Source organism: Prosthecobacter sp. (assembly GCF_044378005.1).
GTDB lineage: Bacteria > Verrucomicrobiota > Verrucomicrobiia > Verrucomicrobiales > Verrucomicrobiaceae > Prosthecobacter.
On record NZ_JBILYB010000004.1, the window covers coordinates 1 to 57,671 of the forward strand.

Here is a 57,671-nt window from a genome sequence, read left to right on the forward strand (position 1 = left end):
CACCCAAGCCACCATGCCCTACGATCCCACCCTTCCACTGCCCAACTCGCCGCTCGAATCGCAGGTGATCCGCGATCAGTTCCAGGCGCTGTTTAATCTCATCAACAATATCGCCACCATCACCGCCGCGCAGGTGGACAGTGTGACGACGGTGAATCCCGGTGATCCCGCGAATGTGTCCGTCAGCGTGAGCGGCGGCACGCTGCACCTGAGCTTCAGCCTCCCGCGTGGGAATGACGGGGCACAAGGTGCCATGGGAAGCAATGGCAACGACGGTGCCCAAGGCCCCCAGGGACCGCCCTTTGCCAATGCCATCGTGGATGCGGTGAACACGCTGAATCCCGGTGAGCCTGCGACGGTGGGCGTGAACTTCGATGGCACGAACGTGCGCCTCACCTTCGGCATCCCGCGCGGCAGCGATGGGGCCACAGGCCCGGCGGGCCAGAACGGCGAAGTGACGCAGGTGGATCTGAACAACGCGCAGCTCAACACGCTGAGCCAGACGAGTAATATCGCGAACAGCGTGAGCACCCTGGACAACCCTTTCACCAATGACCCGCCCACGACGGCGGATATGGAGGTGATGCGGCAGGCCTACAATGATCTGGTGCTGGCCCTGCGGAGGTGATTGGAGATCAGGGGCTAAGCGCCACTCGACCGCCCATCATGGCCTCAATTACAGGATTAAAATGATTCACAGGATCAACAGGATTTTTCAGACCTGTTAATCCTGACAATCTTGTAAATCCTGTGGAGAGATCGTGGTGGCTGCTTTTCCTCTCGACTCGCCTGCCCTGTCGCTGCTTAACTCCGCGCCGATGTCCGCTGACGCGTTTGCCACTGAATCTGAGCTTGTCTCCGCCTCGAAACCCATTGCTGCGCTTCGGCAGGCTTTGAATGAGGTGCTGTTTGGGCAGAATGAACTCATCGATCTGACGCTGTGCGGAGTCATCGCACGCGGGCATGTGCTGCTGGAAGGTCTGCCTGGGTTGGGCAAGACGGAGCTGGTGAAGGGACTGGCGAAGGCGCTGAACCTCACGACGCGGCGGGTGCAGTTCACCCCGGATCTTTTGCCAGGTGACATCACCGGGAATCCCGTGCTGCAGGAGGTAGATGGGCGGCGCGAGTTCGTCTTCCAGCCGGGACCGATCTTTACGAATCTGCTGCTCGCGGATGAGATCAATCGCGCCTCGCCGAAGACGCAGTCGGCGCTGCTCGAAGCCATGCAGGAGCGTCGCGTGACCGTGCTCGGGCAGACGCACACGCTGCCTGATCCGTTCTTCGTGCTCGCCACGCAGAACCCCATCGAACTCGAAGGCACCTACCCGCTACCTGAGGCGCAGGTGGACCGCTTCCTCTTCAAATTGGAGGTGCTGCGCAACAGCGCGGAGACACTGGCGAAGATCGTCACGCATCGTGAACTCGGCGTGGAGCCGCAGGTGCCTGCGATCACGACGCGTGAGGAGTTTGCGCATATCCAGGCCGTGGCGCGGCGCGTGTACCTGCCGGAGATCGTCGCGGATTACATCGCCCGCATCGTCGATGCCACGCATCCGGGTCAGTCAAAGGCAGCCGAGGGTGTGCGCTTCGGTGCGAGTCCGCGTGCGGCACTGAGTCTTGCTTCGGCGGCGAAAGCGCGTGCGCTGATGCATGGCAGGCCGAATGCGAGCTTTGAAGATGTGCAGGCGCTGGCACTGCCGGTGCTGAATCATCGTGTGCTGCTGGACTACACCGCCCGCATGGACGGCCGCACGAGTGCCAGCGTGGTGCGTGCGATCCTCACCGAAGTGCCGGTGCAGAATCTGGTGACACCGAAGACTTTGAAGGAGGCGGCATGAATCGGGAGACTTTTCAAATCACGCTCCTGCTCTGCTTGCTAGCTTCATCAGCGCTGGCGCAGAAGACCATCACGAATGGCAATCTCACGAGCGATGGCGCACGCGCGCTGGAGATCCGCAGCGTGTTTGATCCGATGCCGCCTTCTGGTTACGCGCCGCTGCGCATCGTGGCGACGAACGGGACGGATGGCGACATGCGCTGGGATTTTTCCATGCTCTCGAAGACGCAGGAGTTTCGTCGGGAGAACGAGCATCGCAGTCGTCTCGCGCTCGCGGTGCCAGCTCACAACACGCAGTCGGTCACCTTCCTCGCGCCGCTCGCGGTGAATTATGGTGCCAGCAGCCGAGGCTACGGGAACAACAGTCATCAGCTTCATATCTCCGTCGATGTCCCGGGACTGAGCACGAAGTCTTTCCAAGACTACGCCAACCGAGCCGATGACTTCCCCGCCATCGCCATCAGCAAAGGGCTGGCGGATGCAAATCACTCGAAACTGAAGGACGAGATCGAAAGACGAACCAAATCTGGCTCAAGAGGAGGTGGCAGCAGCAATTTCTTCGGCAGTGCCTTTTCTCCTGCCGATCTACCGGAAGACTGGCGTGGCCTCAGCGGCTTTGATTTCCTCATGATCAGCAGCAGCGAATGGCAGTCGCTGAAGCCTGGGCAGCAGCTCGCGGTGATGCAGTGGGTGCGTTTATCTGGTGAACTCCACATCTACACCGCGGCCGGCATCACGCCCGCGGGACTCGGTTTGCCAGCGGGCTTCGAGTCGGATCAAAAGGAAGTCTCGCTCGGAGTGATCAAACTCATCCGATGGGTTGGAACGTCACTGGATGCAGGGGTCACCGTCGGCCGCTACTACGGCGTGAAGACACGCGAGCAGGACATCACCGGCAGCTACGCCGGAAAGACGACCGGCAGCGCTCCCGGCAACCCGATGTGGAGTCTGCTGAATGCCCTCGGTGAGCGCAACTTCGCCTCGTGGCAGGTCGTGGTGTTCCTCGTCGTCTTCGGCATTCTCGTCGGGCCTGTGAATCTCTTCGTGCTCGCGCCATCGGGGCGGCGGCATCGCTTGTTCATCACCACACCTCTGCTGTCCGTCGGCGCGAGTTTGCTCATGGTGGGCATCATTTTGACTCAAGACGGCACGGGCGGCATGGGCGCGCGATTCATCGCCATCGACCTCCAGCCGGAAGAAGCTGCGGCCTATGTCACGCAGGAGCAGGTGAGCCGCACCGGCGTGCTGCTCGGTGGTGGATTCGAGGTGAAGCAGCCCGCGCTCATCGAGCCACTCGCGCTGCCAGACACGCCCTGGGTGAAGCTGAAAAACAACAACAACTCCCAACCCGCGCAGCTCTCCCAGGAAGGCAGTGCGCGTGGCGGCAATTACTTCCAAAGCCGCGCCGAGCAGGGGCAAATCCTGCGCGCTGTGGTGTCCTCGCGTGCTCGATTGGAAATGAAAACGGGACTCGCTGCTGACGCTGCGCCCGAAGTCATCTCCGCGCTCGGGTTCAGCATCGATGACCTCTTTTATGTGAACGCCAACGGCGGTGTCTGGCGCGCGAAAGGTGCGCTCGCCACAGGCCAGCAGGTGAAGCTCACCAAGTCCGATAGCAGCACGCTCCGCAGTATTATCGAAGACCCGATCAAACTCTCCGGCGGTCACACGCGCAGCCGCTTGATGGGCCTGATCAACGGCACACCAGCCCGGAACACCTTCTTCGCCATCGCCAAAGCCGCGCCCGGCTTTGCCATCGACACACTGCCTTCCATCCGCTGGCAGCAGGATCGCGTGGTCGTGTTTGGTTCGCTTCTTCAGCCATAAGAAGATTGTTCGAAATGCTCATCGCTCACTCTCCCGCATCGAAGGCCTCCAAGCCCTCTGGTCCCTCTCCCCGCGATGGAATGTCATTCGCGGAGAAGGTGTGTTGCGGGGAGAGGCTAGGTGAGGGGAACTCACCGCCTCGCATCGGCACAAAGGTCAGCCCCTCACCCCAACCCTCTCCCCGGAACTCATTCTTGGGTGCATTCGATGTCCACTGCCGGGGAGAGGGGGCCAAGCCGCGCCTTCGTCCTTCTTTCGTCATTCGGAGTTAGTCATTCGTCATTACCCTTCCACCATGTCCTCACCCGCCGAACTCGATACTTCCCAGCCTGCCATCGTCGTGGAGGATCTGCGGCGCAGCTTTGGCGCGCTGAGAGCGGTGGATGGTGTCTCCTTCAGCATCAATCACGGCAGCGTCGTCGGCTTTGTCGGGGCGAATGGCGCGGGCAAAACGACGACGATGCGCATCCTCGCCACGCTCGATCATCCGAGCGGCGGCATCGCCAAGGTCGGCGGACACAATGTCGTGCATTATCCCGCGAAGGTGCGCCGTCTGCTCGGCTGGATGCCGGACAGCTTCGGCACTTACGAGCACATGACCGTGCTGGAGTACCTCGACTTCTACGCGCGAGCGCTTGGCTACAAAGGCGCGGAGCGGCTCCAGCGCATTCAGGAGGTGATGGACTTCACCGATCTCACACCGTTGGCGGATCGCCTGAGCAACAAGATGTCCAAAGGCCAGACGCAGCGACTCTGCCTGGGCCGCGCGCTGCTGCATGACCCGCAGATTTTGATCATGGACGAGCCTGCGGCAGGTCTCGACCCGAAGGCGCGCGTGGAGCTGAAGAGCCTCATCCGCATCCTCGCCGATGAGGGAAAAACCATCCTCATCAGCTCGCACATCCTCAGCGAACTCGGCGAGATGTGCGACACGCTGCTATTCATCGACAAAGGCCGCATCGTGCATCACGGCGATGCCGAGAGCATGACCCGCACGAGTGCCACGCCCGAGACGCTCGTGAACGTGCAGATCTCCGGTGAGCCCGCCAAACTCATAGAATGGGCACTCACCGCGCCACTCGTGAAGGTGGTGGATGAAACGAAACGCGGTGCCCGACTCCGCATCGAGTCCACAGACGAAGCCGTGCTCGCCGGCACGCTGAAGCGCATGATCATCGACGGCCTGCTCGTCACCGATTTCCACCGCGAAGAGCGCCGTCTCGAAGATGCCTTCATCGACATGCTCGGCCAGATTGACAAAGGCAGCTTCAAAGGCGAGACGGCGGGGAATGTCACGCCGCAAATACCCCCGCCGCTGCCTCCGCAGTAATCGGAGTGTCGCGGCAGCGTCCTGGAGTGCGGTGGCAGAACCCCAAAGGGGTGCCGACACCGCTTTCGACGGCACTGAGAGTTTACGAACGACGGGAGACACCGGAAAGCGGCGTCACAGCCGCCGCACTCCAAGACGCTGGCGCGCTCTCATGGCGCTCCTTTTGATCTCATGCCTCACCTTTGCTCAGGTGCCGGATCAATCGGTGCGTGAAGGCGCAGTCACCGTGCAGGTGCAGGGCGGCGAGCCAACCCAGTGGGAAACATTGCAGTCGATGCTGAAGGACCAGCTCACGCTCTCCGGCACGAGTGCTGTCACGGAGCCGCTGGCAGACGACCTGGCCTTCTTCACGCGGCAGCATTACATCCGCGAGGGTTGGCCGGAGGCGGAGGTGCGCTGGGAGATCAAGAGCAGCGTCATCGTGCTCACGGTGCAAAGCGGGCCGCAGACGCGAGTGGGCAGCGTGACTTGGAAAGGTGACACCGCGATCCTGCCGCAGGAAGAGATGCGGAAGTTCCTGCTGCGACCGAGCATCGAGAAAGACGGCGCGGACAAACAAAATCCCGTATGGGTCGGCGGTGATCTGAACACGGGTGCCGGACTGGTGCAGCGACGACTGCGTGCGGAGGGTTATTTGAATGCTGAGACGACGCTGCTGCCTGCTGCTGGCCTCGATCCCGAGGGGCGACGCGATCTGACGCTGGAGGTCAAAGCGGGGCCGCAGTTTGAGTTCGGGCAGGTGAGCTTCAGCGGCGCACCGCCGGAGTTGATGAAGCGCGCGCATGAGATCATCGCATCGGTGAATGGTGGACCTTTTAATGAAGCGCGCGTGCAGCAGATCGAGACACAGCTCACCAGCCTCGCGCATGAGGCAGGCTGGCTCGATGCGGAGACGACCTCGAAGTATGATCTCGGCACGAAGGGCGGTACGGTGGATGTGGATCTCGTTTTAAAACCCGGCGCGCGCTACCGCGTGGGGCAGGTGGTGCCGAATGCGGGCTTCAGCAAAGGCTCGCAGCGTGTGATCAAGGCTGGCTTTCGTGAGTTGGAGAATCACTACTACTCGGCGGACAATCTCGACCTCGTGTTCCGGCGTGCTTTGGACACGAGCATGTTTGCCCGGCTGGATGTGGACCCCGTGAAGGTGCCTGATGCCGAGCCGCTGCCGGTGAACATCAAACGTGGTGTCGATGAAGCGAACGCACCTGTCGCTGATCTGCACATCGCGGGTGAAGAGACGAAGCCGAAGACGCTCGGCTTTGAACTCGGCTTCGACACCTTCCTGGGACCGCAGTTTGGCGTGACGTGGAAGAACACCAATCTCTACGACACAGGCAACACGCTGGCGGCTGATCTGAGCTGGAGCACGGCGGGGCCGCTCGGCTCCGTGAGCATCAAAGATCCGGCTTTCATGAACTCCACCTACGCCGCCACGGCAAGGCTGGCGGTGGAGAGCTTCGATCTCTTCGAGTATGCGCGCTATGGCACGAGCCTGAATGTGGAACTCGCCCGCCGCGTGAGCCGCACCTTTAGTTATGGCCTCTTCGGCGGTCTCTCGATCAACACAGTCGATTCCACGGTGCTCACGGAAGAAGAACTCGGCCCGGACCTCTACACGCTGGCCTTCGTCGGCATGAACTTCATGCTCGATCATCGCGACAGCGCGGTGCTACCGAAGAAGGGATGGTTTCTCAATGCGCGCATCGAGACGACACTCGATGCCATGGGCTCCGGCGTGAGCTACCTGCGCACCGATCTGCGCGGCGCGTGGTATCAGCCGATCACGAAGAAGTTCCGCTTCGCCGCCGGTGCCGCTTTGCTGAATATCCAAGGCGCAGCCGCCGAGGACATCCCCATTGATTCACGTGTCTTCAATGGCGGCCCGAACAGCGTCCGTGCCTTCGCCGAGCGCGAACTCGGGCCACTCACGCAAGGCGGCACGCCGCTCGGTGGCACGTCGGCTTTGATCACGAGCGCTGAGTTCAGTTACGAAATCTACAACAACCTCGAGTTCGCCGTCTTCACCGACATCGGCAGCCTCGGTCGCGATAACAACAGCAGTCCTTTCAGCTACAGCGGCGACTTCCGCACCGCCGTCGGCGCTGGGTTGCGTTATCACCTGCCCTTTGGCCCGATTCGCATCGACTACGGGCACAACCTGTCGGCCAAAGAAGGCGAAGGCAGTGGAATGCTGCACATCACCGTGGGGTTTGCCTTTTAGCTCAAGATCATGCGCGTGGTTGCCTTCAGACTTGGTTTTCTGCTGCTGCTCATGACCTCTTTGGCTCGGGCGCATCCTTCCGACATCAGCTATCTGCGAGTGAAGCTGGAGCGGCAGCGGGTGGAGATGCGGTTCACCTTCAATCTGGTGATGCTGATTCGTTTCGTCGGCAGCATGGACGCGAATGGGGATCGGCAGATCGATAAGGCGGAACTGGATGCAGCGACGCCCAAGTTGCTGGCCTTTCTCGGGCAGAAGGTGCAGGTCGAGGTGAATGGGCAGAAGGCCTCGCTCGGCACAGCGAAGCCGCTGGAATGCGTGTGGCCGTCCGCCGATGGCGCGATGCGGGTGGCAGAGGCGGATTATCTGGTGCGGTATGTGGACATCACGTTCACGCAAGAGGTCTCGCCGGTGCTGGCGGATGTTTGGCTGGGGTTTGATCTTTGGGAGCAAACCGGTCCGTTGGGCACGATCGAGGCTACGTATGAACAGGACGAACTGCGCACTCAGGTACCTTTCAGTCTGAGCGAGCCGGACTACCTTTACGACACAGGCTACGCGGTGGAGTCGGTGTTTCAGGAGCCTGCGAAATCGCATGACTGGCGTCCGTGGGCGATGGGCACGTCGCTTTGCCTCGTCGCTTTGGGGGCTTGGTGGCGACTCATCAAATGCAAGTCACAGACATGAGCTACCACCTCGCCGGCTTCATCAATTCGGTCATCTTCCTGCTGACGTTGGGTGGATTGTGGGAGCAGTTGCGGGTCGTTTGGGATCGCAAACAGCAGGTGCTGGATGGGCGGCTTCAGGATGGAACGACGGCGGTGCTGTCTCTGAACCAGTTCGTCAGCAGCTATCTGGCTTTCTTTTCCTTCTTCCTCTACGGTGCCTGCCTGGAGCGGTTCAATCACTACCTCGTGTGGACGAGATTGGCGGCATCACTGCTCTCACTGGCCGTGCTTTGGGAGATCATGCGGGCCAGACGCGATCGACTTTCGACGATGAACTTTGCGCTTTGCACGGGCGTGTTTTTTGGGCTGCCGAGCCTGCTGATGATCAACGCTGAAGCTGTGGTGTGGTGTCGCAGTCTTTCACAGGCGCTGATCGTGGTGGCGACAGTCATTCTGGCGCAGGGCTACACGCACCAAATCCTGCTGATCCGACGTTCAGGGCGCACGGGCGCGGTGTCGATCCGCATGCATCAGTTCTTCCTGCTCAAAGACATCTCGACGGTCGTTTTTGCTGTGGCGATGGGACTTCGTACGGGCTGGCCGCTGCTACTGCTATCGACCGTCAGCGGCCTGACAAAGGTCGGAACTCTGTGGCATTTCCGCTGGGCCAGATTGAGCCCGATCGCGGAGCAAAGGCGGCGTTTAACCAATGAAATGCCGCCTGAAATCGTCGTCAGTTCTTAACGGCGATTTCAGGCTGAAAGCAGGGTCGATTATTCCGCAGCACTCACCTTTTCGCCGGCCAGCTTGGCGGCGCGTTCGGCGAGTTCGATGTGGAATTGCTCGGGCTGAGGCGCCTCACCGAGAGTGCGGGCGCGGGCGAACCAGTCGGCGAAGATTTCGCCTTCTTTGCGCTCGGCTTTGAAGGCTTCGAGCAGTTCGCGGACTTTCACGGGGACATCTTCACCGAGGACACTTTTGTATTCGAGGCCGGCGAGGCGGTTTCCACGGATGCTGCCGCCGACGAACATGGCGTACTTGTTTGGCGAGCGTCCCACGAAGCCGAAATCGGCGTTGTAAGGGCGGCCACAGCCGTTCGGGCAGCCGGTCATGCGGAAGAGGATCGGTTCGTCTTCGAGACCGAGTTCGCGCAGCGTGGCGTCGATCTTGTCCATGAAGCCAGGGAGGGCGCGCTCGGACTCGCTGAGGGCCAGGCCGCAGGTCGGCAGGGCGACGCAGGCGTGGGCGACCTTGCGGGCACGGGTCATGCCATCTGAATGGACGACGCCGTGCTTGGCGAGGATGGCATCGACCTTGGCTTTGTCGGCTGGATCGATGTCGGCGAGGATGAGATTCGTGTTTGGCGTGACGATGATCGGGCATTTCACCGTCTCGGCGATCTCGCGGAAGCAGGCGCGGTATTGCGGGCCGTTTTCGCGGTCCACGATGCGGCCCATGCTGACAAAGACGGCGCAGTAGAGCTTGCCGTCACCCTGCTCGTGCCAGCCGAGGTTGTCCTCGACGGTGTCGAAGCTGAGCTCCTTCGGCGGGAAGGTCTCGATGCCAGGGAGGCGGCGCACGACTTCGGCGCGGAAGCCATCCAGACCCATGGTCTGCACGGTGTATTTGAGACGGGCGTTTTTGCGCTCGGTGCGGTTGCCATGGTCACGCTGGGCGGTGACGACGGCTTCGATGGCATCGACCACGTTGGTGCGCTTTGCGTAAAGCAACGGCTGGCCGAGGAACGGACGCGTGCTGAGCTGACCGTGGCTCATGCCAAAGCCACCACCGACGGTGATGGTGTAGCCTTCGACTTCGCCATTCACGACGTGTGGCACGAGGCCGACGTCCTGGGAATAGATGTCCGCGTCGTTGCAGGGCTGGATGGCGACGCCGATCTTGAATTTGCGGGGCAGATAAACTTTACCGTAGATGGGATCATCGCCTTCGGGAGCCTTGGTGGCCTCACGGACGGCTGGATTGACCTCGGGGTCTTTGATCCACTCGGGATCGATCTTTTCACCGTCGAGCCAGATGTCGGCATAGGCAGTGGAGCGCCAGAGGAAGCGCTGGCTGATCTCTTCCGTGAGCTTCTGGGTGTCGGCATGGACGGCGTCTTTTATCGGCGCGGCGGGGCCCATGGTGTTGCGCACGACATCGCCGCAGGCACCCATGGTGCTGAGGCCGCTCTGGCAGACATTGTGGATGACTTCTTTCAGGCCGCCTTTGAGCACGCCGTGGAGCTGGATGCCCTGGCGGTTGGTCAGGCGCATGTTGCCGCAGGCTTTCGTGCAAAGATCGTCGTGGATGAGCCACTGCGCGGAGGAGATGCGGCCGCCGGGCATCTTGCTGCGGATCATGAAGCTCCAGGCTTTTTCGAGCTTGGCCTTGGTGCGCTCGGCGCGCACGTCGCGGTCGTCCTGCTGGTAGGAGCCGTGGTGCTTGAGGAGAATGTTCGAGTCCTCCGGGATGTTTGGGGTGCTGGTGTCAGCGAATAGCTCGCCAAGCTGACCGCGGAGTCCGGCGGAGGCGAGTTTGATGTCTTCAACGGAGGCTTTGCTCATGTCTGGGTAATTTTAAAAAGGCTCGTGAGAATCGCCGATCCTTTTGGGAAAGCAAGCCGGGAGGCGAACGATTTATATGATTGTCTATAGGTAATGTCGGGATTGCGGCTTTGGTTACATGGAAATTATAATAATTTGTGTTTTACCTCAGTATCTTTTTGAAATTCTTGGGTTCTGCCTTTAATTTTCGACGCAATGAACTTTCCGCCACTGCCCGAAGTCCCTGAACTGAGTGATGACAAGCTGCCGACAAAAGAGCAGCTTGTCGCGCTGCGGCAAACTTTGGAGCGCGTGCGCCAGGAGCTCGATCAGCTCTCAGGACTACAGGAGGAGAGGAGCACTCCATCCCCTCCGAAACCCTGCCTCTTTGAGGCACGACCAACGGTGTTTGAAAGCCTCCCAATGCGTCCGGTGGTGCGCACAGTGATCGAACCAGTCGAGTCCAAGTCGGATGCACTGCTGGAAAAGGCAACGCTGGATGAATTGAACATGGCCCTGGGTCTCGCCTTTGCGCAGATCGCCAGCAAACGGGTGTGGTGATCAGGCTAGACGCTGGATTGTCGTCACCAAACCGGCGCGCACATTCCGCACGGAGATGACTCTGGCCATCTCAATGCAGCCATAGGCGGGCGAGACGCGTCGTTCATCGAGAGTTACGTCGGCATCACTGGTTTGTAACGTGAGCTGCCAGCGCTTCCCGGCACGGGCGATGACGAAGGTGCTCTCGGCACCTGAAGAAGTTTGTTTCACGACGGCCCCTGGAGGCAGAGTCCATGTGACAGCAAAAGGCTTTCGATAGTCTTCGGTATCGCGGATTTCGAGGTGGTTCTCCTGACGGCGAACCTGACGTTGAAAGGAATGGCGCTCGTGCTCGAATCGAGCCATGGCGGTGCTGCCCTCGACGACAAGCTTTGGCACCGGATGATGCTGGATCTGGAGGAAGGGGCCGATGCGGCGCGGTGTCTCGAAGCCAGCAGGATGCGGCTGTGGACCGTTATGGGCAGTCCATCCGGCGAGCTCCGCGCGCAGCGCAGCGTGACCGTGATAACCTCCGGTGCCAGGATCGATAAGCAAAGCGTGGGGGCCATCCCAGACCGAGACGTGCAACGCATCGCCATGACCATGCGCTGCGAGGCGACCAAAGCCGAGCGGGGAGGCATCCAGCCGCGCCACCCAGCCGTGCGAGCGCAGCGCAGCGTAGCCAGAGGTGGCAAAAAACTGCCACTCATGAACTGTCAGCCCGGCGGTGGGTGTGTTCATGGCGACCATGGGTGGCGGGCCAAGCCACCAGCGGAGGCTGCCTTCATCACCGAGCAACCATGCACGCCACTCTTCAGCCGCATGAGTGCTGCTTTGAGTGAGCGGCACGACGACAGCGTCATCGCTATCGCCGAAATCCCAAGGCTCGGTGCCGTGGCCGAGCGCTAGGTAAAAACGCGCCGCCAGCGCCAGGCGATCATGCACCGCTCCTGCGCGACAGCCCACTGTGCGGGCGGCCTGCCAGGCGAGATCAAAGGCGAAGGCGTGGTAGTGCAGCGCCTGCTCGTGAGAACCGCCATCTGTGGCAAACTGCGCCAGCACTTCCTTCCCGAGGGAATCCCACGCGGTCTCGGCACTGCACGCGATCTTTTCCAAAGCGGGCCAGCGTGAGACGGCGAGGACGAGCGCTGCGAGTTCGCCCAATAAATGGTTGTTTGCTGAAGAACCTGCGGAGCGATGCCGCCAAACCCACGCGGCGTGAACGGGCACGATGCGTCTGCGCAGTGCCGTCTGGTGATCCCGCAGCGAATGGCCGCGCGCCGTCTGGTTCGTGGTCCAGGCAGTCACCAGCGCGTCGAACCAAGTAAAGTTGATCAGGCGCAGCGCCACTTCCAGCGGGCTGGTCCAGTTGATGCCGATGCCGGGTGGGTTGCGCTCGCACCAGTCCTCCAGCCAGAGCTGTGCAGTGCGGATGGCGTTGGCGTCGTCATTCAGCCAGCCATGCATGGCCAGCCGCGTCATCTCCGTCCAGCGATTGATCTCCCAGATGGTCCGTGCATCGGCGCCATCGGACAGGCGGCGGTAGTCGAGCCGATAGGTCGGCGTGTCGTGGGCGATCACGACACCGCAGGCTGGATCGCGGTGCCAGCACGGTGGTGCGCCGACCTCCACCGCCTTCCAGCCAAAGAGCTGCCACTCGCCAAGCAGGAGCTTTTTCGCATCTGCTGCGAGCTGCGTGCGCAGAGCTGCCGGAGCCAGCCCGAGATCAGGCAGACGCGCTGCTTTGTCATCGGCGGCACCGGGGTCGAACTTCGCCACACGTCGCACGAACCCACTTTGCGTGAGCTGCCGCCACCAGTCGCCAAAACGGTGCGTCACCTCTCCAGGGCTCATGGCCCGGAGTCGATGGACATACCAAGCGAGACGCGACATAGCGCCTCTTCTAGCGTCCCCCGTGCCGAGGCTCAAGCCCCGTTCACAGGTTCATTCAAATCAGGAAGCCGCGTCCCTCGCGCAGACTCTCCATCACGGCAAAGGTCAGCACCATGCTCTGACGTGCCTCTGGATATGGCAACGGGTGGGCATTCTGACCTTTCAAGTAGGCCAGCCAAGCCGCCATTTCCTCTGCGTGACCTTTGCTGCCAAACTTCGTCACCACTCGCTTGCGGCGGCGATGGATCGCCAACTCTTGGAAGTTCACGCACTCCGCCACGAGCCCGCTGGCAAAGACGCGGAAGGTTTCCTTCGGGAAGGCGAAGTCGCCCTCCGCCGAATAGATGATCTGTGCCGCCGAGCCATCGGCAAACTCGATCTGCGCGGTGACGGAATCCGGGAAGGCACTGCGTCCCACGGTCTGTGCGGTGACACGGGTAGGCTTGCCGAGCAGGTGGCAGGCGAAGTCGAAGAAGTGGCAGGCCTCGCCGAGCACGCGCCCGCCGCTTTCCTCCAGATTGGCATACCAATGATCCGGCGCGAGAGGTCCGGCGAAGACGTGGAAGGCGAGTGTCTTCGGCCCGGAGATGCCGCTCAGGATCTTTTTCAGCTCCACGGTGGCTGGCGCAAAACGGCGATTGAAGCCGACCATGACGCTGCCCTTGGATTCGCTCATGGCGGAGTCGATCTGAGCAAGTTCATCCCGAGTCAGGCAGAGTGGTTTTTCGACGAAGACATGCTGATTGGCAGCGAGAGCACGGATGGTGAGCGGCGCGTGCAAGTGATGCCGTGTGCCGATCATCACGGCGCCGTCTTTGCCTTCGAAGACCTTCGCCGCATCCGTCTCGGCATTCGCGAAGCCGAATTTTTCCTTCACATGCCGCGAGCTGAGCCCGGTGGCATTCACGATGGTGCCGAGGGTGATCCGACCCTTCACATGAGGCAGCAACATCGTGCGGGCGAAGTTGCCCGCGCCGATGACATGCAGCACGCCTGCCGGCGTGAATGACGAATGACGAAGTTCGAATGACGAAACTTCTGAAGGCTTGGGCTTTTCGTCATTCGTCATTCGAGCTTCGTCATTCGGATACTCTATCACCACCCCCAGCTCGGCCTCCAGATGATCATAAACCGCGAGCACCTCGCCAAACGCCACACGTCGCGTCGTTACCGGCCTCAAATCCAGCGCGCCGGATTTCATGAGGTGTAGGCAGGCTTCGAAGTTGCGGTTCTCCGTCCAGCGGACGTGGCCGATGGGGTAGTCGTGGCCGCCCCATTCGTAGCTCGGATCGTAGCGACCAGGGCCGTAGCTGCGGGAGTAGCGGACCTGGATGTCCTTCATGTAGGCGGTCTTCCAGCTCAGCTCGGCATCGTAGATACCCACGATGACCATGACGCCGCGATCACGCAGGCAGGCGATGGCGCTGTCCGCAGCATCGCGACCTTTGCCGCCGACGCAGAGCAGCACGGCATCGACTCCGTGACCCTCTGTCCAGGCACGGACTTCGTCTTCGAGCTTCGACTGCGAGGGATTCACCACACGCTCGGCACCCATGGCGAGAGAGGTTTGCAAACGTGCCGCCACGAAGTCCACAGTCATCACGCGAGCGCCGGAAGCTTTGAGCAAACTCGTGGCGAGCAGGCCAACAAGTCCTTGGCCCATGACGAGCACACGCTCACCAAGACGAGCGCCGGATTGGCGGACGCCTTCCATCGAGATCGAGGCGAGGGTCGTGTAAGCCGCCTGCCAGTCTTCCACCCCTTCAGGAATCGGAACTGCAAGCAGATCGGGTACGCCGATCATCTCCGCATGAAAGGCACACTCCGCACCGCCACATGCCACACGATCACCAATTCGGAAGCGCGTGTTCAGTTCATCAACGGCGACGACGACCCCCGCCGCCGAGTAGCCGAGTGGTGTGGGGGATTCGAGTCGGTTGCGGACCTTTTCGAGAGCTGACTTCCAGCCCAGCGTGCGGGCAGTGTCGATCACCTTCTTCACCTGATCCGGGCGGGCTTTCGCCTTTTGCAAAAGTGACATCCGAGCCTGCTCCACCTTCATCTTTTCAGTCCCCGGCGAGATCACCGAACACGTCGTCCGCACAAGGATACCCCCTGGCGGCGGCATCGGCGCAGGCACCTCCTGGAGTTCGAGACGACCGTCCTGATATTGGGCGAGTTGTTGCATGAATGGAGAGGTCAGTGATTCAGCTTTGTCACCAGCCACTTGTGCTTCCCAGCGGCGGTTTTTTCGACTTCGGGGACTTCCTTCAGGGTGAGGGTGAAGTCGTCGCCCAGCTTATGAAGCAATCCGGTGCGGATGGGTTCGAGGCGCGAGCTTTGCCACTGGGGGCCGGGCTGGTAGCGGAATTCGACATCGCCGGGCTTTTCCTGGGCGAACTGCACGGCGAGAAGACTGTCAAAAATGCGGTCGTGCATGTTGATGGCCGTGAGGGAGATCTGGCGGCCTGTGGCGCTGACGAGAAACTCGTAGTCGCGCCCGACGACGGCGGCGATCTCGGTCATGCCGGGCAGCTCGTTTTCGGGCTGGTTGGAGAAGCGGGCGTAGTCGCCGGTGCGGTAGCGCACGAGTGGCATGGCGTGATTGTGAAAAGAGGTGCCGATGATCTCGCGGTGGCCGTTTTCGTCGGGCGTGGCGAACTCGACGAAGCCATAGGTGGGCCAAAAGTGGAGGTGGTCTGACTGGCGGCCCTGCCCGGCGAGCACGACGCGCTCGCTGTGTCCATACCAATGGAAGACGCGGGTTCCGAGAATGCGCTCCAGATACTCCTGCGAGTCAGCGGTGAGCTTTTCAGAACCACAGAGCACGGAAGTGAGGCGGAAGTCGAGCTTCAGACCGGTTTGCTCCAAGCCACGGGCGAGCAAAAGGGCGGCGCTGGGGTAGGCGTGCAGATGCTGCGGGCGGAAGCGATTCAGCGCGGCGACGTATTCGGGCAGGCGCTGGGCGGTGAGGTGGTAGGAGGAGAGGATGAGCCAGTCCCGAGTGGCATCGTAGGAGCTAATGCGGCCACGGGCTTTGTTGGAGGTCACACCGCCCCGGATGACGGCCACGCGATCTCCGACGCGGTAGCCCCGGCGTGACCATTGAGCTTCGAGGTAGGCCTGCTCCTTGGGCCGACTGATGCCGCGCTGGAGGTAAAAGCCGACGGGCACACCGCTGGAGCCGCCGGTGGTGATGTAGAGGCGCTGTTTGGCATGGATCTCGGGGTTCACTAGCTCCTCACGGTGCTCGAGGAGATCCTGCTTGGTGAGGAAAGGGTATTCGGCGAGCTGCTCCAGGGATTCAAACTGATCGGGCTTCACCCCTGCTTTAGCGAAACGGCGGGCGTAAAGCGGGGCATTGCTGGCGGCGATGAGGCTCTCTCTCAGTGCTTGGACCTGATAGCGGCGGATCGTCTCCAAATCCCACGTCTCGACCAAGGCGGCTTCTTTTTGAAAACGAGCATACTCACTGCCGTAACGCCATGCAGCGGGCAGGCTGCGGAAGGCGCGCCCGGCGAGGGATTTAACCGGCTGCGGAGCGGCATCGTAGAGCCGGAGCAGCGGGTAGAGTTTGTCTTCGAGAGACATTCAGCGGGCTTTCTTTGCCCTGAAGACAGGGACCGCCGGGAACGCGGAGGTCAGCGGGCCGCCTTGCCCAGCTTGCGGAAGCGGCGCAGCATGACGACGAGGCCGGTGCAGGCGATCAACAGGGCTCCACTTGGCTCTGGGACGGGCGAGAGAATGATGAGCGCATCCTGCCAGTTGTAGTCAGGAGCGTTGGGATCGGTGTTATTGGCGATCGAGAAATTGGAATTGGCGACGAGGTAGGTGCCTTGAACGGCATAGGTGTCAAAAAAGGTCGTGCCTGCCTTCGCGGCGACATCATTGATGATGGAGTCAAAGAGCACCTGACGTGCAGCAAGTGCTGGGAGGTTACCAGCCGCGTTTCCTGGCTCGAACACGAATGGGTTCAGGCCCGCAGTGCCAATATCCGTGAAGTCCGTTTTGCCAGGGGTGCCATAGACATCAGCCAGGAAATTCTGAACGGTGAAGAAAGCGTTATAGAAAGTATCGTCGGCACCAAAGCCTGCGGCGTTGCTGCTCTGCTCTGTGAACCGGCCAGAAACGCCCACCTCGCTCCAGGGCAGATAGGTATCCAGCACATATTCCATGATGCGGACCTGATTCGGGAGGGCGGTGTAGAAGGCGGCGTTGTTTTGATAGTCGGTGAGACGTTCGGTGTTCTGCTGGTCCCAGGCATCGGAGAGACTGAGAGCATCGGCAATCAACCCTTGTCCATTGCCCGCACCATTGGTGCCACTGGTGGGCTCGACACACATCCACCAATAATTGCCACCATCGAAGACACCGCCGGAAATTTCATAAACACCGCCATAGCCGTCACGATCCACGCCATTGATAGCTGCAGTCTGGGCGCTGGCATTTATGCTTAGCAGCCCAATCGACAAGCAAAGAAAGAGGCAAGAAAGTTTCATGAACTAAATTTTATTATAAAACACCCATTAAGGCAACCGAACTTAAAAAAACCTGCTTCCTTAGCGATTTTAGCTAAACTCTGCTTTCCGCAGACAGAACCTTGCCTGCCCAGACTTCGAGGCCGACGGCTACCCACAAAGCCTCAGCCTCGGCTTTCCCATCCGTAGATCCTGACGAGACTTCATGCCAGAGCCGCTCGACCGCCTGACCATCGAGAATACCCCGCTTCTTCAGTCCAGGGAGCCATTCGTCCTGCATCCGCTCCGCGACTGCGGGTTGGCGGAAAAAGGCAGCCAAGGGCACATCGAAGCCGCGTTTCCGCCGGTAGGCAAAGGCGGGGCCAAACTCCTTCACGGCGAGCTGCTTGATGATCCGCTTCGTGCCGTGCATCCGGGCGTTTGGCCCATAGACGGGACAGGCGAGTGAACTGAGCGGCAGGGCACGGGCGGCTTTGGCCACGCCAAGATCGAGGAAGGGCACCCGGCATTCCACGCCGTGTGCCATGGTCATCTTGTCCTGGCGAAGCAGGAGGTCGGGCAGGTAGGTCTCGGCTTCGTAGCGGATCTGCTTTCGCAATCCAGAGCCAGGAATGGCAGCGAGATGATCCAGTCGCTGTGCGATGGCCTCCTCGACACGTGCGCCAGGCAGAAGTTCTGTGATGAGTGCCGCCGCGCCATAAGCCGAGCCAGTGACCATCTGCCGCTCCAAGCTCTCGCTGGCCTGACCGAAGAGCCGCCAGAGCCGCCCACGAGACTGTCCGGCGAGTTTGGCCCCGAGACGGAAGAGCGCCGGGTGCTGCTGCTGGAGGGCGGTGTAGTAAAAGCGGTTGTAGCCGGCGAAGAGTTCATCGCAGCCTTCTCCCGTGAGCATGACTTTCACAGTCTGTCGCGCCTCACGGGCGAGGAGGTCGATGGCAAGAGTGTTCGGATTTCCAGGCGGGCCATCGAGATGCCAGGTCACACGGGCAAAGTCGTCCGCGAAGTGCTGCGGAGAGAAAAGGTAGCGGTGGCTGTGGACGCCCGCCTTGCGTGCCGCCTCGGTGATCCAGGCGTCTTCGCTGACTTCGGGATCATCGAAGACGATGGAAAAACTATGCCGGGTGTCCGTGCTGGCGCGTGCGGCATCGAGCGTGATGAGGGAGGAGTCGATGCCGCCGCTGAGCTGCGTGCCGAGTGGGACATCGCTCACGAGCTGGCTCTGGACGGCGCGGCGGAGAGCTTCGCGCACAGAATCAGCATTACCCTCCTCATCGGAGGCATCGGGCAGGTGCCAGTAGCGGCGCAGTGTCAGCTCACCGCTGTCAGCTCGCCAGCACATCTCATGGCCGGGCGGGAGCTGCTGCACGCCACGGAGCAGGGTGCGGTCCCAGGCCGTGTAGCGAAACATGAGCTGCTCCGCCAAGTGCGCCGTTTCCATCTCGGCGCGGAAGCCGGGGTGCTGGAGGAAGGCCTTGATCTCCGAAGCGATGAGCAGCGTGCCATCCGCCAGCCGGGTATGATACATCGGCTTGATGCCGAAATGATCCCGGGCAACCCGCAATGTGCCCGCTTTCACATCGGCGATGGCGATAGCGAACATGCCCTCGATCCGAGCGAGCATCGTGTCCCAGCCATGAAGTTCATAGAGGCGGAGGATTACCTCCGTGTCCGAGTGGCCGCGAAACTCAGCACCCTCGGCGCGCAATTGTTCACGCAGTTCGCCTGCGTTGTAGATCTCGCCATTGAAGACGAGCACGACGCTGCCATCACGGCTGGCCATGGGTTGATGCCCAGCTTCAGAGAGATCCTGGATGCTCAGCCGTGCAAAGCCAAAGCCGCCGTCCGCGCCCTGGGGCAAAGTTTGACCCGAAGTATGCACGGACGTGACACCTCGCGAGAAAGACACGGCATGGAAACCTTCATCATCCGGCCCGCGATGGCGGATGGAGCGCAGCATCGCCTCCAAAGTGCCATCCGAGGGCAGAGGCCGGCCCGAGGGTGCGAAGCAGCCGATGAAACCACACATGAGATGAAAAAGACGAGATGTCTCGTCGCGACTCAGGCCACCTTCAGCACGGATGCCCTGGTGCTGGCGAGCACACGGGATCGCCAAGCCATGAAGAAGCGCTCCAAACGCGGCCCCACGAAGATGAGCACTGCCAACACCACGCTAAACTCGATGGCAGCATGAGCGATGGGGTAGTGATGCACGATTTCGGGGGCTGCCTGATCCATGAAATGAACCAGCAGCAAAAGAAGCTGCATGTGCAGGATGTAGCATGGGTAGCTCATCTGCCCCAGCCAGCGGCAGACCGGCTCAGCCCATGGGCGGGCGCTCAAGCGTACATGCTCGGCACCAGTGAGGAGCAGCATCAGCCCCGGGATCGAGCTCCATCCCGCCAGATGAACGGCCCAGCCCGGGTACTGTTTGAACTTCAGAACCACGAGAAGCCCCTCCGAAACGAAACAAAGAACAATGGCGGCGACCCATTTCCGCCTGGAAACAGCCAGCCGTACACTGGCCCAGTTTCCTGCCATCCAGGCTCCGCAAATCCACACGGGGAACAATACCAAAATCGTCCAGACTCCATCCACGGAAGCCCGGTGTTCCATGAGGTGAAACACCTTCCAAAGCACCAGGATGCCCGTCACCCCCATCAAGACGGCGATGAGTGCGGCAAAGGCCGCCCTGTTGACCCGCCCACCACTCAGCAGAAGCGCCGTCGGCCACATCGCATAGTAGATCATCTCACAGCTCAGGCTCCAGGAGGGCTCGAAGGCCGGAAAAGGCGCGGTGAAGATATGCAGGCTCAGAAGACTGGCCCCGAGTTGCCGCCAGGGTGTTGGATTGTAGCCATTGCCGAATTCTTCATGCAGCATCCAGGATGCGCCAGCCAGTGCCAGCCCGATCAGAAAGAGCGGGTAGATCCGCGTGATCCTCGCCACGGCGTAGCGCCACCAGGAAAAGCTGCCCTCTTCTATGCTTCGGGCGATGCTGCGGTGGATGCAAAGACCCGAAATCATGAAGAAGCACCACACCCAGAATCCGCCATGGCCGATGCTGGCCCGCGCCCAGCGCCAGCCCTCGGGATTCTCCGCGTAAGACCAGCCGTAAGTCTCCGCCACGGCCAGATCAAACGAGTGCGTGAACATCACCAGCAGGGCCGCGATGCCCCGCAGCCCATCGATCAGCAGTTCGGAGTCTCGGTCGAATCGCTCGTTCATCAGAAAGAAAACCACAATCGCCAAAATCTGGCTTCCCTGCAATGCGTCGGTGAACAGAGAACAAAGAACTTACAAAGCAGCGGAATCGACGGCCAGAGACTTCTGAAAGCTCGGTGCCAGCTCCCGGATCAGCTCGGAGACCAGCTTCGTCGTGGCTTCAGAATCACGCGCACGCTGACCCGACTCACGCGTCTCCAGATTGTCTGTGACCCAGGCCGTCACGCTCGCGTAGGCCCAGCGGTGATTCACATTGCGGGCGATGTTATCCCAGGTGCTCAGCCACACACGCACGGCATTGCTTGGCGTCGTCACATCCGTGCCGATGAACCAATAGACATAGTGCGCCCGCAGCATCTTCGGAGTGCCATCCTCCCGGCGCATCTCACGCTCCACCAGGAGATCCTTCACATTTAAAAATCGCCCCGGTGAGATCTCCACGGGCACGATGCGCGAATCCAGCAGCGTCCAGCCCTGACCATCGAGACACACTTCTGGACGGTGGATGCTGCGCCGCTCCGCTCCGGCGAGTACGAGCGTCACCTGTGCCAGATCACGATCCGCAGGCCGACCAGGGGATCGGTACTGCATCTTCACCATCTGCGTGTCCGCCGGCAGCAGTTCTTTCTCCGCTGCGTCTCTTTCCAAAGGCTGCCCCAGGAAGCGTCCGATGGCTGTGGGCAGCTCCATCACCACGCCCGAGGCATCTCCCGCGCGCACCTCCGGGGAAAGCCGACATGCAGCGATGGTAGCGACGACGCAGAGTGTGATCGCGACCAAACGCGGAGACACGGAGACACGGGGACTCGGAGACGCTGCGTCTGGCTCGACGCGTCTCCCTACCTCCGCGACTGCGCGGCTTCCGAAAACCCGTCCCACACCCTCCAGCCCAGCCAGTGCCACGAGATACACCACGATGCCGGACACAAAGTGAAACGTGCTCACCTCCCGCTCCTGATCTCCCACCGCAAACTCCTGCCCAAAGGCCATCGACCCCGCGATGAGAATCAGCAGCCGAGCCATGTTTGCAATCACCGCCAGCGGGAAGCCGCAGAGGAAGAGGAACAAGCGCCTCGGCAGCGTCCTTTGACGGAAGTATCCAAAGAGCGCAGACACCATTAGCAGCGCGAAGAGCGACCTCATCCCACTGCATGGCCCGTCCACTTTGAGGCTGAAAAGCTGCCCCGCTGTGTGTTCGGCATCGGGTGCAGAAATGAGTGCCGTGCCTTCGCGAATGGTGTCGAGGCCGATCGTGTTCAGCACAAAGGAAGTCGTCTCCACCATCAGCACGCGGAGACGGAAAGAAACGGAGTCCTCCAAAAACACCAGCGGCCACATGAAGCAGAGCATCAACCACGCGAAGCAGAGTACCCGGGCATGAGCCCAGCCGAGACAGGCGACCACCACTCCTGCGACGAAAAGCTGCACCGCAAAGGCACCGAGGTAATAATTGTTCGCCTTGTATCCACCGAAGTAGGCAAGCATCGCCACGAGCACCGCCAGCAACCCCAGCACGCTGCCTTTCACAGGCAGTGCCGCCAGCTCGTCCTTTCGCTTCCACACCAGCCAGCCCACGATGAATGGAGCCAGGAACCCATGCTGCCACGTCGGGTCTTTCCAGCGCATCAGCAGCTCCTCCAGCAATGTCAGTCGAAACGCTCCGTAGCCTGCCGCATATGGCTGGAAGGCCACCAGCAGAACAAGGCTCGCAGCGAGCAGAACCCACGGCCAGAAGCGGAATGGAGAAACCTTCTTCACAGGGAAAAATGCTGCCCCATCCATGTCCAGACCGCACGAGCACGAACATGCGCGGAGGTTTCTTCCGCGATGGCGCGAGCGTGCAGGGACATCGTCATGAGTGCGGTGGGATTCAGCGCTGCATGGAGACAGGCGGTGAAGGCGGCAGTGTCTTCGGGCAGGAAGGTGAAGCCATTCTTTCCCTCCTGCACCAGCACCTCCGCCGCACCCGCATGACGACTGACAAGCAGGGGCAATCCAAGGCAGGCGGCTTCATGCACCACGGCTGCGAAGGTGTCCTGACGCGTCGCGAGCACGAAGGCATCGGCCTGACCAAAAGCCTGCCAGAGCGCATCGCCATCGAGATGACCGGTGATCTCCACCTGCGAGTCCAAACCGAGGCGTGTGATGTGGCTGCGACCCCAGCCATCCGTGTCGGGGCCGAGCAACCGCAGCCGCCAATTCCTGTGCCCGGCGGCGTTGATTTGCGCCAGCGCGGCGAGCAGAAGGTCGGTGCCTTTGCGTGGCAGGATGCGGCCGACTTGCACGAATAGAATGGGGTCATCGTCCTCGATGGATCGCAGCAGGGGCATAAGCTTGCGGCTGTCAGCAGCGTGAAAAGCGGCCACGGCGGGGCGTTCTTCACCACAAGACGGCTGAATCGCCGCAGGCGAGCAGGCGATGATACCATCCGCAAGATGACTCCAGAGCCGATGCCAGAGCCGCACCTGCCAGGGAAAAAAATGCTCATTGGCGAGACCGACTTCACTGGAGACCACGACAGGTCGCCCGCGCCACTTGGCCCAAAGCAACGCACCAAGCGTGTAGGGGCTGTATTCATGAATCCAGACGAGTACAGGATCGAAGAGATCGAGTTCATGCCACAAACGCCACGAGGGAAGCTGCGTACCACTGGCTTCGGATTTCCAATGCGTGCCAAAGCCTTTGGCAGCAGCGGAGATTTCTTCTGTGTCGAGCCAGACGACTGAGATGTGCCTCCCTTGCGGCACGGTGGCGGAGTCAGCGAAGACGCTGGCGCTGCCACGCGGATAAAACAGCCGCACTTCTCCGCCCGCTGCGCCGACTTCGTCCGCATAGGCTTCCTGCAAAGCCTTGTGATAAGGGGCCCGCGCACGAGTGACGATGGCGATGCGCCGATTCATGCCACGGGTTTGCGCACGACGGCAAAGAGTCGCGCACTGAAGAAACCTGGAAACAGCCGCGAAAGCCAGCCGAAGGGTTTCGAGACCCCGTTCAAAAAGGGATGCCATTCCATCTTGCGATAGACATAGGGCAGCGCGGTCAGGGTGAAGGGCTGTGCGTGCAGCTTCACGAACTCGAAGCCCGAGGCCTCGGCGAGCTGGCGCAGTGTCTTCGGACAAAAGAACCGGATGTGGGGATCACGCCAGGGGGCGCGGCGGGCGGTGTGAGGGCTGCCGCCGGGACTCAAAAAGCCCGTGAAGAGGAACTCCAACCGCTGCGCGTAGTTCGCTGCATTGGGCACGCTGAGGATGGCGTGCGCGCCAGGCTTCAACGCACGGCGGATCGTCGCCAGCGCAGTGTCCGGCTCCAAGAGATGCTCCAGCACTTCGAAGCAGATGGCCACGTCGGCGCTTTCATCGGGGAAAGGGATGCTGCTGTCCGGAGAGATGGCTTTCACATTCAGCCCGAGCTGTGCGGCGTGTTCGAGCGCGGTCTTGGAGATATCGAAGCCGTGATAAGTCACCCCACGTTCTGCCATGCTCAGCCCATAGCGCTCTCCATTGCCGCAGCCGTAGTCGATGAGATTCATGCCGGGCTTCAGCAGTTCCGTGAAGAGCTTCTCTTCATCAGGATTGGTGCCTCCGAGGTCGGGTGTCCAATCGCCGGCGTCACCGGGCTTCACCCAGTAGTTTTCATAAAAAGTAGGTTCTGACATGGCAGTAATGTTGGAGATATATGTTACGCCTGCTTGCGGGCGACGGCTACGATCTGGCGGCGTTTTGCCGCAGTACTCCAGAGCCAGCAACAGGCTTGGAAAAGCGGGGTGGGTAGTCGTGACAGGAGACGCCAGCCACGCGGAAAAGCATGGGTGAGCACGCGGGCTTCGAGGCATTCAAATCCTGCCTCGGCGAGTGTGTTGGCCAGCAGACGCGGCGTCCATGTATGCAGATGATGATCGATGTCCTTCGCGGTGTGATCCGGCTGCCGACGCCAGTCGTCGATGGGCAGGACGAGTACCAGGAGTCCGTCTTTTTCTAAACGAGCTCCGAGAGCCTTCAGGGTCTCGATCGGATAAGGCACATGCTCCAGACAGTGATGCGAGATGATGCGATCAAAGGTCTGTGGCGGAAGGCTTTCCAGCGAGGCATAGACCTCGGTCCCTTGTGCCTCGCAGACAGCTCTCGCGGCAGGATTGATCTCCACGCCGACCGCACGCTTCGGCGCGAGTGCACGCAAGATCCAGCCACCACCGCAGCCGAAGTCGAGCACGCGATGCTCGGCACGGACGTGCGGCCGAAACTTGAAGGTTTCCAGCCCGGCGGCGTAGCTGGCCTCCTTGTTTTGATAGGCAAAGTATTCCTGACCTTGCTCGCCGAGATAGAAGGTGGAGGCGGATTCAGACATGTTGCAGTTTGGATGGATGGGAGGATTCGAGAATTAGCTTCGTCAACTGGGCGGCATAAGCAGCCGCGTCGAGCCCATGTCGGCTGCCTGTATGAGCAGGCTGCCATTGACCGGTGACAAAGGTTTCGAGAACATCGGCCATTCCTGCCGGCTCATGCGGAAGCAGCAGGCCGTTCATCCCGTCTTCGATCACCATTTCGGAACCATGATGCGGCGTGAGGAAGACAGGCAGCCCACACTCGGCGGCCTCGATTTCGACGAGGGCCAGCGCCTCTGACCAGGAAGGATAAAGAAATCCATCGGCCGCTGCAAAGTGGCGCTCGGTGTCTGTCACCATGCCCGTGAAGTGCATCCATTCACGCCAGCCGGGATGCTCTTGATTCAAACGCTGCTGCAAGCCCTCCAGCGTGGAGGGTGTTCCACCGACGACGAGGAAACGAACCCGCGAATGCCGCTGCCGCAGCTTCGCCAGAGCTTCGACGGCGAGGAAAAAACCCTTCCGCCGGTGATGCCCCATGCTGACAAAGATGAACACACAATCCTGCGGGCTGTATCCCAGCTTCGCACGCATGGCATCACGATGCTCGGCGCGCACGCCGGGATGAAAGCGGGCGCGGTCAAAGGAGTTCGGCAGGACGACGATCTGATGACCGGGGGATTGCCTTTGGTAATCCTCGGCCACCGCCTGTGAAGGCACGATGAGCAGCCGGGCGGAGGTTACCGAAAGGTAGAAGTCCGACCAGCGCCGATAGATCTGGTAGGCCATGAGCTCGGCTCGATCTCGAAGCGAGTGGCAGCCCATGCGCTCCATGCAACCAATCCAGTTCCAAGGTGAGAAATGCGCGTGAGCGACATCACAAAACGGGAGATAAGGCACGATCGAGTACACCACGTCAGGCCGACTTTGCCCACGGACCTGAAAACGCCATAGGTAGAGCAGCGTGACCTGGATGGAGAAGAGGATGGCTTGCATCAGCTTCAGTTTTCGAGCGCCGAGCGTCGGCAAGCGCGTGACATGATTCACGGCCACATCAGATTCGATCTCCCAACACCAGACTTCGATCTTGAATCCAGCGGCACGCAACTCGGGCAATGAACGCAGCACGCCTTTCATGGAGGGGCTGGACCGGAGGAAGTCCGGGTCCACAATGAGCAGTCGCTTCATCCGACTTTTTGAAACAAGGCCAGTATGCCAAAGGGAGTATCAGCATGGCGTTCGGCGGTGGTCTGATGCTTCTCGGCATCGACGAGTGAGACGGGGACGAAGAGACCGCGCAGCGGCAGTTTTTCTACCGCCAGCATGCGCTCCACCGTGCCGCGCGTGAGGCAGTAATCCGTGTGTTTTAGCACGCAGCCGAGCGGCTCAAAAAGCGTGCGCAGGTCCGCTTCGGTGTAGCCTTCGCGGACATGACCTTCGTTGGGAAATGGTTCGGGCGGATGAGGCACAGTGATGAGCGCGTGACCACCGGGCTTCAGCACACGGATGAGCTCACGAGCGGCAGTCTCGTGATCTTCGATGTGCTCGATGACCTGGGTGCTTTGCACGAGATCGAAGGAGGCATCGGGGAAGGGGATCTCCAGCAGGGAGCCCTGGCGCATTTCCACACGCGGGTCGCTGCCGAGCTTGGCACGCAGGCAGGCGAAGTTTCCTGAATCATACTCCAGCGCAGTCACACGTCTCACCCAGCCTTCGGCCAGTGCTTTGCGCGCAAACTCACCGGAGCCTGCACCGCCGTCGAAGAGATGCTCGACCGGCCCAACGATGCGCAGTGCCTCACGCAGACGCCGCCACTCGACGCGGTAGCGGATGGTGTTCGGAGTGTAGATGAACTGGCTGAGCCAGGTGCGCAGGCGGGAGATCATGCGTTGGGGAAGTGCGGGCGGGACAGAACACGATGCGGTGGCTGAAGCGGACGGTAACCAGCGGCGGGTGTACCATGGTAGGACATGGGATACATCGGCTGGCTCGGCTGTCCTCGCACACTGGGCTGAGGCTGTTCTTTGGCCCGCTCGGGCTGATGCCGTACCGCGATCACGGCAGCAGCGGCGGCCATCCAGAAGAGGATGTTCACCGGGAAAATGTTCAACACATTCCCCGAGGTGATGGAGATTGCCACCATGCCGCACACGAGAGCCAGCATCATGGCTCCGATGCGCCGCTGCCGCCGGTCCTGGATGGCGAGAAGCTGTCGATGCCCAAACGTCAGACAGGTGACTCCGAGCAGCACGGCCCCCGCAAGCGCGACTGCACCATAGCGCACGAGAATGTTGCTGAGCAGGTCATGATTATAGAGCGGATCGGTCGGCTCGGTGCCGCGTTCCGGCCCGTAGCCGAACCAAGTGTAAGCCTCGGGATTGCTCAGCACCATGGCGAATCCCTGGAGGCGGTCACTGAAGGTGTTCACATTCAGCGCCTCCTCATTTACCCGGCTGCCCGCCATGGCGATCAGCGACTCTGTGGTATCAGCCAGACGATCCTGGAGGTAGGTGGCTGAGGCGATGAGTCCGGCAAAGCTGAGGACTGCGAACCCATAGAACAGACGTGTACCGAGACGTGAACGGAAGCACAGACTGCCGATGACACAGACGATGATGATGATGAAGGCGGAGCGGCTGGTCGAGGCCAGCAGCGCCCCGGCGAAGAGCGGGGTGAACATGAGCACCTCCAGAATGGTGAGATGGCGGCGACCTTCTGCACGACGGGAGCACCAAAGCATGAAGGGCAGCACCATCAGCGCCGCAGACACCGCACCAAGGCTCGTCGGAGAATTTAAGGTGGAGAACGCACGCACGCGGTCTGTGAGAAGTTGCTTCACCTCGATGGTGTAGCCACTTTGGAGATAGAGGATCTCGAAGTCGCGGAAACCCCACAGTCCCTGGGCAATGGCATACATGGCCACTGGCAGATAAATCCAAAGCATGATGCGGAAGAGCTTCATTGCATCGTCGGGACGTGCATAGAGCAGCGGCATGGCGAAAAGCATCATCGAGTAGGCGCCGTTCGCCATGTCCTGAAGCGCTCTCCCATAGCCGCCCTCCGCGCCGACGAGCGAGAGGACACCATTCGCCAGCGAGATGAAACAAGCCAGAACCCACATCACGACATGCCAGCGCTCCACCTTCACCGTCCCCGTGAATCCGCGCACCATGAGTGACAGGACGGAGACCATGAACACCAGCGGTGGAAAGCCGAGGATGTAATAGAGATCGAGCATCTGAACGCGGTCTGAGACGATCATGAGCCGCTTCACGAGATCGACATAGCCGCTGGAAATGATGCAGAGGAGAAAACCCGCACGTGGTGACATGAAGGCCAGCAGCGAGCCACCGATGATGAAGTAAAGGAAGAGATTCGCCAGCACGTTGCCTTCTCCCAACAAAATGGAGAAGCACGCCGTGAAGGCGAGCAGGCAGGTGACGATGAGCGCGGGCAGGGGATTGCCGTTCATGGGTCAGACGGGGTGGGTTTTGAAAAGGGCGGAGCAGACCTCGCGCGGCAGCACCGGCAGATGCTTCACGCCAAGAATCTGCAATCGCCCACTCGCGTGTAGCGGCGGCAGCAGGAAGGAAGTTGCCACCCAGGCGAGTGAGTAGGACACCAAAGTGGCCCAGGCCGCGCCAGCTCCGCCGTAGGCGGGAATCCACAGCCAGTTCAGGACGATGTTGGTCAGCAGCGCGAGCAGCACAGATGGCAGGTTTGCCCAAAGACGGCCCTCAATGGTGAGGTGCTGGGTGCGCGCCACACCAAGCGCATAGGGGATGAAAGCCCAGGCGTGGATGAAAAGAATGTCGGCACTACCCGCGAACTTCTGACCCCACAGCAACTGCGTTATCGGCACCGCACAGGCGACGAGACAAACCGCGCCGCCAAAGCCCATGAGCCAGCTTCCAGCGAAGTAACGCACGAGCCCGGTTTCGTAACTGCCATCGCCCAACTGGCGCGCTTTCACGAGACGTGGCATGAGCACCGAAGCGAGAAGCATCGGCGTGAAATAGAGTGTCTCGGAAAGCCGGACTGCTGCGGCATACACGCCTGCATCGGCATCACCGCGCATGGCTTTGAGCATCAGAGTATCGAGACGAAACAGCAGCACGAGAGCGAGCTGGGAAGCGAGTTCGGGAAAGGACTCACGCAACAAAGTCAGAGCACGACTTTTATCCCAACGCCAAAAGCCAAACGTGTCGGTGGAGCGACGAAAGGCCAGCCACTGCCGAAAAGAGGTGATCCAGCATTCAGCGAGGAAAGCACATGGGAAAAAGATGAGCGGCATCTGCATGAGCACTCCGCCCAAAGTGATGAGCGCACCGATCAGGAAGCCCCACCACTGCGCCCACTGGTTTTTCAAAACCTGATGATCGGCTTCGAGTGCGCCGCCGAGTTCGGCAAAGGCGTGGGTTGGAAGCAAAAGAGCGTAGATCCAGAGCAGAGTGCGGTCCTGTTTAGCCAAGCCAAAACCGCCGAGCACCACAGTGCCAAAGAGCACAAGTCCGGCCATCAAACGCAGCCGGAAGATGCTGCCGCGAATGGCCGCGCGCTCTTCAGGCTGCGCCACCTGTTCGCGTACAGAGATGCGTGCGAGACCAAGTTCTGCCACGCACAGCAGCACAGTCACAACGGCGAGCGCAGACAACAGACTGCCGGTGCCCTGCTCGCCGAGATAACGCCCGAGGCTGCCGATGATCAGCACATTCAGCAGCAGCCGCATCACCCGCAGGAGGACGGAAGCGGAGAAGATTTTCAGGACTCCCATGATCAGGAGTGGAGATGCGCACGGAAGCTCAGGCTTCGGCGCTCAAAGAGGCCTCCACGGCCTCACATAAAACATGGCCCACGAGCAGATGACACTCCTGCGCATGAGCCGTGATGTCAGTCGGTGCTTTGAAGGCGATCTTTGCCAACGCAGCGCAGTCTTTGCCGCCAGCAGCGGTGAAGGAGATGGTCACGCAGCCGCAATCGTTCGCGGCTTTCAGCCCGGCGATGACGTTCGGGCTGGTGCCCGAAGTGGAGATGCCGACGACGACATCTCCAGGCTGCGCCAATGCCTCGATCTGTCGGGCAAAGACGGTTTCGAAACCGTAGTCGTTGCTGTGCGCGGTGAGCATGGAGGTGTCCGTGGTCAATGCGATGCCAGGAAGCGCGCGGCGGTTGATGCGATAACGCACGACGAGTTCTGCCGCGAGATGCTGGGCATCCGCAGCGCTGCCGCCATTGCCGAAGAAGAATACTTTTTTTCCGGCTCCGAGCGCGGTGATCCACGCATCGGCCATCTGCTGCACGATGTCGGCCTGATCCCGCAGAGCCTGCACGGCGGTGAGGTGTCCGTCGAGATGGCGCGAGAGCATGGATGTCGTGTCGAGAGTCTTCATGGTGGAAGGCCGAGTGTGGAGTGCTCAGACACTCGCGCAAGCGCGCCGCTGCTCGTGAATGATGTCGCGGATTTTCAGGAAGCCCTGCCACCAATGCTCGGCCCCTGCATTTGCCAAAAGCCAATCACGTCCGGCCCTGCCCATGCGCGCGGCGCGTTCGGGCTGCTGCTGCAAAGTCTGGACCTGGGAGGCGAGCTGCGCGGCATCACCTGCTTCATGCAAAAGCCCGCGCTCATCATGCGCCACACTTTCGGGCAATCCGCCGGAACGCGCGGCGAGTACGGCGCGGCCATGATCGAAGGCTTCATAGACAACGGTCGGATAAGGGTCCCACCAAAGGGAGGGCACAAGCATCGCAGTGCAGTCACGAATGGCGGCTTCTTTCGCCTCGCCTTGCAGCTGCCCGACATACTCAATGCAGCCATCCGAGCGAGCGGCGGCGGCTTCGACTTCGGAACGCAGGTCACCATCACCGCCGATGACGAGCTTCGGCATTTCGGCTGGTGGGAGTGTCTGGCGGAGATGATCCCAGGCGGCGAGCATGACGCGCGTGCCTTTTTCCACGGTGAGTCGGCCGAGGAAGAGGAATCGACCCGCTGCCGGAGCGGCGGGCACCTCGCTGCGCGGGAAGAAGGGATAGGCGAGAACGTGTACTTTTTCCGCAGGCACTCCAGCTTCGATGAAGCGGTCGCGCACGAAGCTCGACACAGCGATCCAGGCATCGACCTGCCGATACCAGCCGAGCGCATGACCGAGATGCAGCAGCAGCGCGATCCAGGCGGTGCGGGCGATGGAACCCTGAAATGCACCTGCGATGATCTCACGTAGGAAGCGGCGCTTCAGGCCGCCTGTTTCGAGACGATCGTTGCACCAAAGGGCTCCATTCGTGGAGAAGGGGCGGTAATTGTGCAGATACAAAGCGAGCGGGACCTGCTGACGTCGAGCCTCGCGCAAAGTGCTGAGCGAGAGAACGGGCAACAGATTGTGGCCCAACCAAAGATCGGGTCGGTGACGAGTGTGAGTTTCGCGAAGCCGGTGGATCGAAACCGGGTTGTGAAAGGCAAGCAAGGGCTGCTGCCACTTCGGCGGTGCGCTGGGGCCTTCCCAGTCGTTGCTAGAGACGAAGAGTTCCTCCAGTGCGGCTCCCTTTTCACGCATGACCTGGCTCATGCGCAGCACGGCGGCTTCCTCACCACCGAAAAAGCGGTAGCGATTGAAGAGATGAAGGATGCGGGGGCTTTCTGCCATGAGGCAGAGAGGGTGAGGTCAATCCTCGAAAGCAGCGAGCAGCTCGTCTTTCATCACTCGGGCGGTGCCAAGTTTACCGACGACGATGCCGCTGGCGTGGTTGGCGATGTCGGCGGCGTCTTCGGCGCTGAGACCGGCTGCGAGAGCAAGCGTGAGGAAGGCGATGGCGGTATCGCCAGCGCCGGAGACATCGTACACTTCACGCGCACGAGTCGGGATGTGATGTGGGGCGCTGTCGCGCTGGAAGAGGATCATGCCCTGCTCGCCGAGCGTAACGAGCACTTTGCCCACGGCCCATTGATCGAGGAGCTGCTCGCCGACTTCGAGGAGGCGCTTGTCTTCGAGCGGTGGGATGAGCTTGTGGTGATCTTGGACGCCCGCTGCGGCGAAGGCCTCGAGGCGGTTCGGCTTCACGAGCGAGGCACCCTTCCAGCTCAGCGGATTACGCGGTGATGGATCGACCGTGACGAGCTTCCCTGCTGCTTTGCACAAGCCGAGCACTTGATCCGCGAATGCCTGGGTGACGAAGCCTTTGCCGTAGTCTTCGATGATCACGCCATCGAGATTCGGCAACATGACTTCGAGGCGGCTGGAGATTTGATGCAACTCTTCCGCACTCAGCTTCTCGATGACCTCACGGTCCACACGCACCACATGTTGCTGGCGCGCGATGATGCGCGTCTTGGCGATGGTAGGCAGGGTGTCGCTCTCCAGCATCGGGTCGGTATTCACGCCCTCTTCATTGAGCAGCTTCTTCAATTCACCTGCTGCACTGTCTTTCCCCACGCGGCCCATGAGGTAGGCATGAGGCGAGAACGCGGAGATGTTGCGCGCGACGTTCGCCGCGCCACCAGGGAAGGTTGTCTCCTTCGTGACCTCGACGATGGGCACGGGGGCCTCAGGCGAGATCCGGCGCACGGCTCCCCAGATGAAATGGTCGAGCATCACGTCACCAATGACGAGGATGCGGCAGCCCGACATGCGCTCGATGGCATCGCGGGCGGTGACGGCAGTGAGCATGGCGAAAAAGGATTAACCGCGAGCGCGGCGGGCACGCACGGCGGCGGCAAGCTGGTCGAGCATGGTCTCGGTGGTAGCCCAGTTCACGCAGGCGTCGGTGATGCTCTGGCCGTAGGTCAGGGGCTGGCCTGGTTTGGCGTCCTGACGTCCTTCGACGAGGTGGCTTTCGATCATCACGCCGGTGATGGATTTGCTGCCAGCGCTGATCTGCTCGGCGAGGGAGTCGGTGACGAGCGGTTGCTTGCGGTAGTCCTTCAAACTGTTGCCATGGCTGCAATCGACCATGACGCTGGCTGGCAGACCGCGTGCGGTGAGCTGGCTGACGACAGCGTCGATGGAGGCGGCGTCGAAGTTCGTGCCGGCTTTACCGCCGCGCAGGATGACATGGCAGGCGGTGTTGCCCTTCGTTTTGACGATGGCAGCGACGCCGTCCTTGGTCACGGAGAGGAAGCAATGCTGTCCGGCGGCGGCCTGGATGGCATCAAGTGCGACTTGGATGCCGCCATCGGTGCCGTTTTTGAAACCGACGGGCATGGACAGGCCGGAGGAGAGCTGGCGGTGGACCTGGCTCTCGGTGGTGCGCGCGCCGATGGCTCCCCAGGAGACGACGTCGGCGATGTACTGCGGCGTGATTACGTCGAGAAACTCAGTTCCAGCGGGCACGCCCATGCGGGTCAGCTCGATCAGTAGGCTACGGGCTTCGCGTAAGCCGGTGTTGATGTCGTAGCTCTCGTTCAGGTGGGGATCGTTGATGTAGCCTTTCCAGCCGACGGTGGTGCGGGGCTTCTCAAAATAGACGCGCATGACGATCTCGAGGTCTTTTTCATACTTCTCGCGGGCGGCTTGGATGAGCTGGGCGTATTCGAGGGCGCTTTTATGATCGTGGATGGAGCAGGGGCCGACGACCACGAGCACGCGGTCGTTTTGGCGGTTTAAGATGGCCTCGGCCTGCTTGCGGGAGGTTTCGATGAAAGCCGCGCCGGTCTCATTGAGCGGCAGGTCGTGCATCAGCAGCGCGGGCTGGATCAGGGGCAGGATCTCCGCCACGCGGAGGTCATCGGTAGGATGGGACTGGCTCACAAAACTGGAAGGTAGGCGGATGGGCGGAAAAAGGGGGCGCAGAGTGGGCTCTTTTGGCCGCTTGGCAAGAAGGCGATGCTTTTGGGGCTTTTTCGAGGTAGCTGCCGCCCTCGGTCAGGCGGCTCGCGCCGCCACCGCTCGCGCCGTGGTGCAGTCCGCTGAGGGCAGGAAAAGACCCGACCCGAAGTCTGCCCAACGCAGGAGAGCGATGGTCATGCGGATTCTGTGAATTACAGAAAATAGAGCCATTCCTTTATTTTGGAAAGGTTTATATTCGGGCCTGGCGAGATTTCGGACTACCAGTTTGGAACTCACACTTCGAGCTGGATCCCCAGCTCACAAACCTGCCGCGGTGGCAGGTCGAAGTAGCCAGTGGCAGGGCGGGAGAGGCGGCTGAGGGTGACGAAGAGCTTCTTGCGCCACTTGGCCATCTTGCCGGGGCCGTTGGTGAGGAGGACTTCGCGGCTCTGGTAAAAGGTGATGCCGTTCTTTTTCACCTTGGTGTGTCCTTCCAGGGCCTGCACGAGATCCTCGAATACCTCCGGGGACTCCGAGAAGCCGTAGCGCAGGATCACGCGATAAAATTCCACGCAATGCTGCTCCACGGTATGGCGGGTTTCGTCCTGGACGTAAGGGGTGTCCTCGAAGCGGACAGTGAGCAGGATCACCTGCTTATGCAGCGCTTTGTTGTGCTTCAAATGATGCAGCAGAGCGAGCGGGAGGCCATCGGCACTGGCCGACATGAAGACCGCCGCGCCAGGTACGCGGATGATGCGGTCTTTTTGAATCTCATCGATGAGGAACTGCACGGGCAGGCGACCACGCTGCATGGCCTGGAAGAGGATGGCGCGGCCATCCGTCCACGTTTTCATGACGATCCAGAGCCCGATGGCGACCACGAGCGGGAACCAGGCGCCGTCCATGAATTTGCTCAAGCTGCCCGCCACATAGCTGCTCTCGATAAGGGCAAAAAGCACCACGGGCAGGATCGCCTTCCAGTAGGACCATCCCCAGATTCGACGCGCCACGAAGTAGAAAAGGATCGTCGTGAGCAGCATCCCCATCGCCACGGAGAAGCCATACGCCGAGGCGAGACGGCTGCTGCTGCCAAAGGTCCAAACCAGCGCCAAACAGCAGGCCAGGAGGAGGAAATTCACCTGCGGCATATAGATCTGGCCGCGGATGTCGGGGTTCGTATGGATGATCTTCAGACGCGGCAGGTAGCCGAGCTGGACTGCCTGCTGGGTCAGCGAATAGACGCCCGTGATCATCGCCTGAGAGGCGATGATCGTCGCCATCGTCGCCAAGATGATCATCGGCGCGAGCAGCCACTCGGGAGCCATGCGGTAAAAGGGGCTGCCTTCCACCACCGACATCGGATTATTCAAAATCAGCGCGCCCTGCCCGAGGTAGTTCAGCGTGAGCGCCGGATAGGCCAGGTAGAACCAAGCCTTCTGCATTGGACCACGACCGAAATGCCCGATGTCCGCATACATCGCTTCACAACCCGTCACCGCCAGCAGCACCATCCCCATGATCACGATGCCGTGCAGCCCATGACTGCCGAGATAAACGATGCCGTGATGCGGCGAAAGCGCCGCCAGGATCTCCGGGCGATCGACCAGTCGATACAGCCCCAGCGCGGCAAGACAGAAGAACCACAGGATCATCACGGGGCCAAAGCTCACCCCGATTTTCGCCGTGCCATGCTTTTGCACCATGAAAAGCCCGAGCAAAATCACCGTGGCGATCGGCAGCACATACGCCGTGAAGCTCTTGTTCAGCTCACCCAGACCCTCCACCGCCGACAGAACCGAGATCGCCGGCGTGATCATGCCATCGCCATACAGCAGCGCTGCTCCAAAGAGCGTGAAGAGCACAAAAGCGCTGACGGACTTCGGTCCAAAGGAGTCCTTGGCCCCGCGCAGGAGCGACAGCAGGGCAAACATCCCGCCCTCACCTTGATTCGTCGCATGGCTGAGCAGGAGCAGATACTTCACCGCCGCCATCAGAGTCAGCGACCAAAACATCAGTGAGATGGGTCCGAAAACCTGATGCGCCACATCCCCGGCGGGATCGAAGTGCGCATGAACCAGACTTTCCTTGAGGGCATACAACGGACTGGTGCCGATGTCTCCATAGACCACGCCCAGCGCTGCAAGAGCGAGGGCCCAACTGTTTGAGTTTTTATGTTCGGACATGGGGAGTCTCCAGGGGCAAACCCGGAGCCCTGCTGAGTTCAGGGAACTGCGCCGTTTAGCCGGGACAACTCCCTTTGCAAGCAGCAGTCTGGCCACTCCTCAGAGAAACGAGCGGCATTTGAACAGGCAAATAACCGAGTTTGCCAAACCCCCGCGCAGGTCGCATCCATGACGTCATGACTATCGAAGCCATCACCGCACGCATCTGTGCCTTCCGCGACGCACGGGACTGGCAGCAGTTTCACAATCCCAAGGACATGGCCGTCGCCATCGCCGCCGAGGCGGGCGAACTGATGCAACATTTCGTCTGGAAACAGCCCGACCAGATCCCGCAAGTCGTGCAGGACAAACGGGCTGAACTCACCGACGAAATCGCCGATGTCGCCATCCTGCTCTTCGAACTCGCGCATAATCTCGACATCCCCCTCGCCGAGGCCATGCAGGCCAAACTCGACCGCAACGAGAAGCGCTATCCCGCCGACAAGGCACGCGGCAACAACCTGAAATACAATGAGCTCGGAGCCTGAATCCACCACCTCCGAGTCCGCCGCCCCCGTCCACAAGCGCCGCCAGCGCTACAGCGGCAAAAACCCGCGCCGCTTTGAGGACAAATACAAGGAGCTGAACGCCGAGCGCTACCCCGACGAAGTCGCCAAAGTCCGCGCCGCTGGCAAAACACCCGCTGGCCAGCACGTGCCCATCATGGTCGATGAAGTCCTCGACTGCCTGTCTCCGCAGCCTGGCGACCGCGCCGTCGATTGCACCCTCGGCTACGGCGGCCACAGCCGCGCCATTTGGGAGACCCTCCAGCCTGGCGGCCACCTCCTCAGTCTCGATGCCGACCCCATCGAGATCGTCCGCACCGAGGCACGCCTTCGCTCCATCGGCCTGCCGGAGGAAAGCTTCACCACCCGCCGAACCAACTTCGCCGGGCTCGCCCGCGCCCTCGCCGACCAAGGCTGGCACGACGGAGCCGATGTCATCTTCGCCGACCTCGGCCTCTCCTCCATGCAGATTGATAACCCCGCGCGCGGCTTCACCTTCAAGCAGGACGGCCCGCTCGACATGCGCATGAACCCCGAGCGTGGTGTCTCCGCCGCGCAATGGCTCGTCAGCATCCCCGAGTCGAAACTCGCCACGCTGCTTCAAGAAAACGCCGACGAATTCTACGCCGCCGTCATCGCCACTAAGCTCAAAAGCGCCCTGCCGCGCAGCACGAAATCCCTCGCCGATGCCGTCAAAGCCGCCCTCCCCCCGCGCACCAGCGCCGATGATGCCGACAGCACCGTTCGCCGAGTCTTCCAAGCCATCCGCATCGCCGTGAACGAAGAATTCGGCGCTCTCGACGGCCTCCTGCGCGCCATCCCCACCGCGCTCAAACCCGGTGGTCGAGTCGCCTTCCTCACCTTCCACTCCGGCGAAGACCGCCGCGTCAAAAAAGCCTTCCAGGAAGGCGAACGCGCCGGTCTCTACTCCGAGATCTCCGCCGACGTCATCCGCCCCAGCATGGAAGAGCAGCGTGCGAATCCCCGCTCTTCTTCTGCCAAGCTGCGGTGGGCAATGAAGACGGCGGAGTAGCCCTTGGGAGGCTTTTGAACAGTTCTTGCGGCGCATCCGGAAAATTTCACGAGCGCCTAGCACGCTCTGTGCTAAACCTCCGGCCCCCTGCGCCCAAGGCGCTGTTTTTCACCCCCTACCGACCATGCCCAAAAAGACCATCCGCGACATCGATCTGAGCAACAAGCGCGTCCTCGTGCGCGTCGATTTCAACGTCCCTCTCGACGAAAAAGACGGCCAGATGGTCATCACGGACGCCACCCGCATCCAGGAAACCCTGCCGACGCTGAAGGCTCTCATCGCTGCGGGTGCCAAGGTCATTCTTTGCTCCCATCACGGTCGTCCGAAGGGTCAGCGCGATCCGAAGGAATCCCTCGCTCCCGTGGCTCCTGCACTCAGCGAGCTTCTCGGTGTGCCAGTCGAGTTCTCCGAGGAGACCATCGGACCTGTCGCTCTCGCGAAAGCCATGGCGCTGCCTGCTGGCGGTGTGCTTTTGCTGGAAAACACCCGCTACCATGCCGGTGAAGAGAAGAACGATCCCGAACTTGCCAAGGGTCTGGCCGAGCTGGCAGAAGTGTTCGTGAACGATGCCTTTGGCTCTGCTCACCGCGCGCACAGCTCCACCGCTGGCGTCGCTGATTACCTCCCAGCCGTGTCCGGTTTGCTCATGGAAAAAGAGCTGACCTACCTGCACGACGAACTCGAAAACCCAGAGCGTCCGTTCGTGGTGATCCTCGGCGGCGCGAAGGTGAACGACAAGATCGAGGTCATCAATCGCCTGCTTGAAAAGGCCGACACCATCATCATCGGCGGCGGCATGGCCTACACTTTCCGCAAGCTCGTCCAGGGCATCACCATCGGCAAAAGCCTCTACAAACCCGAGTGGGAACCCATCGCCCAGGCAGCGATCGACAAAGCCAAGGCTCGCGGCGTGAACCTGCTCATCCCGGTCGATGCCATGATCACCGACGCCTTTGATTTCGATGCCAAGAAGCTCGGCACCACCAAGTACACCGGAGTGAACGAAAACATCCCGGACGGCTGGGAAGGCGTCGATATCGGACCTGAGTCCGTGAAGCTCTTCGCCGCTGAGATCGCCAAGGCCAAGACCGTCATCTGGAACGGCCCCATGGGCGTGTTTGAAATTAAAGAGTCCTCCAAAGGCAGCTTCGACGTGGCAGCGGCCATCGCCGAAAACACCAGCGCCAAGACCATCATCGGTGGTGGCGACAGCGTGAAGGCCGTGAAGAAAGCCAAGCTCGCTGACAAGATGACCTTCATCTCCACCGGCGGCGGTGCCAGCCTCGAACTCCTCGAAGGCAAAGTGCTTCCAGGTGTCGCCTGCTTGCAGGAGAAGTAATCTTTAAATACCAGCCAACCACCCCCATGATCCACCTCCGCAAGCCCATCATCGCCGCCAATTGGAAGATGCACATGACTCCTCAGGAGTCGGACGACTTCCTCCGCTCCTTCGCTCGTCTCGTGCCGGACAAATGCCCGGTGCAGATCGTCATCGCGCCCCCCTTTGTCAGCCTGCCAAAAGCCCAGGAAGCCCTGACGAATGCCCGCGAGCAAAACGTGGAACTGGCCGCGCAAAACATGAGCCAGCACACCGCGGGTGCCTACACGGGAGAGATCAGCGCTCGTATGATCAAGGAATGTGGTTGCCGCTATGTCATCCTCGGCCACAGCGAGCGCCGCAGCATCTTCGGTGAAACGAATGCAGTCATCAATGCCAAGGTCCTCGCCGCCCTCGAATCGCGCCTGCACCCCATCCTTTGCATCGGCGAAACCCTCGAAGAACGCGACGGTGGTCTGATCGAGAAAGTGCTGGAGAGCCAGCTCCGCGAGTCCCTCGCTGAAGTCGGTGCACGCCGTATCCTCGACTGCGTCATCGCCTATGAGCCCGTCTGGGCCATCGGCACCGGCCGCACCGCCAGCCCTGAGCAGGCTCAGGAAGCTCACGCCTTCGTCCGCAGCGTTCTGACTGAGATGTTTGGTGAAGACACCGCCCAGAAACTCCGCCTGCAATACGGCGGTAGCGTGAAGCCGAACAACATGGCCGAACTCATCAGCCAGAAAGACGTGGATGGAGCCCTCGTCGGCGGAGCCAGCATGGAGCACGGCAGCTTCTGGGAGATCTGCCGCGCCGCCATTGATTGGGTGAACGGGCAGTAATCTTTCTGCACACTTTGGCGGCAGCAGGCTCGACCTGCTGTCGCCTTTTTCGTTTTAGCCGAGGCCCACGGCATCACGCACACGAGCGAGTGTCTTGCGGGCAACGCTTCGGGCTTTTTCGGCACCTTCAGCGAGCACGCGGTCCACATACTTTGGGTCGGCGATGATCTCAGCACGGCGCTCACGGAAGGGCGCAAAGTGATCGATCATCGCCTGGAGCAGACGCTTCTTGAAGTCACCATAGCCCACGCCACCGCGCTCGTGATCAGCGATCATCGTCTGGTAGTCGGCCTGGGAGGCGACGAGTTTGTAGAGCGCGAGGATGCTGCTGTCTTCGGTGGATTTTGGGGACTCGACGGGCGTTGAGTCAGTCTTGATGCCCATGATCTTCTTCTTCAGCGCGGGCAGTTCTTCGAAGAGCTGGATCGTGTTGTCGTAGCTCTTGCTCATCTTCTGGCCATCGAGGCCGGGCACCACGGCGGTGTCCTCATTGATGCGGGGCTGCGGCAGTTTGAAGAGACCTTCACCAAAGGCTTCATTCATCTTGATGGCGATGTCGCGCGTGACCTCGACATGCTGCTTTTGATCGCGGCCCACGGGCACCACATCGCTGTTATAAATGAGGATGTCCGCCGCCATGAGCACGGGGTAGGCGAAGAGGCCGTGGGAGGGCTTGATGCCGTGCGCGACCTTGTCTTTGTAGCTATGGCAGCGCTCCAGCAGGCCCATCGGCGTCACCGTGCTGAGGATCCAGGCAAGCTCGGTGTGCTCAGGCACATCGCTCTGACGAAAGAAGACGCACTTCTCGGGATCGAGCCCGCAGGCCAGGAAGTCGATGGCGAGGTTGCGGACATGATCACGCAGCAGTTTGCCATCCTGGACGGTGTTCAGTGAGTGGTAGTCGGCGATGAAGTAATAAGCATCGCCCTCATGCTGGAGCTTCAGAGCCGCCTCCATCATGCCAAAGTAATTGCCGATGTGGAGACGTCCGCTGGGTTGGAGGCCGGAAAGGATGCGCATAGGGGCGCTAGACATGGCGGGTGAAGGCGCGAGATCAAGCGCGGCTTCGAGCTCGGATCATGGTTCGACCAGAAACGACGGCTTTGGTTTCATGGGGCTTGGTGGACATGATTATCTGATAAATCCGAATAGCCGCAGCAGCCCCGCGTCCGATGACCACGCCGCCATGATGCGGCAACAAATCAAAACCAAACCTCCACCCCTCATGAAAAAACTCATCACCCTCCTGGCCGTCGCGGTCAGCTTTGCCGTCCTCACACCCACCACCAGCCAGGCTCGCGATAGCCATGGTCACGGTCATTCGAGTAGCAGCAGCTTCTCGCACTCCTGCGGTTCCTGCCGCGCACCGATCTATCGTCAGCGTGTGGTCGTCGGCCGTGATCGTCATGGCTGCCCTCAGTATGGCTACCGCACCGTGAGCCATAGTTGCCGCTCCAGTCATTCCTCGCATGGGCATTCGTCCCATGGGCACTCCTCTCACGGCCATAGTGGCAGCCGTAGCGGCATCAGCTTCCCCGGTTTCTTCTTCGGTTTCGGTCGTTAGTCAGTCGTGAGTTTTCTCACACACATCAAAGCCCATCGGAGAGCGATCTCCGATGGGCTTTTTCTTTGAAGGGAAATGAATGCACAAAAAACCGGCGCGAGTTTAGCGCGCCGATGATCTGCTAGATCAGTTACTTCTTCTCAGCTTCAGGCTCGCACTTGCAGATCCATTCCTGCGCCTTGCAGCCTTCGCAGATGGCGGTGTTGTATTCGAACCGGGCAGTGATGGCTTTTGCTTTCGCCTCGCTCTTGAACTGGAGGATCAACCACTGACCGGACTTCACGACAGGAATGACAAATCCCTTGGCATCCTTTTCGACGGCTAGCTTGGTCGGGCTTTCACGGTCGCCAGTGATGGCGGTAAGTGTTTGTTCGGCCATGGCGACGGGCTTCATGTCCTTGTCGAGCAGGGCGATGTGGAACTTGTCGTCTTTGACGAGGACTTCGCCGTGCATGGTTTCGTTTTTGCTGAACTCGACGATGCGTCCGCCGTTTGGGCCGCGTTCGACACCTTCATGAGCGAAGGTCAGGGTGGAGATGAGAGTGAGGAGGAGCAGTTTGGTTTTCATGGGTGGGGGTGGGTTTGGATGGACTTTAACGCGGCCTTGCGGCCAAAGAGGTAGAACACGGCAGGCGTGACCATGAGGTCGAGCAGGGTGCTGCTGACGAGTCCGCCGACGATGACGACGGCCACAGGATGCAGGATTTCTTTGCCGGGCTCATGGGCGGCGAGCAGCAGTGGAATCAAGGCGATGCCAGCGGCCAGCGCGGTCATCAGCACGGGCACGAGTCGCTCCAGGGTGCCGCGCACGATCATCTTTTGGCTGAAGCTTTCGCCCTCGTGCCTCATCAGATGAAGGTAATGACTGATCATCATGATGCCGTTGCGTGCGGCGACTCCGCCCACGGCGATGAAGCCAACGATGGTGGCGATGCTGATGTTGTTGATGAGCAGCCAGGTGAGGCCAAGACCGCCCATGAGCGCGAGCGGGATGTTCAGCATGACTTGCAGGGCCAGTGAGAGACTGCGGAAATAGCTGTAAAGCAGCACGGTGATGGCGATCAGCACGAGGGCGAAATAGAACGCGATGCGCTTCGCCGCTGCCTGCTGCGCCTGAAACTCGCCTTCGAAGCGGAGGAAGTAGCCTTCAGGCAGCTTCACCTTTTCCTTCACGGCAGCGTCCCACTGCTGCACGAGCGATTCGAGATCGCGCTCGCTCGTGTTGGCAGCGATGACGATGCGGCGCTGGGCGTTTTCACGATTGATGACGTTCGGTCCTTTGCCTTCCCGGATGTCGGCGACGAGCCGCAAAGGGATGCGCTGCTTGGTGTTAGTCTCGATGAGGAGATCGCCAAGCTTCTCGGGTGAATCACGCCAGCTTTCCGGCAGGCGCATGACGAGATCGAAGCTGCGCTGACCTTCGCGGAGTTCAGCCAAGGTCTTGCCACCGAGCAGAGTCGAGACTTGTTCATTGAGTGTTCCTGGCTGCACTCCATAGGCGACAGCGCGGTCGCGGTTTACTTCGATCTTTATTTGTGGGATCGGCACCTGCGCTTCGAGGTTCACATCGGTCAAACCAGGGATCGTTTTCGCAAGGTCGCGGACCTGCGCACCTTTCTCGCGCAGCACGTCGAGATCAGGACCGAAGATCTTCACGGCGATCTTGGCCGAGACGCCACTGAGCATGTGACTGAGCCGATGGCTGATGGGTTGGCCGACATTGACGAAGGTGCCGGGGATGCCCTGGAGCTTCGTGCGAATGTCGGCAAAGACGACATCGCGCGGCCTGCCCGTTTCGTGGAACTCCACATCAAATTCATTCACGCTAACGGGCATGACGTGATCGTCCTTTTCAGCACGTCCAGCACGGCGGCCAACGCTTTTGACTTCGTCGATGCTTTGCAGCAAACGAACGCCGACCTCACCGATCTCGTTGGATTGAGCGAGCGATGTCCCCGGCGCGTTGACCAGAGAGATGGTGGCGCTGCCTTCATTAAAAGCGGGCAGGAATTCCTTCCCCATCATCGGGTAAAGCATGAGCGAGACGATGAGCAACATGCCTGCGAGTGCGATGACAAGCATCGGTGTGCCGAGCGCGAAACGCAGGAATGTGTGACGAACGATGAACTTCATACCTCGCACGATGAAGCCATCGCCATGACTGCCTTTCGAGGGCTTGAGCAGCAGTGAGCACAGCACAGGGATGACGGTGAGACTCACGACAAATGACGCCGCCATGCTGGTGATCGTGGCGATGGCGATGGGGTTGAAGAGGCGACCTTCGATGCCTTCCAACCCTAGCAATGGCAGGAAGACGAGAATGATGAGAATCGTAGCGTAAAGGATGGAGTTTCTCACCTCGCCGGAAGCAGAGGCGATGACCTCCAGCATGGGTTTGTCGGGGTTTTCTCGAAGGCGGCGGAAGACGTTTTCCACATCTACGATCGCATCATCCACCACCATGCCGATGGCGACGGCGAGTCCGCCGAGGGTCATCGAGTTTACGCTGACGCCGAAGAACTTGAAGGTGAGGATCGTGACCGCGAACGACAGCGGCATGGCTGTGAGCGTGATGGCTGTGGTGCGGAAGTTTAGCAGGAAGAGGAACAGGATGATCGTCACCATGATCGCGCCATCGCGAATGGCTTCTTTAAGATTGCCGATGGCGTGCTCGATGAAGTCGCCCTGGCGGAACATGATCTCAGCGGTGACTCCGGCGGGCAGTGTGGGGCGCAGTTCTTCGAGAGCCGTTTCGATCGGCGCGGTAAGCTTCAGCGTGTCAAAGCCGGGCGCTTTGTCGATGCTGAGCACCACTCCCATCTGTCCATTCACGCTGGCATCGCCGCGCATGGTTTGCACGGCGTGTCTCACCTCCGCGACATCGCGGATGAGCACGGCGCGGTTGCCGACCGTCTTGATCACGCTGCCAGCGATGTCTTCCAGCGATGTCGTCATGGCGAGATTGCGCACCATGATCTCGCGCGGGCCGGCTTGCAGATAACCACTCGTTGCATTGCCAGCCGCCTTGCTCACGGCAGCTTCGATTTCTTCAAAGGTGACCCCAAAGGCGGCGAGACGATTCGGATCTGGCTGCACTTGGATCTGCTTCACCCCACCACCGATGGTCAGCACCTCGGCCACTCCACCGATGCTTTGCAGGCGACGGCGAATGGTCCAATCAGCGAGCGTGCGGAGATCCATCGGCGCGATTTTGCCATCGGTGCTGCGCAGCCCGACGAGGAGGATCTCGCCCATCAGAGATGACACCGGCGTCATGCCTGGCTTGGCACCGGCCGGCAGTGTGTTCAGCACGGATTGCATGCGCTCCTGCACCAGTTGTCGTGCGCGGTAGATGTCCGTGCCCCAGCCAAACTCGGCAAAGACGAGCGAGAGGCCGACATCAGAATTCGAGCGGAGTCGATCAAGCCCGCCGACACCTTGCACGGCGCTTTCAAGAGGCTGTGTGACGAGCGTCTCGACTTCCTCAGGAGCAAGGCCGGGTGCTTCGGTCAAGATGGTGACCGTGGGCTTCGTCATGTCTGGCAACACCTCGACAGGCAATTGCGTGAGTGTTTGCCACCCAAACAGCAGCACCATCAGCGCCGTCATGAGAATGAGCGGACGATGATGCAGGGAAAAGCGGATGAGCTTGTTCAGCATTGGATCAAGCGTTGGCGGTTCTCCGGCCCATCACGAGGGAGAGGATCAGCAGCACCAGCAGCAATCCGCTCGTGCCTGCGAAGAACGTGGTGAGCTGCGACCAGCCGACGCCTTCCTCATGGTCGTGATCGTGGTCATCATGACCTCCGGCAGCGGCGATTTGTTCCTTGGTCATCTCGGTGCCGTCTTCGTTGTGCGGATGGCCGTGCGCGGCATCCATGGCGTCCTTGAGACTGACGCTGCCTTTGCCAGCAAAGGAGAGCGCGTAGGCTCCGCGCGTGACGACTTCATCGCCGGGCAGGAGACCTTTGAGGACTTCCACGTTTTGATCGTTTTGCTCGCCAAGTTGGACGGGGACTTTGGCAAAGGCGTTGTCGAGTTCGTAGTCCTTCACGAGCACGAATCGGAAAGCCGCATCGCCTTGAACAGCAGCGCGTGGGATGGTGGTCACGCCTTCGCGTTTGGAGACGATGATGTGGAACTCAGCACGAAGGCCGGGACGCAACAGCAGGTCTTCATTGGGAAGATGGAAGGCGGCTTCCACTGTGCCTTGCTCGCGATCCGCATAGGCTCCGAGATGGGCGAGCTTGGCTTCCACGACTTTGTCAGGCTGCGTGGCGATGCGGATGCGGGCGATTTGACCGAGGGCGAGTTTACCCGCGAGATGTTGGGGCACATGAGCGCTGGCTTCGACGGTGTTCAGATCGACGATTTCCATCAGCACCTGATCAGGATGAATGGGCTGGCCGACTGAGATATCGACCTTTGAAACGAGGCCGCTCATCGGCGCTGGCAGCATGATGGTCGGCGGTGGATCACCTGGCTGGCGACTCTCCACCCACATGAGTTCGTCGCCCTCCTCCACCTGCTGATGCGGGAGTGCGAGCACGGAGAAAGCGCGGCCAGGAATGCGGCTGCTGACCACGGCACGTTTGCCAGGCAGGACTTCGATCTCGCCGAGAGCGAAGACGGTTTGCTCAAAGCTGCCTTCCTCGGTTTCGACCGTTTCGATGCCGAGGTTTTTGACGCTGGTGGCATCCAGGATGATGCGCTCGGGCTCGGCGGCGAGACACGAGAGAGAGATGAAAAGGAAAAGGGGAAAACGCATGAGAATCAGAGTTCGACGCCAGCCATCTTGAGCAGGCGCATGGTGAGAGCGTAGAGGGCGACGGTGAGGATGATGCCCGTGCCAAGCGCAGGCCAGAAGCCGCCGAGCTTCTTGATGAGCCAGGGCATCATGATGAACATTGGTAGTGTGGGAAGGACGAACCAAAAGGTGCCGAAGGCGTGCCGCCCGATGAGAGAAGAGTCCTTCGTTTCCACATACAGCCAGATGAAGGCAAGCAACGAAGTTAGCGGCAGTGAATGAATGATGCTGGCGGCAGAGTTGTTCCGCTTCGCGATCTCGGTGACAGCGACGATGACGCCCGCGCTGAGGAAAAGTTTGAGGAGGTAGTAGGTCATGATTTGTCTGTTTAAGGTTTACCGACAGCCGCTTCATAACGAATGCGGGCGAGGTGGAAGTCACGGGCGGCATCGAGAGCACCGGACTCGAGTTCGAGGCGTTGATCGCGGGCACGCAGCACGGTGAGGAGGTCGGTTTGGCCTGCTTCATAGGCTTTTTCGAGCTTGTGAGTTTGCTCGAGGACGAGCGGGAGGAATTGATCCCTTGTCTCGCGGAGCAGGGCCGCATTGGCTTCCATTTCGCGGCGAGCAGTGTCGGCTTCACTGGTGATCTGAGAAGCAAGCGCGTCTTTCTCCAAACGTGCTCGCTCGGCACTCGCGGCCTTCTCGGCGATCTCGCCTTGGTTGCGATTCCACAGCGGCAGCGGGATGGAGAAGCGGAAGCCGACGAAGCCGGTGCGCTCGGTGTTTCGCGGAGTCACGTCCTGCTGCTCGCGCGCAGCGAAGAAGCCCGCGCTCATGTCCTGCCAGCGCTTGGCTTTGGCGAGCTCGGCTTCGGTTTGAGCGGCTTCGGTTCGTGTTTGGGCGAGTTGGTAATCGGGGCGTTTTTGCCAGGCGGTGGACTCCGGCAGACGAGTGGCGGTGAGGTTGCCCGTGAGAGCAAGTGAGTCCTTTGTGGCGATGCCGAGCATGGGTTTCAGAGCGCCACGCAGGCCGAGGGTTTCGGCTTCCATCTTGCGCGTCTCCAGCAGCAGTCGTTGGAGATCCACCTGCGCTTGCGCGGCATCGAGAGCAGAGACTTCACCGGCTGCGGCGCGCTCTTTGGCAAAGGTGGAGAGCTTCCGAGCCAGCTCCATTTGCTGGCGATGAAGCACGAGATGCTGATCAAGTGCGAGGAGTTTGACGGCGAGCGTTTTTGCCTCGGCGATGTAGCGACGCTCGACATCCTTCACTTCGAGTTCAGCGGCCTGCACGAGCTGTGCGGAAAGCTTTTTCTCCAGAGATAGTCGTTTCGTGACTGGAAAGGCCTGATCGAGTGAGAAGACGGTGCTGCGTGGACTGACACGGCTTTCGTTTTGGAAGCTCGTCTCCAGTGTCGGATTCGATAGCCGACCCGCGCCGAGCTGACGCCCACGAGCCTCTTCGACGACCATGCGTGCGGCTTTGAGAGAGGGATGTTGCTGTCGCACACGCTCCCCGATGGCGGAGAGATCGAGTGTGAGTGCTGAGGCGCTGGTGCTGAGGAATGCGAGAAAGAGAGAGGTTCGAAGAGGCATGAACGGGCAGGGTTTGAGATGAATACAGGCAGGTGGTGCCGTCATCGTGGACGACATCTGTCAGCCTCATCTCAAATCCGCATTGCCACCGAGCGTGTCAGCACGCGGGGCCATCTTCGATGCAGCTCCGCAAGTCGTGGCGGAGGTGTGGGTGAAAGCATCGCTGGCTGGGCCAGATCGAAACCGGTCACAAAGTCCGGCAGGATAAAAAGGGCGAGCACCGGCGCTGAAGTCGCCACCGAAGTGCTGGCGATGGTGCGGGCCTGAACTGTGTCCTTCACGGGCTCGTGCTCGTGCGTTTCTTCATCGTCTTCCTGGTGATCTTCCTGGGAGTGCGATGTCGATTCATCTTCGTGGCAGCAGTGGCTGCTGTCGCCATGGCAATGGTCCGAAGCGCTGATCTGCGCGATGCCGTGGCAGTCACAAAGGTAGCCACGCATGATGCCAAACACCTGCGCCCAACCCAGCGCGAGAAGCGCGAAGGCAATGAGCATGGGGTGAGGGCGGCGGAACATGGAGTGATAGTGGACGGGTGGCCTTTGAGTCGTCAACGGCCATTTTCATTCAAACTAACAACTGCGCCAGCAGCGCAGCGAGGCCGGTGGTGTCGGGCAAAGTGTGAGTGGCCGTGACTCGATGCGGGTTCTCGCTCTCGATTCGGATGGTCACGGGAACTCCAGCGCTCGTACCCATCTCAATGTCGCGGTCGGCATCACCCACGAGCAGGCTTTGATGCAAATCCAGATCATGCTCGATGGCTGCACAGACGAGCATCGCCGGGCTGGGTTTGCGGCAGCGGCAGCCGGGATCAGCCTTGAGACAAGTGCAGGCGTAGATGCTGTCAAACTCGGCTCCGTGAGCTCTCAGATGAGCCTGCATGTTGGCATGGATGAGGTCGAGATCAGCCTGCGACATGAGCTTTTTGCCGACGCCCTGCTGGCTGGTGGCGAGCACGGTGGCATAGCCACGAGCACGACACAGCGCGAGTGCCTCGACGATGCCGGGCGAGAAATGGAAGTCTTCCCACCTCAGCACATAGCCGGGGCCGGGGGTGAGATTCACCACGCCATCACGATCAAAGAATACGGCGCGGCGACTCATGATTGAGCAGGTGTGGGTTTCGGCCAGACGGGATGGCCTGTGATGCAGACGTTGTCACCCAGCGGCAGGATGTTGACGTGATCGATTTGCACGGACTGTTCCAGTGGTAGTCCGCCGATGGCAGGAAGCCCTGCACTGCCGCAGATGCGCGGGGCTACGTACCAGACGATCTCATCCACAGCCTGAGCGGCGAAGGCTTGGCCGAGAACATCTGCTCCACCTTCGATGAGCACAGTCACGATGCCGCGTCGGGCTAGCTCTTGGAGCACTTCGATGAAGCCAAGATCACGAAGCACCCAGGTTCGGTGTTTGTGCTCGTCCGTGAAGACCAATGAGGACTCAGGCAGGTCACCCGAACGTGTGAGGATGACCCTGTGAGGCTGCTCTTTCAATCCTGGTGCGCCTTCGCGGGTGGTGAGCTGGGGATTGTCCGCTCGGATGGTACCAGCTCCGACGATGATGGCATCGACGCGAGCACGCAATCGACGCCCATGAGCGCGTGCGGACTCACTGGTGATCCATGGACCTTCACCCGCAGGGCGCGTGATGCGGCCATCGAGACTCTGGCCGACTTTGGCGATGACATAGGGCAGGCTCGTCGTGACCCATTTGGAAAAAGGGCGAATCAGCTCACGACACTCATCCATCAGGACTCCGGTAGTCACGGAGATGCCTGCGGAGGTAAGGATCTCCTGAGCACGACCTGCGTGACGCGGGTTCGGATCCATGGCACCCCAGACGACTCGTTTAATACCAGCGGCCTTGATCGCTTCTGTGCAGGGACCGGTGCGACCTTGGGTGCAGCAGGGCTCCAGCGTGACAAAGAGCGTTGACCCGGGCAGCAGCTTCGGGTTGTAAGTCTGCGCATCACGGATGGCTTCGATCTCAGCGTGTGGGCCACCAGCCTTATGATGGTAGCCCTGGCCGATGGCCTTCCCATGATGGACGATGACCGCACCGACGGGCGGATTCGGACTCGTCAGGCCCAGCCCGCGCTTCGCTTGATCGAGCGCGAGATGCATCCAGCGAGCGTCGGGTTCTTGTGGTGCTGTAGCCATGAGGGCGTGCCTTTAAGAGGTTCAGCTTCAAGAAACAAGCAGACATTTGGCTAACACCTCACCTCCCAGCAGATTCATGATCGCCGCAACTTTCCTGCGGGTCCTGGCCATGCTAAGGGCCTCCCATGCCCCCTTACTTCGACCACAATGCCACGACGCAACTGCATCCTGCTGCGCGTGAGGCCTGGCTTCGGGCGAGCGAGAAGCACTGGCACAATCCCTCGAGTCTTTACCGCGAGGCCGGTTTCACCAGTCAGGCGATGGAATCCGCGCGCGAACGCCTTGGCGATCTTCTTGGTGTCGAGCCGGAGCGCATCGTCTTCACCTCGGGGGCGACGGAGTCGAATAACACGCTCTTTGCCGGGCTGGCGAAATGCTTGCCGCCCGATGCCTGCGTGGCCATCTCCGCCATCGAGCATCCCAGCGTGCGCGAGGCGGCACGGGCCTGGCTCGGCCGCGCGCGAGTCATCGAGATCCCGGTTGATGCCGAAGGTGTGGTGCAGCCGGATGCTTTGAAAAACGTGCTCGTCGCGCAGCAGCCCGCGCTCGTCTCCGTGATGGCGGCGAACAACGAAAGCGGCGTGCTCCAGCTCTGGCCCGAGCTTTTGAAACTATGCCGAGAACATGGAGCTCGCTTCCACTCCGATGCCGCGCAGTGGGTGGGCAAGCTGGATGCCACGGCGCTTGGCACTTGCGATTACCTCACCGGCAGTGCTCACAAGTTCGGTGGGCCGAAGGGCATCGGCTTCCTGGTGCTGGCGGATGAAGCGGAAGCCTTCCCCTTGCTCCACGGCGGCCCGCAGGAAAACAGTCGCCGAGCCGGCACGGAGAACTATCCCGCCATCGAAGCGATGGTCACCGCACTCGAAGGCATCACTCCACGGCTCGCTGAAGTGCAGCGCGTGCAGACCGCTTTTCGCGATGCCTTTGCCGAGCAGATGAAGCGCAACTTTCCCGGCCTGAGGGTGATCAGCGAAGGCGCGCCTCGACTCTGGAACACGGTGCTCATGGTCATGCCACTGCACTCGAATTTGAAATGGCTCACGCGCCTCAGTCGTGTGGGCTTTGCCATCTCCACGGGCTCAGCTTGTAGCTCGGGGAAGGAAGGATCATCCGTCGTCGTGCAGGCGCTCGGCGCGGATTGGGAGGAGCTGCGCCGTGTGGTGCGTGTGAGCAGCGGCTGGGACACGACCGAGGCTGACTGGGCGGCGCTGGCGGAGGCTTTTGCCGAAGTGTCCCGAGGTTTGGATACACCTCAGGCGTAACTTTTCCAGCCAAGGCTTGCCGCTAAGGCCCGTCTTCCTCCATGATGCACGGCATGATCCGCTGGCTCGTTCCCTTTTCCATTCTCACCGTCCTCCACGCCGCTGAGCCCGACACGCGTCTCGTCCGCGAGACCGTCGCACTCACGCCGGAGCAGGAACGAGCCGCTCTGCATGTGCCGCCGGGCTTTGAGGTCCAGCTCTTCGCCAGTGAGCCAATGATCAACAAGCCGATCAACATGGCCTTCGATGCGCGTGGTCGGCTTTGGGTTTCCTCCACTGTTGAGTACCCTTATGCCGCTGACAAATCCCGCTGGCCCGACGCGCTGGGAACTCATGTCAAAGATAGCCGCGATGCCATCAAGATCCTGGAAGACACCGATGGCGATGGTAAAGCCGATAAAGTCACCGACTTCGCCGACGGCCTGAACATCCCGACCGGCGTGCAGCCCTGGCACAAGCCCGAGCACAAAGCCGGCTGCATCGCCTGGAGCATCCCGAACATCTGGTATTACGCCGACACGGATGGCGACGACAAAGCCGATGTCCGTGAAGTGATCTTCGGCCCCCTCGGTTTTGAAAAAGACACCCACGGCATGTGCAGCAGCTTCCGGTTAGGGCTGGATGGCTGGGTGTATGCGACGCATGGGTTCAATAACACCAGCCACTTCAAAGCGAAGGACGGCAGCACGCTCGATCTCCACAGCGGCAATGTTTTCCGCTTTCGGCCTGATGGCTCGCGTGTCGAACCCTGGACTCACGGTCAGGTGAATCCCTTCGGCCTCTGCTGGGATCGCTACGGCAATCTCTACAGCGCCGACTGCCACAGCTCGCCGATCTACCAGCTCATTCGCGGCGCGCATTACCCGAGCTTTGGCAAACCGCACGACGGTCTCGGCTTCGCGCCCGTCATGTGCCAGCACACGCATGGCAGCACCGGTATCTGCGGCATCGTTTATATCGATGGCGGCGTCTGGGGCCCCGAGTGGGACGATCACACCTTCGTCGGCAACGTCGTCACCTCGAAGGTGAACCACGACCACGTCACCTTCACCGGCAGCACCCCGAAGGCGAACGAGCGACCCGACTTCCTCACTAGCGACGACCCCTGGTTCCGCCCCGTCGATCTCCAACTCGGCCCCGACAGCGCCCTCTACATCGCCGATTTCTACAACAAGATCATCGGCCACTACGAAGTGCCGCTGGAGCATCCGGGACGTGACAAGGAACGCGGGAGGATCTGGCGGGTGGTGAAGAGTTCAGGCACCTTCAAGCGTCAGCCTGTTCCGCGATTGGAAGTCTCTGACTGGCGTGCTGCTTTGGAAAGTAAGTCAGCCTTCACGCAGCGAGCCGCCATCTCGAATCTCCAAGACAAACCCGTGCTGGATGCTCTGCCTGTTTTGCTTTCCGAAGCACAAGCAACGCCAACGGATGACATCAGTCTCCAACTCGCGTTTCGCATCGCCATTCGTGATCACCTCAAACTCAAAGGTGCGTTCGAGCACATCACTTCCACTACCGACGACCTTGTCTCACAAATCGCCATCGCCGTTCCCACAGCAGAGGCCGCTGCTTTCCTGCTCCGGCGTTTGGAGGGCGGCTCAGAAGTCTCGGCAGCCACATTCACTCACATCGCGCGCTTTGCCGACGCAGCGCAGTTGCCCCAAGTCGTTCGTTTGGCCAAAGCCCGTTCACGTGCTGCCATCCAGTATCTCCAAGCCATCTCCGACGGTCTCAGCGAGCGCGGCATTCCGCCACCGCCGGAGTTGCTCACTTGGGCGCAGACGTTGGCGGAGGAGATGCTTGTGGCGAGTGCGAAGAAGCCGGAGCCTGTGTGGACGCTGGTGCCTTCGGCAAAGGCACCGGTTTGGACGCTCAAGATGCGCAAGTGTGCGGACGGCACGGAGGCGCAGGTGCTCCAGAGCATGAGCAGTGGTGGTGAGGAAGAGAGCCGCACGGGCATCCTCCGATCCAAAGACTTCCCGGCTCCGGCGAAGCTCGCGCTTTGGATCAATGGGCATCGCGGTTTCCCGAAAGCAGAGGCACATGACAAGAACCTTGTACGCGTCGTCGAGGCGAAGTCGGGCGAGACACTCGCCAGTGCCTTCCCGCCGCGTGATGATGTCTGCCAGCGAGTCGAACTCGATCTCGCGAAGCATGTCGGCAAAGCCGTGCGGCTGGAGATCGTGGATGACGATGATGGCAAGGCCTATGCCTGGCTCGGCATCACGCGTATTGAGCCTGCGCTGGTCATTGTGAGTGATTTCCAAAGTGAAGACACAACGCGCGAGGCCTTGAAGCAGCTCGCCCTCATGCTCCAGCACAGCGCGCCTGCGGCCTTGCGGGAAAAGCTGGCTGCTTATCTGCCTCCACGTCCTGCGCCACCACCGCTTCCTGTTTCACCCGAGCAACGGAAGCAGCTCGACACGCTCATCGCCAGCCGCGTCGCCGCCTTTGCCAAAGCCAAACCTGACCTCGAAGTCGGGTCCAACGTCTTCAAGATGAACTGCGCCGCCTGCCATCAGATCAAAGGCGAAGGCGGCCTCATCGGCCCGCAGCTCGACGGCATCGGCGCACGCGGCCCCGAGCGACTCTGCGAGGACATCCTCGACCCGAACCGCAACGTCGATGCCCACTTCCATGTCCACACGTTGACGATGAAGGACGGCAGCAACTTCGCCGGCTTCCTGAAAGCCGAACTCGGCCAGATTTACCTCCTCGCCGATGCCGCAGGCAAAGAGCACCGCATCTCGAAGAAGGACATCCAGAAGACCGAGGTCAGCCCCATCTCGCTGATGCCGCCGACGTTTGGTCAGACGCTGGATGAAGCCACCTTCCATGATTTGCTCGGCTACCTGCTGAACGAAAAGGCGGGGAAGTGACGAAGTCTCGGTAGTTCCCGTTTGCAGCAGGGCTTCCGATGTCCACGGTTCCTCATGCGTTTGCTCCTCATTCTCCTCACCGCAGCCATAGCAGCCGAGCCGTTAAAACCGCACCCCAAAGCCACTGCGAACATCCATGCGCCGGGTGAGGTGGACCGACCGGAGATGGTGAAGTTCATCGTGAGTGATCCGGCCTCCTTGCCAGGCATCGTGGTGGATGAAACAGCGGCGGACCTGGTGGGCGAGTGGCAGTATTCCACGCATACGCCGCCCTATGTCGGGCTCGGTTATCTGCATGACATGAAGTCGGGGAAGGGGAGTAAGTCGGTGACCTTCACGCCGGAGCTGCCAAAGGCCGGATGGTATGAAGTGCGGCTGGCGCATTGCTACAATGTGCGGCGCTCCACGAAGACTCCGGTGACGATTCATCATGCAGATGGCGAGACGACGGTGCGGATCAATCAGCAGGAGGAGCCTGCGCATGGCCGACTCTTCCGCACGCTTGGGATGTTTCGTTTTGAAGCGGGTCGCGTGGGATGGGTGCGAGTGTCCAATGAAGGCACGGAGGCCGACAAGGTGGTGATCGCTGATGCGGTGCAGTTCCTGCCCGTGGCGGAAAAGTGAACCTTAACTGAAAAACACGCGCTCCGCCGTGCCGTGCAGCATCGCGGCTTTTTCACTGGCGGTGAGGAAGTCGAGGCGGTCGCGGACGAGGGCGATGGAGTCGTGGTAGTTGTGACCGGGATCGACCTGGAAGGGGCAATCGCTTGCCCACATGAGGCGATCCGCGCCGAACTGGTCGCGGCACTCCTTGATCATGGGGCCGAGGTCCAGATATGGAGCCTGCTTTTTGCCGAGGGCGTAGAAAGCAGAGGTTTTGACCGTGACCTTCGGATACTTCGAGAGATGCAGCAGGCGATCCATCTGCGAGCGATCCGGCGGGCCTTTCATGCCGAGGCGAGCGAAGTGATCGATCACAACGGGTGTCTGCGGGTTCTTTTCGCACATCTTTGCCACGGGCCAGAGAGCCTCGGGATTGATGAGCAGGCACATGTTCAGGTTTTCATCGGCGGCGACCTTCCACATCTCCGTGATGCCGGGCGAGGCGAGCCAGCCCTCGACATCGTTGCCTTGCGGATAGAGGCGGAAACCACGCACGCCTTGGGCCTTCAGCGCCTTCATGCGGCCACGCACATCGGCGGCGGTTTCATCGATGATCGCCACACCGGAAAAGGTGCCGGGATGCGCGGCCATCATGTCGAGCATGTAGCGGTTGTCAGTCTTGTAGTAGCTCATCTGGATGAGCACGATTCGCGAGACGCCTTCCGGTTTGCAGTGGGCGAAAAGCTGCTCCGGCGTGAAGCTCGCGGGCTTCATCTGAGCCTTCGTGAAACCGGAAGCGAGAGGATACTTCTCCGTGTCAGGCGTCCACACATGCACATGCGCGTCGATGTGACCTCCGCCCGCGAGCGTGGCGCAACTGCTGACTTGCGTGCCGAGCGCGGCACTGAGGCTGGTGGTGAGAAATTGGCGGCGGTTGATCATGGTGGTGAATCGGTTACGCGAAGCTGAGAAGGAATCTTCGTTGGAACTCAAAGGCGCGCTCCACCTGATCCAGCTCGATGTATTCATCGGCGGTGTGAGCGCGGTCGATGCTGCCGGGGCCGAAGACGATGCTCGGGATGCCGGCGCGGGAGAGCTTGCTGGCATCGCAGCCGAAGGGGACACCGCAGGGCGCGGCGTTCAAACCCATGTCGTTGAGCACTCGCGTCGCCGTTTGGACCACGGCGGCATCGGCAGGTGTATCGAGCGCTTCATCGACGAGCAGCAGCGGCTCTTCGACCTCGGCGGTGATGCCATCCAGGCTTTGCAAAAGCTGCCGGTAATGCGCCACGGCATCGCTCGCGCGTTCACCGGGCAGCAGGCGTCGATCGATCTCGATGGCGCAGCGATCGGGGACGAAGTTCACCTGCACGCCACCGGTGATCACGCCGACATTGCAGGTGCCGCAGCCGACGAGCGGATGCTGTACGCTGGCCATGCGTTCGTTGTCCGCCTCAATGGCGGCGATGACGCGCGCCATGTGCGTGATGGCATTCACACCGAGGTGCGGCTTCGAGCTATGCGCCGAGCGGCCATGCACGACGATGCGGCAGCGCAGCACACCTTTCGTGGCGATGACGGCCCGCAGCTCCGTGGGCTCGGCGACGATGGCGGCATCGGCCTTCAGCCCTTCACAAAGCCGCACGACACCGCGATACGAGTACTCCTCATCCACCGCAGCGGCGAGCAGCACCTCACACGGCGGTGTGATGCCGTCTTCCTTCAGCGAGGCCAGCGCGTGCATCATCGTGGCGAGCCCGGCCTTCGTATCGCAGGAGCCGCGGCCATACATTTTGCCATCGCGAATGACCGGCTCGAAGGGCGGGATGGTCATGCCTTTCACGGAGACTGTGTCCGTGTGCGCTTCGAGCACGATGCGTCGGCTTGAATCCAGCCCCGGCAAGCGGGCGAGCACGTTTGGCCTGCCTGGAAAGACCTCCTGCTCCCAGACTTCGATGCCGCGCTGCTCAAAGAAGCGCCGCACATACTCAGCGATCTCGCCCTCGCCCGGCCCGCCTTCATAGGAGGAGTTCACGCTGTTGATGCGGACGAGATCGGCGAGGGTTTCGAGGACGGGGGACATGAAAATGGATCGCCATTCAACGTGGCGATCCATTCAGGACTTCCTTTTTAGCGAAGTAAAACGATTCAAATCACATGCTCGCCCTTGAGCACGTCGTCCAGCGTCTGGCGCTCGCGCACGATGTGGGCGGCGTCGCCATCGACGAGGATCTCGGCGGGCATGGGGCGGGTGTTGTAGTTCGAGGCCATGGTGAAGCCGTAGGCTCCAGCGCTCATGGCGGCGATGTAGTCGCCCTCTTTGACGAGCGGGATCTCGCGGTTCTGGGCCAGATAGTCGCCCGTCTCGCAGATAGGGCCGACGACATCGACGACTTCGGTTTCAGCCGTGGTGGGCTGCTTCAGCGGCACGATCTGGTGCCAGCCTTCATACAGTGTCGGGCGGATGAGGTCATTCATGCCGGCATCGACGATCTTGAAGGTCTTTGCGCCACCGCGTTTCTCATACAGCACCTGAGTCAAAAGCACGCCCGCATTGCCGACCATGAAACGCCCGGGCTCGCAAAGGATGCGGAGGCCGAGCGGCTTCAGCAGCGGCACTACGGCGTCTGCGTAAACCTGGATCGTGAGTGGATGCAGCTCACCGTTGTCCTGCCACCAGTCGGCGCTGCCGGAGTCGAGCGACTGCCGGTAATTGATGCCGATACCTCCGCCGATGCTGAAGAATTGGAGGTCATACTTGGCCTTCATTTCTTCCACGAGCGGGGTCACTTTCTTCACGGCTTCCACATACGGGTCCACGCTGGTGAGCTGGGAGCCGATGTGCATTTGCAGGCCGCGGATTTCGAGGTGCGGCATCTCGCTGGCGATGCGCGCATACACCTCGCCGATGCGGTCGAAGTCGATGCCGAATTTGTTCTCGCTCTTGCCGGTGGTGATCTTGGCGTGCGTCTTCGCATCCACGTTTGGGTTCACGCGCACAGCCACGGGTGCTTTCTTGCCGATCTCGCCCGCCACTTGATTGATGTAGCGCAGCTCAGCTTCGGACTCGGCATTGATGCAATACACGCCCTGCTCCAGCGCATAGACAATCTCGTCACGGGTCTTGCCCACGCCTGCAAAGGTGCATTTGCCAGCCTGACCGCCCGCTTTGATCACACGGTAAAGCTCGCCCGCGGAGACAATATCAAAACCGCCGCCGAGCTTCGCGATGGTGCTGAGCACGGCGAGGTTCGAGTTTGCCTTCACTGCATAGCAGATCAGGTGATCCAGCTCGCCGAGCGCGGC

At 60.8% G+C, this 57,671-nt stretch carries 47 protein-coding genes and 1 pseudogene (1 of these 48 running past the window's edge); 16 read left to right on the forward strand and 32 right to left on the reverse strand.

The annotated features are described in order from the left end of the window. The 7 genes and pseudogenes from AC6FTP_RS01450 to AC6FTP_RS01480 form a co-directional block, all read left to right on the forward strand. Window positions 1–628, forward strand: a pseudogene (locus AC6FTP_RS01450) (hypothetical protein); the annotation flags it as partial. A gap of 190 nt (window positions 629–818) precedes the next feature. After that, a complete protein-coding gene (locus AC6FTP_RS01455) occupies window positions 819–1,838 on the forward strand; it encodes an AAA family ATPase (protein ID WP_497205122.1) in 1,020 nt (339 codons plus the stop codon). Beyond that, complete coding sequence (locus tag AC6FTP_RS01460; protein ID WP_497205123.1) at window positions 1,835–3,664, forward strand: hypothetical protein; 1,830 nt, start codon at window positions 1,835–1,837, stop codon at window positions 3,662–3,664. Before AC6FTP_RS01455 ends, AC6FTP_RS01460 begins: the two co-directional genes overlap by 4 nt. Before the next feature lie 295 nt (window positions 3,665–3,959). Beyond that, on the forward strand, window positions 3,960–4,994 hold the full coding sequence (locus AC6FTP_RS01465) for an ABC transporter ATP-binding protein (protein ID WP_497205124.1): 1,035 nt from the start codon (window positions 3,960–3,962) through the stop codon (window positions 4,992–4,994). A gap of 151 nt (window positions 4,995–5,145) precedes the next feature. Continuing rightward, window positions 5,146–7,215, forward strand: a complete 2,070-nt coding sequence (locus AC6FTP_RS01470; RefSeq protein ID WP_497205125.1) for a BamA/OMP85 family outer membrane protein — start codon at window positions 5,146–5,148, stop codon at window positions 7,213–7,215. A gap of 9 nt (window positions 7,216–7,224) precedes the next feature. Continuing rightward, window positions 7,225–7,902 carry a hypothetical protein gene (locus tag AC6FTP_RS01475; protein ID WP_497205126.1) on the forward strand — a complete coding sequence of 226 codons (678 nt, stop codon included), beginning with the start codon at window positions 7,225–7,227 and terminating at the stop codon, window positions 7,900–7,902. Continuing rightward, entirely contained in the window at window positions 7,899–8,627 is a 729-nt protein-coding gene (locus AC6FTP_RS01480) for a hypothetical protein (RefSeq protein WP_497205127.1), read from the forward strand. Before AC6FTP_RS01475 ends, AC6FTP_RS01480 begins: the two co-directional genes overlap by 4 nt. 29 nt (window positions 8,628–8,656) lie before the next feature. Here the strand turns inward: AC6FTP_RS01480 and AC6FTP_RS01485 are convergent, their stop codons facing one another. After that, window positions 8,657–10,447, reverse strand: a complete 1,791-nt coding sequence (locus tag AC6FTP_RS01485; RefSeq protein WP_497205128.1) for an NADPH-dependent assimilatory sulfite reductase hemoprotein subunit — start codon at window positions 10,445–10,447, stop codon at window positions 8,657–8,659. A 195-nt stretch (window positions 10,448–10,642) separates the two neighbouring features. Here AC6FTP_RS01485 and AC6FTP_RS01490 point away from each other — a divergent pair, with 195 nt between their 5' ends. Beyond that, window positions 10,643–10,987: a hypothetical protein gene (locus tag AC6FTP_RS01490; RefSeq protein ID WP_497205129.1), complete on the forward strand. Its 345-nt coding sequence runs from the start codon at window positions 10,643–10,645 to the stop codon at window positions 10,985–10,987. Here AC6FTP_RS01490 and AC6FTP_RS01495 read toward each other — a convergent pair whose 3' ends face one another. From AC6FTP_RS01495 to AC6FTP_RS01585, 19 genes are all read right to left on the reverse strand, one after another. Further along, the gene (locus AC6FTP_RS01495) at window positions 10,988–12,859 is read right to left on the reverse strand and encodes a heparinase II/III domain-containing protein (protein ID WP_497205130.1); all 1,872 of its coding nucleotides are present in this window, start codon (window positions 12,857–12,859) and stop codon (window positions 10,988–10,990) included. A gap of 55 nt (window positions 12,860–12,914) precedes the next feature. Then, complete coding sequence (locus tag AC6FTP_RS01500; RefSeq protein ID WP_497205131.1) at window positions 12,915–15,047, reverse strand: bi-domain-containing oxidoreductase; 2,133 nt, start codon at window positions 15,045–15,047, stop codon at window positions 12,915–12,917. A gap of 11 nt (window positions 15,048–15,058) precedes the next feature. Then, a complete protein-coding gene (locus AC6FTP_RS01505) occupies window positions 15,059–16,450 on the reverse strand; it encodes a phenylacetate--CoA ligase family protein (protein WP_497205132.1) in 1,392 nt (463 codons plus the stop codon). A gap of 50 nt (window positions 16,451–16,500) precedes the next feature. Further along, window positions 16,501–17,358, reverse strand: a complete 858-nt coding sequence (locus AC6FTP_RS01510) for a hypothetical protein (RefSeq protein ID WP_497205133.1) — start codon at window positions 17,356–17,358, stop codon at window positions 16,501–16,503. A gap of 73 nt (window positions 17,359–17,431) precedes the next feature. Beyond that, window positions 17,432–19,363, reverse strand: coding sequence for an asparagine synthase (glutamine-hydrolyzing) (gene asnB / locus AC6FTP_RS01515; protein WP_497205134.1), 1,932 nt, complete (start codon window positions 19,361–19,363; stop codon window positions 17,432–17,434). A gap of 32 nt (window positions 19,364–19,395) precedes the next feature. Then, on the reverse strand, window positions 19,396–20,562 hold the full coding sequence (locus tag AC6FTP_RS01520) for an acyltransferase family protein (protein ID WP_497205135.1): 1,167 nt from the start codon (window positions 20,560–20,562) through the stop codon (window positions 19,396–19,398). A 69-nt stretch (window positions 20,563–20,631) separates the two neighbouring features. Further along, the gene (locus tag AC6FTP_RS01525) at window positions 20,632–22,317 is read right to left on the reverse strand and encodes an exosortase/archaeosortase family protein (RefSeq protein ID WP_497205136.1); all 1,686 of its coding nucleotides are present in this window, start codon (window positions 22,315–22,317) and stop codon (window positions 20,632–20,634) included. Beyond that, on the reverse strand, window positions 22,314–23,459 hold the full coding sequence (locus tag AC6FTP_RS01530; protein WP_497205137.1) for a glycosyltransferase family 4 protein: 1,146 nt from the start codon (window positions 23,457–23,459) through the stop codon (window positions 22,314–22,316). Before AC6FTP_RS01530 ends, AC6FTP_RS01525 begins: the two co-directional genes overlap by 4 nt. Next, window positions 23,456–24,214: a class I SAM-dependent methyltransferase gene (locus AC6FTP_RS01535; RefSeq protein ID WP_497205138.1), complete on the reverse strand. Its 759-nt coding sequence runs from the start codon at window positions 24,212–24,214 to the stop codon at window positions 23,456–23,458. The genes AC6FTP_RS01530 and AC6FTP_RS01535 overlap by 4 nt, the downstream gene beginning before the upstream one ends. A gap of 23 nt (window positions 24,215–24,237) precedes the next feature. Beyond that, a complete protein-coding gene (locus tag AC6FTP_RS01540) occupies window positions 24,238–24,903 on the reverse strand; it encodes a class I SAM-dependent methyltransferase (protein ID WP_497205139.1) in 666 nt (221 codons plus the stop codon). Then, entirely contained in the window at window positions 24,896–26,068 is a 1,173-nt protein-coding gene (locus AC6FTP_RS01545; RefSeq protein ID WP_497205140.1) for a glycosyltransferase family 4 protein, read from the reverse strand. The genes AC6FTP_RS01540 and AC6FTP_RS01545 overlap by 8 nt, the downstream gene beginning before the upstream one ends. Continuing rightward, window positions 26,065–26,766 carry a class I SAM-dependent methyltransferase gene (locus AC6FTP_RS01550; RefSeq protein WP_497205141.1) on the reverse strand — a complete coding sequence of 234 codons (702 nt, stop codon included), beginning with the start codon at window positions 26,764–26,766 and terminating at the stop codon, window positions 26,065–26,067. Before AC6FTP_RS01550 ends, AC6FTP_RS01545 begins: the two co-directional genes overlap by 4 nt. Beyond that, complete coding sequence (locus AC6FTP_RS01555) at window positions 26,763–28,352, reverse strand: O-antigen ligase family protein (RefSeq protein WP_497205142.1); 1,590 nt, start codon at window positions 28,350–28,352, stop codon at window positions 26,763–26,765. The genes AC6FTP_RS01550 and AC6FTP_RS01555 overlap by 4 nt, the downstream gene beginning before the upstream one ends. Before the next feature lie 3 nt (window positions 28,353–28,355). Then, window positions 28,356–29,654 carry a flippase gene (locus tag AC6FTP_RS01560; protein WP_497205143.1) on the reverse strand — a complete coding sequence of 433 codons (1,299 nt, stop codon included), beginning with the start codon at window positions 29,652–29,654 and terminating at the stop codon, window positions 28,356–28,358. Between the two features lie 28 nt (window positions 29,655–29,682). Beyond that, a complete protein-coding gene (locus AC6FTP_RS01565) occupies window positions 29,683–30,270 on the reverse strand; it encodes a D-sedoheptulose-7-phosphate isomerase (RefSeq protein ID WP_497205144.1) in 588 nt (195 codons plus the stop codon). Window positions 30,271–30,294: 24 nt separating this feature from the next. Next, window positions 30,295–31,518 (reverse strand): glycosyltransferase family 4 protein, encoded by a 1,224-nt coding sequence (locus AC6FTP_RS01570; RefSeq protein WP_497205145.1) that lies wholly within the window; start codon window positions 31,516–31,518, stop codon window positions 30,295–30,297. 18 nt (window positions 31,519–31,536) lie between these two features. Further along, complete coding sequence (gene rfaE1, locus AC6FTP_RS01575; protein ID WP_497205146.1) at window positions 31,537–32,538, reverse strand: D-glycero-beta-D-manno-heptose-7-phosphate kinase; 1,002 nt, start codon at window positions 32,536–32,538, stop codon at window positions 31,537–31,539. Between the two features lie 12 nt (window positions 32,539–32,550). Further along, window positions 32,551–33,618, reverse strand: coding sequence for a 3-deoxy-7-phosphoheptulonate synthase (locus AC6FTP_RS01580; RefSeq protein WP_497205147.1), 1,068 nt, complete (start codon window positions 33,616–33,618; stop codon window positions 32,551–32,553). Between the two features lie 311 nt (window positions 33,619–33,929). After that, on the reverse strand, window positions 33,930–35,819 hold the full coding sequence (locus AC6FTP_RS01585) for a potassium transporter Kup (protein WP_497205148.1): 1,890 nt from the start codon (window positions 35,817–35,819) through the stop codon (window positions 33,930–33,932). Window positions 35,820–35,995: 176 nt separating this feature from the next. Between AC6FTP_RS01585 and AC6FTP_RS01590 the strand changes: the two genes are divergently transcribed. The 4 genes from AC6FTP_RS01590 to tpiA all read left to right on the forward strand — a co-directional run bounded on the left by AC6FTP_RS01590 (window position 35,996) and on the right by tpiA (window position 39,554). Next, window positions 35,996–36,346 carry a nucleotide pyrophosphohydrolase gene (locus AC6FTP_RS01590; protein ID WP_497205149.1) on the forward strand — a complete coding sequence of 117 codons (351 nt, stop codon included), beginning with the start codon at window positions 35,996–35,998 and terminating at the stop codon, window positions 36,344–36,346. Further along, entirely contained in the window at window positions 36,330–37,397 is a 1,068-nt protein-coding gene (gene rsmH, locus AC6FTP_RS01595) for a 16S rRNA (cytosine(1402)-N(4))-methyltransferase RsmH (RefSeq protein ID WP_497205150.1), read from the forward strand. The genes AC6FTP_RS01590 and rsmH overlap by 17 nt, the downstream gene beginning before the upstream one ends. Window positions 37,398–37,521: 124 nt before the next feature. After that, a complete protein-coding gene (locus AC6FTP_RS01600; RefSeq protein ID WP_497205151.1) occupies window positions 37,522–38,736 on the forward strand; it encodes a phosphoglycerate kinase in 1,215 nt (404 codons plus the stop codon). A 26-nt stretch (window positions 38,737–38,762) separates the two neighbouring features. After that, window positions 38,763–39,554: a triose-phosphate isomerase gene (tpiA, locus tag AC6FTP_RS01605; protein ID WP_497205152.1), complete on the forward strand. Its 792-nt coding sequence runs from the start codon at window positions 38,763–38,765 to the stop codon at window positions 39,552–39,554. A 54-nt stretch (window positions 39,555–39,608) separates the two neighbouring features. On the opposite strand, the gene trpS is transcribed toward tpiA, so the two are convergent. Next, complete coding sequence (gene trpS / locus AC6FTP_RS01610; protein ID WP_497205189.1) at window positions 39,609–40,574, reverse strand: tryptophan--tRNA ligase; 966 nt, start codon at window positions 40,572–40,574, stop codon at window positions 39,609–39,611. 205 nt (window positions 40,575–40,779) lie between these two features. Here trpS and AC6FTP_RS01615 point away from each other — a divergent pair, with 205 nt between their 5' ends. Beyond that, the gene (locus AC6FTP_RS01615; protein WP_497205153.1) at window positions 40,780–41,118 is read left to right on the forward strand and encodes a hypothetical protein; all 339 of its coding nucleotides are present in this window, start codon (window positions 40,780–40,782) and stop codon (window positions 41,116–41,118) included. Window positions 41,119–41,248: 130 nt separating this feature from the next. On the opposite strand, the gene AC6FTP_RS01620 is transcribed toward AC6FTP_RS01615, so the two are convergent. The 8 genes from AC6FTP_RS01620 to ribD all read right to left on the reverse strand — a co-directional run bounded on the left by AC6FTP_RS01620 (window position 41,249) and on the right by ribD (window position 49,618). Further along, window positions 41,249–41,686 (reverse strand): hypothetical protein, encoded by a 438-nt coding sequence (locus AC6FTP_RS01620; protein WP_497205154.1) that lies wholly within the window; start codon window positions 41,684–41,686, stop codon window positions 41,249–41,251. Beyond that, window positions 41,683–44,778: an efflux RND transporter permease subunit gene (locus AC6FTP_RS01625; protein ID WP_497205155.1), complete on the reverse strand. Its 3,096-nt coding sequence runs from the start codon at window positions 44,776–44,778 to the stop codon at window positions 41,683–41,685. The genes AC6FTP_RS01620 and AC6FTP_RS01625 overlap by 4 nt, the downstream gene beginning before the upstream one ends. 4 nt (window positions 44,779–44,782) lie before the next feature. Beyond that, window positions 44,783–45,886: an efflux RND transporter periplasmic adaptor subunit gene (locus tag AC6FTP_RS01630; RefSeq protein WP_497205156.1), complete on the reverse strand. Its 1,104-nt coding sequence runs from the start codon at window positions 45,884–45,886 to the stop codon at window positions 44,783–44,785. Between the two features lie 5 nt (window positions 45,887–45,891). Beyond that, window positions 45,892–46,242 (reverse strand): DUF3147 family protein, encoded by a 351-nt coding sequence (locus AC6FTP_RS01635; protein WP_497205157.1) that lies wholly within the window; start codon window positions 46,240–46,242, stop codon window positions 45,892–45,894. Window positions 46,243–46,253: 11 nt separating this feature from the next. Continuing rightward, window positions 46,254–47,459, reverse strand: coding sequence for a TolC family protein (locus tag AC6FTP_RS01640; protein WP_497205158.1), 1,206 nt, complete (start codon window positions 47,457–47,459; stop codon window positions 46,254–46,256). 71 nt (window positions 47,460–47,530) lie between these two features. Then, window positions 47,531–47,974: a hypothetical protein gene (locus AC6FTP_RS01645; protein WP_497205159.1), complete on the reverse strand. Its 444-nt coding sequence runs from the start codon at window positions 47,972–47,974 to the stop codon at window positions 47,531–47,533. A gap of 49 nt (window positions 47,975–48,023) precedes the next feature. Then, entirely contained in the window at window positions 48,024–48,560 is a 537-nt protein-coding gene (locus AC6FTP_RS01650) for a D-glycero-alpha-D-manno-heptose-1,7-bisphosphate 7-phosphatase (RefSeq protein ID WP_497205160.1), read from the reverse strand. Then, window positions 48,557–49,618 (reverse strand): bifunctional diaminohydroxyphosphoribosylaminopyrimidine deaminase/5-amino-6-(5-phosphoribosylamino)uracil reductase RibD, encoded by a 1,062-nt coding sequence (gene ribD, locus AC6FTP_RS01655; protein ID WP_497205161.1) that lies wholly within the window; start codon window positions 49,616–49,618, stop codon window positions 48,557–48,559. The genes AC6FTP_RS01650 and ribD overlap by 4 nt, the downstream gene beginning before the upstream one ends. A gap of 125 nt (window positions 49,619–49,743) precedes the next feature. Here ribD and AC6FTP_RS01660 point away from each other — a divergent pair, with 125 nt between their 5' ends. Genes AC6FTP_RS01660 through AC6FTP_RS01670 form a run of 3 tightly spaced genes read left to right on the forward strand, consistent with a single transcriptional unit; the run spans window position 49,744 to window position 54,386 of the window. Beyond that, the gene (locus AC6FTP_RS01660; protein ID WP_497205162.1) at window positions 49,744–50,883 is read left to right on the forward strand and encodes a cysteine desulfurase family protein; all 1,140 of its coding nucleotides are present in this window, start codon (window positions 49,744–49,746) and stop codon (window positions 50,881–50,883) included. 53 nt (window positions 50,884–50,936) lie between these two features. Beyond that, the gene (locus tag AC6FTP_RS01665) at window positions 50,937–53,762 is read left to right on the forward strand and encodes a PVC-type heme-binding CxxCH protein (RefSeq protein ID WP_497205163.1); all 2,826 of its coding nucleotides are present in this window, start codon (window positions 50,937–50,939) and stop codon (window positions 53,760–53,762) included. A gap of 54 nt (window positions 53,763–53,816) precedes the next feature. Next, window positions 53,817–54,386 (forward strand): golvesin C-terminal-like domain-containing protein, encoded by a 570-nt coding sequence (locus AC6FTP_RS01670; RefSeq protein ID WP_497205164.1) that lies wholly within the window; start codon window positions 53,817–53,819, stop codon window positions 54,384–54,386. A gap of 3 nt (window positions 54,387–54,389) precedes the next feature. Here AC6FTP_RS01670 and AC6FTP_RS01675 read toward each other — a convergent pair whose 3' ends face one another. The 3 genes from AC6FTP_RS01675 to lysA form a co-directional block, all read right to left on the reverse strand. Next, window positions 54,390–55,307: an amidohydrolase family protein gene (locus AC6FTP_RS01675; protein WP_497205165.1), complete on the reverse strand. Its 918-nt coding sequence runs from the start codon at window positions 55,305–55,307 to the stop codon at window positions 54,390–54,392. Between the two features lie 13 nt (window positions 55,308–55,320). Then, window positions 55,321–56,448, reverse strand: a complete 1,128-nt coding sequence (locus AC6FTP_RS01680; RefSeq protein ID WP_497205166.1) for a M20 family metallopeptidase — start codon at window positions 56,446–56,448, stop codon at window positions 55,321–55,323. A gap of 65 nt (window positions 56,449–56,513) precedes the next feature. Beyond that, on the reverse strand, window positions 56,514–57,671 hold the 3' portion of the coding sequence (gene lysA, locus AC6FTP_RS01685) for a diaminopimelate decarboxylase (RefSeq protein WP_497205167.1). Its footprint extends 135 nt past the window's final position; the window shows 1,158 of its 1,293 coding nt (coding positions 136–1,293); the start codon falls outside the window, past its right edge; its stop codon occupies window positions 56,514–56,516.

Bases quoted from the DNA above. Each gene is read 5' to 3' on its own strand.
- asnB (WP_497205134.1), bottom strand. From the start codon at position 19,363: ATGTGTGGTTTCATCGGCTGCTTCGCACCCTCGGGCCGGCCTCTGCCC.
- AC6FTP_RS01505 (WP_497205132.1), bottom strand. From the start codon at position 16,450: ATGTCTCTCGAAGACAAACTCTACCCGCTGCTCCGGCTCTACGATGCC.
- AC6FTP_RS01565 (WP_497205144.1), bottom strand. From the start codon at position 30,270: ATGAAGACTCTCGACACGACATCCATGCTCTCGCGCCATCTCGACGGA.
- AC6FTP_RS01660 (WP_497205162.1), top strand. From the start codon at position 49,744: ATGCCCCCTTACTTCGACCACAATGCCACGACGCAACTGCATCCTGCT.
- AC6FTP_RS01530 (WP_497205137.1), bottom strand. From the start codon at position 23,459: ATGAATCGGCGCATCGCCATCGTCACTCGTGCGCGGGCCCCTTATCAC.
- AC6FTP_RS01520 (WP_497205135.1), bottom strand. From the start codon at position 20,562: ATGAACGAGCGATTCGACCGAGACTCCGAACTGCTGATCGATGGGCTG.
- rfaE1 (WP_497205146.1), bottom strand. From the start codon at position 32,538: ATGCTCACTGCCGTCACCGCCCGCGATGCCATCGAGCGCATGTCGGGC.
- AC6FTP_RS01600 (WP_497205151.1), top strand. From the start codon at position 37,522: ATGCCCAAAAAGACCATCCGCGACATCGATCTGAGCAACAAGCGCGTC.
- AC6FTP_RS01675 (WP_497205165.1), bottom strand. From the start codon at position 55,307: ATGATCAACCGCCGCCAATTTCTCACCACCAGCCTCAGTGCCGCGCTC.
- AC6FTP_RS01620 (WP_497205154.1), bottom strand. From the start codon at position 41,686: ATGAAAACCAAACTGCTCCTCCTCACTCTCATCTCCACCCTGACCTTC.
- AC6FTP_RS01635 (WP_497205157.1), bottom strand. From the start codon at position 46,242: ATGACCTACTACCTCCTCAAACTTTTCCTCAGCGCGGGCGTCATCGTC.
- rsmH (WP_497205150.1), top strand. From the start codon at position 36,330: ATGAGCTCGGAGCCTGAATCCACCACCTCCGAGTCCGCCGCCCCCGTC.
- tpiA (WP_497205152.1), top strand. From the start codon at position 38,763: ATGATCCACCTCCGCAAGCCCATCATCGCCGCCAATTGGAAGATGCAC.
- AC6FTP_RS01540 (WP_497205139.1), bottom strand. From the start codon at position 24,903: ATGTCTGAATCCGCCTCCACCTTCTATCTCGGCGAGCAAGGTCAGGAA.
- AC6FTP_RS01455 (WP_497205122.1), top strand. From the start codon at position 819: ATGTCCGCTGACGCGTTTGCCACTGAATCTGAGCTTGTCTCCGCCTCG.
- AC6FTP_RS01470 (WP_497205125.1), top strand. From the start codon at position 5,146: ATGGCGCTCCTTTTGATCTCATGCCTCACCTTTGCTCAGGTGCCGGAT.
- AC6FTP_RS01495 (WP_497205130.1), bottom strand. From the start codon at position 12,859: ATGTCGCGTCTCGCTTGGTATGTCCATCGACTCCGGGCCATGAGCCCT.
- AC6FTP_RS01560 (WP_497205143.1), bottom strand. From the start codon at position 29,654: ATGGGAGTCCTGAAAATCTTCTCCGCTTCCGTCCTCCTGCGGGTGATG.
- AC6FTP_RS01550 (WP_497205141.1), bottom strand. From the start codon at position 26,766: ATGATCTCCCGCCTGCGCACCTGGCTCAGCCAGTTCATCTACACTCCG.
- AC6FTP_RS01615 (WP_497205153.1), top strand. From the start codon at position 40,780: ATGAAAAAACTCATCACCCTCCTGGCCGTCGCGGTCAGCTTTGCCGTC.
- AC6FTP_RS01460 (WP_497205123.1), top strand. From the start codon at position 1,835: ATGAATCGGGAGACTTTTCAAATCACGCTCCTGCTCTGCTTGCTAGCT.
- AC6FTP_RS01650 (WP_497205160.1), bottom strand. From the start codon at position 48,560: ATGAGTCGCCGCGCCGTATTCTTTGATCGTGATGGCGTGGTGAATCTC.
- AC6FTP_RS01645 (WP_497205159.1), bottom strand. From the start codon at position 47,974: ATGTTCCGCCGCCCTCACCCCATGCTCATTGCCTTCGCGCTTCTCGCG.
- AC6FTP_RS01670 (WP_497205164.1), top strand. From the start codon at position 53,817: ATGCGTTTGCTCCTCATTCTCCTCACCGCAGCCATAGCAGCCGAGCCG.
- AC6FTP_RS01590 (WP_497205149.1), top strand. From the start codon at position 35,996: ATGACTATCGAAGCCATCACCGCACGCATCTGTGCCTTCCGCGACGCA.
- AC6FTP_RS01640 (WP_497205158.1), bottom strand. From the start codon at position 47,459: ATGCCTCTTCGAACCTCTCTCTTTCTCGCATTCCTCAGCACCAGCGCC.
- AC6FTP_RS01625 (WP_497205155.1), bottom strand. From the start codon at position 44,778: ATGCTGAACAAGCTCATCCGCTTTTCCCTGCATCATCGTCCGCTCATT.
- AC6FTP_RS01665 (WP_497205163.1), top strand. From the start codon at position 50,937: ATGATCCGCTGGCTCGTTCCCTTTTCCATTCTCACCGTCCTCCACGCC.
- trpS (WP_497205189.1), bottom strand. From the start codon at position 40,574: ATGCGCATCCTTTCCGGCCTCCAACCCAGCGGACGTCTCCACATCGGC.
- ribD (WP_497205161.1), bottom strand. From the start codon at position 49,618: ATGGCTACAGCACCACAAGAACCCGACGCTCGCTGGATGCATCTCGCG.
- AC6FTP_RS01465 (WP_497205124.1), top strand. From the start codon at position 3,960: ATGTCCTCACCCGCCGAACTCGATACTTCCCAGCCTGCCATCGTCGTG.
- AC6FTP_RS01585 (WP_497205148.1), bottom strand. From the start codon at position 35,819: ATGTCCGAACATAAAAACTCAAACAGTTGGGCCCTCGCTCTTGCAGCG.
- AC6FTP_RS01485 (WP_497205128.1), bottom strand. From the start codon at position 10,447: ATGAGCAAAGCCTCCGTTGAAGACATCAAACTCGCCTCCGCCGGACTC.
- AC6FTP_RS01570 (WP_497205145.1), bottom strand. From the start codon at position 31,518: ATGGCAGAAAGCCCCCGCATCCTTCATCTCTTCAATCGCTACCGCTTT.
- AC6FTP_RS01490 (WP_497205129.1), top strand. From the start codon at position 10,643: ATGAACTTTCCGCCACTGCCCGAAGTCCCTGAACTGAGTGATGACAAG.
- AC6FTP_RS01500 (WP_497205131.1), bottom strand. From the start codon at position 15,047: ATGCAACAACTCGCCCAATATCAGGACGGTCGTCTCGAACTCCAGGAG.
- AC6FTP_RS01630 (WP_497205156.1), bottom strand. From the start codon at position 45,886: ATGCGTTTTCCCCTTTTCCTTTTCATCTCTCTCTCGTGTCTCGCCGCC.
- AC6FTP_RS01545 (WP_497205140.1), bottom strand. From the start codon at position 26,068: ATGAAGCGACTGCTCATTGTGGACCCGGACTTCCTCCGGTCCAGCCCC.
- AC6FTP_RS01535 (WP_497205138.1), bottom strand. From the start codon at position 24,214: ATGTCAGAACCTACTTTTTATGAAAACTACTGGGTGAAGCCCGGTGAC.
- AC6FTP_RS01680 (WP_497205166.1), bottom strand. From the start codon at position 56,448: ATGTCCCCCGTCCTCGAAACCCTCGCCGATCTCGTCCGCATCAACAGC.
- AC6FTP_RS01510 (WP_497205133.1), bottom strand. From the start codon at position 17,358: ATGAAACTTTCTTGCCTCTTTCTTTGCTTGTCGATTGGGCTGCTAAGC.
- AC6FTP_RS01480 (WP_497205127.1), top strand. From the start codon at position 7,899: ATGAGCTACCACCTCGCCGGCTTCATCAATTCGGTCATCTTCCTGCTG.
- AC6FTP_RS01475 (WP_497205126.1), top strand. From the start codon at position 7,225: ATGCGCGTGGTTGCCTTCAGACTTGGTTTTCTGCTGCTGCTCATGACC.
- AC6FTP_RS01555 (WP_497205142.1), bottom strand. From the start codon at position 28,352: ATGAACGGCAATCCCCTGCCCGCGCTCATCGTCACCTGCCTGCTCGCC.